Raw genomic sequence first — 57,671 nt, 5'->3', positions numbered from 1 at the left:
GCGGTGAGCTCTCTCGCAGATAGCATTTAAAACAGTTACTTACGACAGGTAGGAATGCACTACGGTGGCTGGTTTTTGTGCTGAGTGTTTTTTTATCTATCGTAAATTTATGTAAACAGGGGATTTTTTGATTTCAATTGGTCAAAGATAAGTATACTTTTCTCATTGTCACAAATTTTATTTACAATTTATGGGTCTTTTTTTCCATAACTTATTTATTTGAGAAACTACTATGCACACGAAACGATTATATGCCGGTTCATTGTCTGTCTTACTAGTGCTAGCCTTAGCGGGCTGTGATGCTAAAAAAGAAGCGCCAAAAGCGGCTGCACCACAAGCTGCGCAGGTTGAAGTTATCACTATGGCGAAAAAGCCAACTACTATTTTCACTGAATTACCTGGCCGTATCGTTTCGACTCGTGTTGCAGAAGTTCGCCCACAAGTAACGGGCATTCTACAAAAACGTTTATTTGAAGAAGGCCAAATGGTGCATAAAGGCGATTTACTTTATCAAATTGACCCATCACCTTATCAAGCCGATGTAAATAGCGCTAAAGCCGCATTAATGAAAGCGCAAGCGGATGAATCTGTAAGTAAGAAAACTGCGTTACGTTATAAAGATTTGGTCAAACGTAAGCTGATCAGTCAAGAAGATTACGACACCGCCGATGGTAATTGGAAGAAAGCAAGAGCTCAGTCTGCTGTGGCAAAAGCGGCGTTAGATAATGCCAATATTTCTCTTTCTTATGCCAAAGTGAAAGCGCCAATTACAGGACGTATCGATATCTCAACCGTGACTGAAGGTGCTTTAGTGACGGCTAACCAAGCACAAGCACTTACTAGTATTGAGCCTCTGGATCCTATCTATGTTGATATGACGCAATCTTCTCTCGCCATGGCGCGTATTAAAAAGAGTTTAGGTGCTAACACTAATCCAAGTGTTGCAGTTAAATTAGAAGATGGCAGTCAATATGATCAAATGGGTACACTGACCTTCTCTGGTACCAAAGTAGATACTTCAACTGGTAGCGTCACGCTACGTGCAAAAGTGCCAAATGCAGAGTCTATTTTATTGCCGGGTATGTTTGTTCGTGCGCAAATTATTACCGCTGATAAAAAACCATTGTTCACCTTGTCACAATCTCTTGTGGTTTACGGGAAAGATGGCAGTGCTTCTGTATTAGTGGTTGAAAACGGTAAAGTTGCGGTACGAAAAGTCACCACTGGCGACACAGTGAATAAAGGTACCGACTGGGTTATTACATCGGGATTAAATGATGGCGATACTGTGATCGCAAATAATTTGCTGCGTGTGCGTCCAGGCATGGCAGTGAAAGTGGTGAGTGCGGATACAGCATCAGCTAAATCAACTACTCCTGCAACAAAATAGGTAGCGATAATTATGGCTAATTTTTTCATCGATCGCCCTATCTTTGCTTGGGTTATCGCAATTTTGGTAATGCTTGGTGGTGCGCTGGCCGTGATCGGCTTACCAGTACAGCAATATCCAACCATTGCTCCACCTGCGGTACAAATTAATGCAACTTACCCGGGTGCGTCGGCGCAAACTGCTGAAAACTCGGTTACTCAGGTTATTGAACAGAATATGACAGGTTTGGATAACTTGTTGTACATGTCTTCTTCAAGTAGCTCATCTGGTTCTGTTACGGTTACTTTGACGTTTGCTTTGGGGACTGACCCAGACATTGCTCAAGTTCAAGTTCAAAACCAATTAACACAAGCTACCAGCCAAATGCCTAGTGAAGTGCAAAAGCAAGGCCTGAGTGTGCGTAAATCATCTTCGACCTTTATGTCTGTTATCGGTTTTGTTTCCGAAGATGGCAGTATGACATCGAGTGACATTAAAGATTATGTTAACTCACATATATCAGACCCTGTCAGTCGTGTTAACGGGGTTGGTGATACTCAAGTATTTGGTTCACAATACGCAATGCGTATTTGGTTAAATCCTGCAAAGCTTACCAGTTACCAACTAACGCCAACGGATGTATACAATGCGATTGAAGCACAAAATACTGAAGTGACGGTTGGTCAAATTGGTGGTGCGCCTGCGGTTCCTGGTCAAATGATCAATGCCACCATTACTGCGCAAAACCGATTGGAAAGCGTAAGCCAGTTTGAAAATATCTTATTGAAAGTGGGGACTGATGGTTCTCAAGTTCGAGTAAAAGACATTGCTCGAGTTGAGTTAAACGGTGAAGACATGAGTGTGCTTCCTCGCTTTAATGGCCAGGGTGCATCAGGTATTGGTATTAAACTGGCAACTGGTGCCAATGCGATTGATACTCAAAAATTAGTGGATCAAAAGTTAGCTGAACTCGAAAAAAACATGCCGAAAGGTCTGAAAATGGTAAAAGCAATGGATACTATTCCATTTGTTAAGCTTTCCATTGAAGAAGTTATCCATACATTATTTGAAGCCATCGTACTGGTATTCTTAGTAATGTATTTGTTCCTACAAAATATTCGCGCAACCTTAATTCCAACCATCGCGGTACCAGTCGTACTTCTCGGTGCGTTCGGTGTTATGTCGGCAATGGGCTTTAGTGTTAACACCTTAACCATGTTTGGTATGGTGCTGGCCATCGGCTTGCTGGTGGATGATGCCATCGTAGTGGTGGAGAACGTTGAGCGGGTCATGGCAGAAGAAAATCTGCCGCCCAAAGAAGCCACCAAAAAAGCAATGAGCGAAATCTCAGGCGCTTTAGTGGGTGTTGCGATGGTACTGTCGGCGGTATTTATCCCTATGGCCTTTATGAGTGGCTCAACCGGTGCGATTTACCGTCAGTTCTCATTAACTATTGTAGCCTCAATGGTGCTTTCTGTTCTGGTTGCGATGATCTTTACGCCAGCATTATGTGCCACTATGTTGAAACCATCACATGGTGAGAAAACTACTGGCTTCTTTGGTTGGTTTAACCGTAAATTTAACAGCACCAGTAAAAGCTACACTGCGGGTGTGGGTAAGCTATTAAGCCGACCAAAACGCTTATTCGTTGTGTACGTAGTTATCCTGCCGTTAATTGGTTGGATGTTTATGAATATCCCAGCAAGTTTCCTACCGGATGAAGACCAAGGTAACTTTATGGTCTTAGCACAACTTCCTGCTGGTGCGACACTAGAGCGTACCGAGAAAGTGATGGATGATGTACGCCAATACTTTGACGAAAATGAAAAAGATAATGTTGAGTCTTTCTTCCAAGTCGCGGGCTACAGCTTTGTTGGTCAAGCACAGAATGCGAGTATGGCATTCGTGGGCTTAAAAGATTGGTCAAAGCGGACTAACCCCGATCAAGATGTAAATGCCATTATTGGTCGTGCAATGAAACACTTTGCTGGTAATAAAGATGGCGTGATCTTTGCTGTTAACCCACCATCTATCCGTGAACTCGGTCAAGCGACTGGTTTTGATTTCTTCTTAGAAGATCAGGCGGGCTTAGGTCATGATAAATTAATGGCGGCGCGTAACCAACTGTTGCAAGCAGCGGCAAAAAGCCCTGTGTTGCAAAAAGTGCGTCCCAATGGCCTAGAAGATACCGCTCAGTACTATATCGATTTGGATTACGAAAAAGCCAAAGCGCTTGATGTCAGTATTGGTGATATCAACCAAACGTTGTCGATTGCATGGGGTTCATCGTATGTGAATGACTTTATTGATAAAGGCCGTGTTAAGCGTGTCTACATGCAAGCAGATGCGCCATACCGTATGTCACCAGACAATTTAAACGACTGGTATGTACGCAATGGCAAAGGAAAAATGGTGCCATTTAATGCCTTTAGTCATTCGCATTGGGGGACCAGTTCTCCTAACTTGCAACGTTACAATGGTAACTCGGCAGTTGAAATCTTAGGTGAAGCGGCCCCAGGTTATAGTACTGGTGATTCTATGGATGCCATTGAAGCTATCGCTAAAACGCTACCACCTGGTGTGGCGGTGAGTTGGACCGGGATGTCTTACCAAGAACGAATGTCAGGCTCGCAAGCACCAATGTTGTATGCGATTTCAATGGTTATCGTATTCTTGAGCTTAGCGGCACTGTATGAAAGCTGGTCGATCCCAGTGGCGGTTATTCTGGTGGTACCTTTGGGTATTCTAGGTGCATTGGCGGCAACCATGATGCGCGGTTTAGAAAATGATGTGTACTTACAGGTTGGTCTGTTAACCACCATAGGGTTATCCGCCAAAAATGCCATTTTGATCGTTGAGTTCGCCAAAGATCTCTACGATAAAGGGATGGGCTTGATGGAGGCGACGATGGAAGCGTGTCGTCTACGTTTACGACCAATCCTAATGACATCATTTGCCTTTATTCTTGGGGTCATGCCATTAGCGTTAAGTACCGGTGCGGGCGCGAACTCTCGCCATGCGATTGGTACTTCTGTTATCGGTGGTATGTTAACTGCGACCTTCCTTGCGATTTTCTTTGTACCATTGTTCTATGTAGCAGTGATGAAGATTTTCGGTGGTAAGCGACCAGAGCCAACAGCGGAAGTGGAACAAACTGCACCCGCTGAACCTGTTCAACTTGATAAACCCTCTGAATCGTAATTGATAAATGATCCCGTCGTCAGGCGGGGTAATGCGAAATAGAGATATGAAAAAGGCTTGCCATTACGGCAAGCCTTTTTGGTTTGAAAACAAGTCAAAAATTAATACCAATGCCATAAATTTAATGAGCGTTCAAAATTGAGTACAGAGAAAAGTATCAAAGGCCATGGATGGCCTTTTCTCAAGCGACCAAGGACGGATCTGCGTCTTTTCGGCGTATTAAAATTGATCAAATATTAAATGGAGTTGGTATAAGTGGTATTACTCTTGCGAAAATTTCTCACAAGCGAGCATGGTATTTTCAATTAAACTGGCGACAGTCATTGGTCCCACACCACCAGGTACTGGCGTTATATGGCTGGCCTTGGTTTTGGCCACATCGTATTCGACATCGCCAATTAACTTACCATTGTCCATACGGTTGATGCCAACATCGATCACGATTGCGCCTTGTTTGATCCAGTCGCCAGGAATAAAGTTAGGCTTACCCACCGCGACAACTAACAGATCGGCCTGACGTACATGACCTTCTAAATCTTTAGTAAAACGATGGCAAGTGGTCGTTGTACAACCGGCTAATAGCAACTCTAGCGTCATAGGACGACCAACGATATTTGAAGCACCGACAATCACAGCATGCTTACCGTGAGTTTCAATGTTATAACGCTCTAATAAGGTGATGATGCCTTTGGGAGTACAAGAGCGTAATTTTGGCATACGTTGGCATAAACGGCCGACATTATATGGGTGGAAACCATCAACATCTTTTTCTGGTGAGATGCGTTCTAAAATTTTAGTGCTATCGATGCCAGCAGGAAGAGGAAGCTGAACTAAAATACCGTCAATTTCAGCATCGTTATTAAGCTTATCAACGATGGTAAGTATTTCAGCCTCGGTGGTGGTGGCTGGTAGGTCAAACGATTTAGAAACAAAACCGACTTCTTCACAAGCGCGGCGTTTACTTCCTACGTACACTTGAGAAGCAGGATCGCTTCCTACTAGCACTACAGCCAGACCTGGTGCTCGTAATCCGGCATCTACTCGAGCTTGAACTCGCGCTTTGACTTCGGTACGAACCGTTTGTGAAATTAATTTTCCATCAATAATTTGAGCAGACATGATATTCCTTAATATCTTCAACACCAGCTAAGCTGACAATGGCGGTATTGTCGCAAAAAATGAGATTAACATCCATAGTGCAATCGATTGCTTTTTCGGGCGAAAGGGTAATTCTTTGGTGATGTCGCTTGCTTCTTTGCTCGGCCCTAGTACAACGACTATTATTTGACAATTAGTGGCTTTTTTTTCATCACTTAACTTCTAGAGCAATACAAAGCCTTGACCTCTCACGGTTAACTCGTATAATTCACCCCATAACGCGCCCTTAGCTCAGCTGGATAGAGCACGTCCCTTCTAAGGATGTGGCCGCAGGTTCGAATCCTGCAGGGCGTACCAAATTGAAACCCCTGATAACAGAGATGTTATCAGGGGTTTTTTGCATTTCTACCACAGTGAATTTTTTGATCTATTTGATGAACTTTTATTCTTTAGATAGTCACTAATGAATAAATCACTTACAGTCGATATATTGGAAATAAGAAGGGTAAAGCACATGGCTCGATTAGGAATGGTAATACAGACGATTTTAGCGGCGTCAATATTTTATTTGGGTTACACCATTTATTCGTTTACCTCGACCATTACCTCGGTGGTGGAAACCTCTCCACAGGTGTTGAGTGATATTAATGCTACGGCAGATAAATTGCAGATTGATCAGTGGCTACAAGTGGCGCGTACATTTGAAAACCTTACTCCAAGAGCCTTAACCGTAGCAGAAAAAATGCAGGGTACGGCAAGTGATATTAATAAGACGGTCGGGGATGTCAACAAAACGGTCGCCTCGGTGAATAGAAAAATCCCAGGTATAGTGAAAGAAGTGCATGGCGTAAATAAACAAATTCCAAATATTTTTAGTGAAGTTAAAGCGATACGTACACAAACTGTTCCAGCTCTTGTTAAGGAAACATCAAGTATTCGCAAGGAATTACCACCGATGCTAGTACAAGTGAATCAGATCCTAGATAAGAGTGGAGAGCTGTCTGAACAAGCGGCTCAAGGTGCCGTAAAAGGAGTAATATTGTCACCCATTAACCTAATTAAAGATGCTGGAGAAGGCATTAAGTCGAAAGTAAGTAAATAAAATGGCATATCAAGCACCATCATCCGCTCCGCTTTGGCATAAAAAATTGACTAAAAAAGACAAAAAATAATCGCATCTGGTTATTCTAATTAATGCCAAGTAAAACCGCAGTTTTTCGATATGAGAAAGCTGCGGTTTTTTTATTCTCATCATTGTGTTTATTGGCTTTAAATTAGAATGTGCTAGAGTATTGCTAATGATCACAAGAGGGTATCGCTATGTTTTCAATGCATCTAAAGGTGTTAAAACGTTGCTGTCAGCTTAGCTTAATAGCTTTGCTGACCTTGTTTGTGATGGGGTGTTCAAGTAATACGCCCAGTAACACATCCCAATATTACTTTACTAATGGCAGTGATGGCTGGTGGTATGACGACTATTGGTTCTATCAAGATCATGTCTACCCAGATTGTTGCCATGGTGATGGTGAGTTTAAACAAGCGGTTAATAGCTGGTGGCATACCTTAGATCCAGATAAACAAGCCGAAATAAAAGATAAAGTTAAAAACTGGAAAGATGGTGATGGCCCTGATATTTCAGCGCTAAAACAAGATCTCAATACCAAATATCAATCGCTGCCGGCGGATAAACAACAAGCCTTGTCAGAAAAACGTAACCAAGTACGCGAGCAAATGTCGGGTAAGAGCTTAACCACCGAGCAAAAAAAAGCCGTGCGCACCAAATGGGAAAGCAAACAACGCCCAACGCTGCAACGCGCTAATGTTTCGCGTCCAAATAACGTACGTCCAAATATATCTCGCCCTGCGGTACTTCCGCAATTTTCACGCCCATCCGGTGGGTTTGGCGGAGGTGGACACTTTGGTGGTGGTGGTCACGGTCGCCGTTAGTTGGTATGCAGTAAAACATAAGTGGCCATGCCTGTCGTTTTTTTGAGCAAACAAGCTAAGTGGAATAAAAAAAACCGTTAATCCCTTGAAATCAATTCGGTCAAGCCCCATTACTGGGTTGTGAACATTCTGGCTTTCGTTATCAAAATCACGAAAATATCGAAAAATACAGAATGTGAGCGTGAGAATTTAGGTCTTGGCTCGACAGGCTGTATTCATGCCGCTAGAATGGCGCGTCTGAATTTTTATCCTGAGACTAATAGGAGAGGCCTTTGATGAAAGAGCATGGCTTTTTTGTAGAAGGTTTCACTCATTAGTTCAATTATTGGTTACAGCGGAAGTTGCCATCGTGCAGTTTTAGTTGATAACAGATAGTTGATGCTCACTAATTTTAAGTGTTCATTTGAACGCCACACAAGCAATGATGTTGAATTTCGCCCATTGGGTGCAATTATTCAGCTCATGCGCTCAGAAAACTGAGCCAGTTTTGAGGTTTATATATAATGCAAGCTACTGTTGAAACTCTAGAAGGCCTAGAACGCCGTCTGACTATTACTGTTCCTGTTGCAAACATCGAAGATGCAGTTACTGCTGAACTACGCAAAATTGCGAAAACTCGTCGCTTTGACGGTTTCCGTAAAGGTAAAGTTCCGATGAAAATGGTTGCTCAAATGTTCGGTCACTCAGTACGTCAAGACGTAATGGGCGAAGTAATGCACCGTCATTTTATCGAGTCTATCGTTAAAGAAAAAATCAACCCAGCTGGCGCACCAACATTTGCACCAGTAGAAAACGAAGCAGGCAAAGATGTTGTCTTTACTGCAACGTTTGAAATTTACCCAGAGCTTGAGCTTAAAGGTCTTGAAAACATCACTGTTGAGAAACCAGCAGTAGAAGTTAAAGACGAAGACGTTGCTGAAATGATAGAAACCCTTCGCAAGCAACAAGCGACTTGGGCTGAAGTTGACGAAGCAGTGTCTGAAACTTCACGCGCAACTATCGACTTCGTTGGGTTTATTGACGGCGTAGAATTCGAAGGCGGCAAAGCCGATGCATTCCCTCTTGAAATGGGCCAAGGTCGTATGATCCCTGGTTTTGAAGATGGTGTATTAGGTAAAAAAGCGGGCGAAGCATTCTCTATTGATGTGAATTTCCCAGAAGATTACCACGCAGAAAACCTAAAAGGTAAATCTGCTAAATTCGATATCACATTGAGCAAAGTTGAAACACGTGAACTAGCCGATATTGATGACGAGTTTGTGGCTAAATTTGGCGTAAAAGAAGGCGGCGTTGACGCACTTAAAGCTGAAGTTCGCAAAAACATGGAACGTGAGCTTAAGCAAGCGATCAAAGGTCGTATTAAAGAGCAAGCAATCAACGGTTTGGTTGAGCAAAATGCAATGGACGTTCCATCTGCACTTATCGATCAAGAAGTTGAAGTTCTTCGTCAGCAAGCATCTCAACGTTTCGGTGGCAACCCTGAAGCCGCAGCTCAACTACCACGTGAATTGTTCGAAGAGCAAGCTGCACGTCGCGTTAAAGTTGGCCTATTGCTAGGTGAAGTGATCAAAACTGAAGAGCTAAAAGCAGACGATGACCGTGTTAAAGCGCTTATCGAAGAAATGGCGACGGCTTACGAAGATCCATCTGAAGTGATTGCTTACTACGAGCAAAACGAGCAAATGATGAATAACATCCGTAACGTTGCTCTAGAAGATCAAGCTATCGACGCTATCATTGCTAAAGCGAACGTTTCTGATAAAGAAGTGAGCTTCAATGAACTAATGAACCAGCAACAACCTGCTTAATTACTAGGTGAGTTGCACTGGGATAAAGAGTGAGAATACTTGCTCTTTATTATACTTAAGTCTACTTGTATTATTCGATAGACGATAAGTATACGATGGCTCGATATGACACTCTGCAGAGGCGTTCATTTCGGGCCATTTATTTTTTATAGCTAGCTGTTAATAGCGGGCTTATAGGTTTATGATTAATAGGCTGTTGTTAGATAAGTTGATGTTAAGCGAATTTTTGATAACAAGATTTTTTAACGCCAATTGATTCTAATAGCATGACAGTGATTATGAATCTACTACAGGGAAAGCGGAATATGAGCTACCAAGAAAATAATACAATGTCTCCAATTATTGATGCGCTGGTACCAATGGTGGTAGAGCAAACTTCTCGCGGTGAACGTTCGTACGATATCTATTCTCGTCTATTAAAAGAACGCATTATCTTTTTGACTGGCCAAGTGGAAGACCACATGGCAAACCTAGTGGTAGCACAATTGCTATTTTTAGAGTCAGAAAGCCCAGACAAAGATATTTTCTTATACATTAACTCTCCAGGCGGAAGCGTAACAGCAGGTATGTCTATCTATGACACCATGCAGTTTATCAAGCCAAATGTGAGCACAGTATGTATGGGGCAAGCATGTTCAATGGGTGCATTCCTATTGGCAGGCGGCGAAAAAGGCAAGCGTTTCTGCCTACCAAATTCACGCGTGATGATCCACCAACCACTTGGCGGATTCCAAGGTCAAGCGTCGGATATTCAAATTCACGCCCAAGAAATTCTAACCATCAAGCAACGTTTGAATGGTTTACTTGCAGAACACACCGGCCAGCCATTAGAAGTGATTGAACGCGATACAGATCGCGATAACTTTATGTCTGCCCAGCAGTCAGTCGATTATGGTTTAGTCGATTCAGTACTGAGCAATCGTCCGGCGTAAGCGGTTTTTATGGTGTAATAAAATGCCAACCGCGAACCAAACAATTTATCTTGAATCAAGCAATCAAGTTGTAATAGGCAATCCAAGATAAATTGTTGTAGACTGAAATAAAGAATTAAAGGTTAAGAGGATAGCGAATGACAGATAAAAGCAAAGAGGGTGGTAGTACAAAACTGCTGTATTGCTCTTTCTGCGGCAAAAGCCAGCATGAGGTTCGCAAACTGATCGCAGGTCCTTCCGTATACGTATGTGATGAATGCGTCGATTTGTGCAACGATATTATTCGTGAAGAAGTTAAAGATGTCGTGCCACAGAAAGAATCGGAAGCATTGCCTACACCAAAAGATATTCGTGAACACTTAGACGATTACGTTATCGGCCAAGATTACGCTAAGAAAGTGCTATCTGTGGCAGTGTATAATCACTATAAACGCTTGCGTAATGGTGACACTACCAAAGATGGCGTCGAGTTAGGTAAAAGTAATATTTTGCTAATCGGTCCAACCGGTAGTGGTAAAACCTTACTGGCTGAAACGTTAGCGCGTTTCCTAGATGTACCGTTTACCATGGCCGATGCCACCACGTTAACTGAAGCTGGTTATGTGGGCGAAGACGTGGAAAATATCATCCAGAAATTGCTGCAAAAATGCGATTACGATGTAGCTAAAGCCGAGCGCGGTATTGTTTACATTGATGAGATTGATAAAATTTCACGTAAAGCTGAAAACCCATCAATTACTCGTGATGTATCGGGCGAAGGTGTACAGCAAGCCTTACTGAAACTGGTTGAAGGTACCGTTGCTTCTGTTCCGCCTCAAGGTGGTCGCAAGCATCCTCAACAAGAGTTTTTGCAAGTTGATACTTCTAAGATCTTATTTATCTGTGGTGGTGCATTCTCAGGCCTTGATAAAGTGGTTGAGCAACGTGTTGCCATCGGAACCGGCATCGGTTTTGGCGCAGACGTACGCAGCAAAGACGAAAGTAAAACGATTGGTGAATTATTCAAGCAAGTTGAGCCAGAAGATTTGGTTAAATATGGTTTGATCCCTGAGTTTATTGGTCGTCTGCCTGTCACCACAACCTTGACAGAGCTTGATGAAGAAGCCTTGATCCAAATCCTATGTAAGCCAAAGAATGCGCTGACAAAACAGTATGGTGCATTGTTTGATTTAGAAGGTGCTGAACTTGAGTTTCGTGAAGACGCGTTAAAAGCGATTGCTAAAAAAGCAATGGATCGCAAAACGGGTGCTCGTGGTCTTCGTTCGATTTTGGAGTCGGTTCTACTTGAAACCATGTATGAACTGCCATCAATTAAAGATGTGACCAAAGTTGTGATTGATGAATCTGTTATTAAAGGAGAGTCTGAACCTCTTTTGATTTATCAAAACGCCGAAAACCAGATCGCAAGTTCTGAATAACATCATGTTGTACAAAAAATAACATCAAAAGGGGGCTATAAGCCTCCTTTTTCTATTTATGTTATTGAATCTTACCATCCCGCCCCCATATACTTTTCAGTAGTGTTAAAAAACTCAATCAATATGACCTTTAATGATTGGAGAGAAAATACGTTGCTGGCGATACGTGATTAATTATACGTTGCCGACCAAGTGACAACTCCAAACACGAAAGGTACCGAGTACCAACGGAATAGAGAGAATAATATGAACTTGGAGCGTTCCGAGCGTATCGAGATCCCGGTATTACCTTTACGAGATGTCGTGGTTTATCCCCATATGGTCATTCCATTGTTTGTGGGTCGTGAAAAATCGATCCAATGCCTAGAAGCAGCAATGGACAATGACAAACAAGTGTTACTAGTGGCGCAAAAAGAAGCGGATACTGACGAACCTAGCACGGAAGAATTATTTAAAACCGGTACCGTCGCCACCATTTTACAATTATTGAAACTGCCAGACGGTACAGTAAAAGTCTTAGTGGAAGGCCAACAAAGAGCCAAAGTTCACGCTTTTATCGAACATGATTTCTTTATGGCTGATGCCGAGTTTTTACCGACTCCGACCATTGATGAGCGCGAGCAAGAAGTGATTATTCGTAGTGCGATTAATCAATTTGAAGGTTTTGTAAAGCTCAATAGCAAAATTCCACCAGAAGTGCTTACCTCGCTTAATGGTATTGATGATGCCGCGCGTCTAGCCGATACCATTGCCGCTCACATGCCTTTAAAACTGAATGATAAACAGCGAGTGTTGGAAATCTCAGATGTGACCGAGCGCCTAGAGTTCCTAATGGGGATGATGGAATCGGAAATCGACATACTGCAAGTTGAGAAACGCATCCGTGGCCGAGTGAAAAAGCAGATGGAAAAATCTCAGCGCGAGTACTATTTGAATGAGCAAATGAAAGCCATTCAAAAAGAACTGGGCGATATGGATGATGTTCCCGATGAATTTGAAGCGCTGCAGAAAAAAATCACTGCTGCTAAAATGCCAAAAGAAGCTCGCGAGAAAACCGAGCAAGAACTGCAAAAGCTCAAAATGATGTCACCGATGTCAGCAGAAGCGACCGTAGTGCGTAGCTATATTGATTGGATGGTTGGCGTTCCTTGGGCTAAGCGTTCAAAAGTGAAAAAGAACTTAGCCAAAGCAGAAGAAGTACTTAATGCCGATCATTATGGTCTAGAGCGTGTTAAAGAACGCATCTTAGAGTATTTAGCGGTGCAAAGCCGAGTGAATAAGCTCAAAGGCCCAATTCTGTGCTTGGTCGGTCCTCCTGGCGTGGGTAAAACCTCTCTAGGTCGCTCGATCGCCGAAGCTACGGGTCGTCAATATACTCGTATGGCATTAGGCGGCGTGCGCGATGAAGCAGAGATCCGTGGGCATCGCCGCACCTATATTGGTTCTATGCCAGGCAAGTTGATTCAAAAAATGTCGAAAGTTGGGGTGAAAAATCCATTATTCCTATTGGATGAAATCGATAAAATGGGCTCTGATATGCGCGGTGACCCATCGTCAGCGTTACTTGAAGTGTTGGATCCTGAACAAAATAATGCCTTTAACGACCATTATCTTGATGTGGATTTTGATTTGTCCGATGTGATGTTTGTGGCAACATCGAACTCAATGAATATTCCAGGTCCGTTATTGGATCGGATGGAAGTTATTCGCCTTTCGGGTTATACCGAAGATGAAAAACTCAATATTGCCAAAGATCATTTAACTGAAAAACAAATTGAACGTAATGGCTTAAAACCTTCAGAGATCACCATCGAAGATTCAGCGATTGTGGGCATTATACGTTATTACACCCGTGAAGCGGGCGTGCGTAGCCTAGAGCGTGAGATTTCCAAGATTTGCCGTAAAGCGGTAAAAAATATCTTGTTGGATAAAGATCTTAAAACCGTCACCGTTAATATGGAAAATCTTAAAGATTATCTTGGAGTTCAACGCTGTGATTACGGTAAGGCTGATGACAGTAACCGCATTGGTCAAGTGACAGGTCTTGCCTGGACTGAAGTAGGTGGCGACTTACTCACCATTGAAACCCAATCTATGCCAGGTAAAGGCAAGCTTACTTATACCGGTTCGCTGGGTGATGTGATGCAAGAGTCGATTCAAGCAGCCATGACCGTGGTGCGTTCTCGGGCTGAAAAATTGGGTATTAATCCTGACTTTTACGAAAAACGTGATATTCATGTACATGTACCTGAAGGAGCAACACCAAAAGATGGTCCAAGTGCCGGTGTTGGCATGTGTACCGCATTGGTGTCGAGCTTAACCGGTAATCCGGTACGCGCCGATGTGGCGATGACGGGTGAAATTACTCTGCGCGGTGAAGTGCTTCCGATTGGCGGATTGAAAGAAAAACTATTGGCGGCGCATCGTGGCGGGATCAAAGTTGTACTCATTCCGAAAGAAAATGAGCGTGATTTGGAAGACATTCCAGCCAATGTTATTGCCGATCTGGTGGTCAAGCCAGTGCAGTGGTTAGATGAGGTTTTAGCTGTAGCACTAGAAAACGACCCTACAGGTTGTGTGATTGGTATCACAAACTAGTGATATTAAACATATTTAGTTAAAAGATTAGCGCTGACAAGGCGGAAAGTACTTGTCAGCGTTTTTTTTCAAGGCTAAGTTAGCTCTTTATAGACCCGAGCTACTGGTCGCAAAGACTTTAGCAATAAAGGCTCAGGCTACAAATTAATTTTATTATGGAACGGATGCTACTTATTGACATAAGTGGCGATAGAGGGGAACAACAAGTGAATAAGACTCAATTAGTAGAAAAAATTGCTGGCGACGCAGACATCTCTAAAGCAGCCGCTGGTCGTGCATTAGATGCACTTATTGAAACAGTAACAGAAACACTAAAAGCAGAAGACCAAGTCGCATTAGTTGGTTTTGGTACTTTCAGTGTTCGTACTCGCGCAGCTCGCACTGGTCGTAACCCTAAAACGGGTGATGAAATTCAAATTGCTGAAGCAAAAGTACCAGCATTCAAAGCAGGTAAAGCACTGAAAGACGCGTGTAACGCATAATAAATCATATAAAATTGAGTTTTTTCGAATTAACTCAATCTTTCTCAATCAAAAGGCGCATCTTACTGGTGCGCTTTTCTTTTTCTGATATTATCGTAGACATTATTTTAATCTTGCCAAATGCGGTTATCGCGCTTGGTGACAGTCAGTATTTAGAGAGCAATTAAATTATGATGGATCGACTACGCGAAGGCGTAAATGGCATCGCAATTAAAATCATCTTAGGATTAATCATCCTTTCATTTGTATTTGCGGGTGTAAGCAGTTATTTAGTGGGTGGCGGCAGCAGTGTTGCAGCAAAAGTCGGACATACTGAAATTGATCGTAGCTCGTTTGAACAAGCTTATCAAAATCAACGTAATCGAATGCAATCTCAAGGTGGCGATCAATTCTCTGCCATGATGGGTGATCCTCAATACGTGGCGGCATTTCGTAAAAACGTATTAGACCAAATGATTAATGATGAGCTATTACAACAATATGCTGAGTCGTTAAATCTACGTATTAGTGACAAGCAAGTGCGCGATCTACTGTTGACCATGCCTGAATTCCAAAAAGACGGTAAATTCAGCCAAGATATTTATTCTGCTACGCTACGCCGTGCCGGATTCTCAGCCGACAGTTTTGCGGAATACCTGCGTAAAAACTTAGTCCGCAGCCAAGTCGCCAATTCTATCCAAGCCAGTGAGTTTGTGTTGCCAACTGAAGTTAAAATGGAAACGCAACTTCTTACTCAGCAACGTGATATTCAATCATTTACCTTGAATGTGGCCGATTTCGCTAAGCAAGTGAAAGTGACAGGTGATGAGCTACAAGCGTATTATAAGTCGCATCAAGAAGCCTACACTCGCCCAGAGCAAGCGAAAGTCGCATACCTTGAGCTTTCTGCTGAGCAATTGAAAAAATCTATTACCATCACAGATGCAGACACACAAAAATACTACCAAGACCATTTAGATAAATACTCATCGAAAGGTCAACGTAAAGTGGCGCACATCTTAATTAAAGGTGATGAAGCGAAAGCAAAAGCTATTTTGGCGCAATTAAAAGGCGGAGCAGACTTTGCGACTTTAGCCCAAAAAGATTCTGCTGATGTTGGCAGCGCAAAATCAGGTGGTGACTTAGGTTGGATTGAAAAAGGGGTTATGGATCCAGAATTCGAAAAAGCGGCTTTTTCACTCAAAAATAAAGGTGAAATTTCAGATGTCGTGAAATCAAGTTTTGGCTATCACATCATCATGCTAGAAGACGAGAAACCAGCTCAAGCTAAACCTTACGCTGATGTTGTTGCCAGCATTAAAGCCGATTTGATCGATGAAAAAGCAGTCGATAAATTTTATAAACTGCAAACCAAACTTGAATCAGTTGCATTTGAATCACCAGATTCTTTGGAAGATTCAGCCAAAGCGGTCGACGGTACGATCCACAAGACGGATTTTATTTCAGAAGCCAATGCACCAGAAATACTTAAGTCAAAAGATGTGTTGAAAGCACTAAAAAGCTCTGATGTTAAGAATGAAGGCTTAAACTCATCCGTGATTGAGATTGCACCAGAACATGTGGTTGTAGTTCGCATTGAAGATAAGCGCAGTGAAACTGTATTACCATTTGAGCAAGTGAAACCTCAACTTGAGCAAGCGGTCGCGGCAAGCAAAGGTGAGCAAGAAGCGCTATCAACGGCGCAAAAAATGGTGAAAAGCCTTAAAGCGGGCGATGATTCTGTTCTTAGCGCGCAGAATGTGAGCTTTGGCAAATCACAAACCATCGACCGTCGCTCTCCATTGGCTGTGAATGTTTATGCGATGCCCCATCCTGCAGGTGATAAACCGGTTTATGGCCAATCTCGCGATCAACAAGGCAACATCGTGGTGGTGAAATTAAATAAAGTGACCACTAATGATAATGCGCAATTTGCTCAACAGATCAGTAACCAACTGCTACAAATGAATAATCAACAAGATCTCGCGGCCATCATTGCATCATTACGTGAAACGACATCAATTGAATATCACGGATTAAAAGAGCAATAAACTCACCGTTATATATATTGAGACTAAAAGGTTGCCGCTGGGCAGCCTTTTTTTATAACACTACAAGGTGCTTGTGTGAGTCCTTGAATGTCCAAGCAATGTAAAATAATCCAAATTTGAGAACACTCACTTTTTAATATATAAAAAGACGATAAAGATCAAAAACTAAACACATTATCTATACTATTAATAGTTGCATCAAATTTTATTAATCCCTTTTGAGTAGAACCGTTATTAAACCTTTAGGTAAGTTCATTTTTCCATTGGCATTAGTCAGTGCTTCTGCCATGGCAGCAGGACCTTCTTTATACGAAATTGGTACAGATGATGTCGGTTTAGCTGCCGCCGGCATGGCAGCACGGGCGCAAGATGCGTCAGTACTTGCAATTAACCCTGCGGGTTTATCACATGTTAAAGGCAAGTCTTTTACCGGTGGCGCACAATTATTAGTTGGTGATAATGACTATACCCGAGATACTGGTCAGACTGCTGATAATGTGGTGGGTGCATTGCCAACGGTATCGGCGTTTTATAGTCAACAGTTAGATGACAAATGGACGGTTGGTCTTGGTACTTACGGCAACTACGGCAGTGGTGTTGATTTTGGCGATGCATTGAATGTCGGTAATAAAGCCACAGTGTTAAATAAAGCGACCTTAATGTCTTTGATTATCGCACCTTCGGCTTCTTATCGATTTAATGAACATTGGTCGGTTGGTGCGGCGCTTGATATTAACTACGGTATTTTAAAGCTTGAACGCAACGGTATTGATGGCGGAAAACTAAAATCGGATGATCACGATTTTGCTTTTAGCGGAAAAGTTGGGGTACTCTATGAATACAGTGATGATACTCGTTTTGGTTTGAGCTATTTAAGTGAAACGGACTTTGATCTGGATGCAAAAGACCTATCTGACTATGGTTCACTGGGCTTAAATTCGGTGGTCAAAACCCCACAGCAAGTGATGTTCAGTGCATTTCATCAACTAAATGCTTCTTTCGCCATTATGGGCAACATTGGTTGGCAAGATTGGAGTCGTTACTCTGATAGTGAAATTAACGCCAATGCTAACATTAAGGGTAACAATGTATCGTCCTCTGGTTCTTCAGGTGACTCATTATTGCAAGATACCTACCATTTAGCTTTAGGGGTGCAATATCTAATCAATCAAGATTGGTTATGGAATATGGGGGTTGCGTTTGATTCTAGCTTCTATAGAAACCAAGATAATACTTCATTGACCGTACCTTCTGGCGATGCGTGGCGTATCGGTACAGGGGTGAAGTATCAGCTTGATGAGACACAATCAATTGGTTTAGCATTTGAATATGTGCCAATTGAAGATTCATACGTTCAAGGCCTTGTCAGTGGCTCTTATGATAGTGCCTTATACTTCCTGATGATGAACTACAGCTGGCAGAGCATCTAAACAATGATCGTAGCGTTGATGAGTTCAGCATTGTAATGAGGGTGCATCAACGCACATAAAGTTGTAATTATGATGTTGTTCAGCAGAGTGTCTCTATGCGAAATGTCCCATGTCCATATTTGAGACACCGCTAGATTGAAATCTTTACTAGGCTCAAATTTCAACTTTAAAATGGAGATTTAGCCGATGCGAATTTTACGCAGTTTATGTTTATTATTGATGGTCACTTTTTTACCTATGGGGGTTGCGGTGGCTGCGGATACCGACGCTCAACACGAAGGGATCGCGATTACGGTCAATGTTAATACTGCCGATGCTAATGAAATAGCCACAATGCTCAAAGGTATTGGTGAGAAAAAAGCGCAACAGATCGTTGACTTTCGGACTGAAAATGGAAAATTTAAAGATCTGGAATCGTTAAAGCAAGTCAAAGGGATCGGGCAATCGACCATTGATAAAAACAAAGACCGCATTTTGCTGTAGCTTTAAGAGAGAAATAAGGTTTAACAGTAAAAGCAGTTATACGATTTTAGCGCTTAGCTTATCCCTAAGCGCTTTTTTGTACTTACAAAAGCAGGATGGGTAAAGCATAAAGCTAAAATTAAACCAGTGAGTGAGCCAAATAGATGAGCATTTATCGCAACCCCTGCACCAATTAATGCTTCACTGCCGGTAGGCGAGCCAAAGCATTGTTCCCAAGTGATTTTCACCGCTAATCCAATCGCGAGTAACAAGCTTGCTTTACGTCCTTGTCGCCATTCTTTTATCGCATAAAAACCAAACAATCCATGTAATACGCCAGATAAACCTACGTAAACTTGAATGGAGGTTAACAATAATAAGCTGCCAACCGATAAACAAAGCAGCAACAATACTGCAGTATATGTTCGGATGGTAAATTCTGCTCGGAAGATATAGCTGATCAGCCATAAACCGGCCATGTTCATACCTAAGTGATAGAGATTGGTATGAGTGAAATTTCCTGTTACGATCCGCCATACTTGCCCACCGGCAATCAAATGACTATCCCATAGCATCCAATTGTGCAATGTAGGCAATTGAAACAGCGCCATGACAGCACTTATTATCATTAGTAAACGGAACAAATAACGTCCTTATGTCTCGATATTGTCTTCAATGCGGCAAAGCTAAACTTGCTTGTATTTGCCAATGGATCACACCAATTTTCGCCCAAACGCAGTTGGTGATCTTACAGCATCCATCAGAAACCAAACGTCCGATGGGCAGCGCTAAGATTTTAACATTAAGCTTAAAGGATTGTTTGTGTTTTGTGGGAGAAGATTTTAGTAAGCACCCGCAACTTAATACCTTATTGAGTGAGCCTAATGTTAATACCGCAGTTTTGTATCCCAGTGATAGCAGCCTAGCGATAGAGGATTGGTTATTATTACTGGGTCAGTCGCGCATGCTTAGCAAGCAAGATAAGCAGTCACCGGCTCAAATGACGGGCACAGAACAGAGTGTGACAAAGCAGCGCTTAATTTTACTCGATGGTACTTGGAAGAAAGCCTATAAAATGTGGCAACTGTCCAGTAATCTTCATCACTTAACCAAAGTTCAACTCTCGGCCGATGTGATGGGAAATTATCGTATTCGTAAAGCGCCAAGTAGCCAGCATCTTTCTACCCTCGAAGCGGGCTGTTATGCATTACAGGTACTTGAACCTTATATTGATTTTAGTTCGCTTATTTATTGTTTCGAAAAAATGGTGGATTTTCATATTGCCCAAATGCCCGATGGTGTATTTGAACGTAACTATCTAAATAAATAAGGGACATGAATAGATAATAAAACTAAGTCGCTATGATTTATTTTGCTAAATAGATGAGTGAAGTGTATCGTTATTGCTAGCTAGTCAGTAGGAAGACGCATGCATTCGGTTTTTAAGGATAAAATGTTTAACCAAATAATCATTTCATTTATAGCGTTTACTGCTTTGTTGTCTACTGCCGTTGGTGCACAGACAAACCAATCTCACGCGTCAAATCCTCAATCAAATGACCTTATCGGCCCGCAAGAAAACCCAAACAACGATCGTATGTTTCCAATTTGGGGAAAAGAAGCGCGCGACCGAGGCTATGTGTTACCAAAAACCTACGGCTTATCCTTAAGCTATTTTTCGATGGATCAACCGATCAATATTAATTCTATTAACCTTTCTGGTCCTATCAAAGGCTTACCAAATAAAGATTTAAGCACGGTATCTAATGCCATATTTGACCAATATCTTGATATATCGGATGCCAAACAAGAAGCAACCAATGTGACGTTACGGGCCGATATGTGGCTATTTCCGTTTTTAAATGTTTATGGTTTGGTTGGCGTGACCGACGGTACTAGTTCAGCTCCTATTACCTGTAAATCTGGTCGTCCTACACGAGTGATTGGTAATCCTTTAGCGCCGATAATGAATCAAATCTGTGGAAAAAACCCAGACGAAACCCGCCGGATTGGCACCTTTGATCTTGATTATCGAGGGACGACTTATGGCGTCGGTATGACTGTCGCTGGAGGTGTCGGCAATTGGTTTACTATTGTGGATATGAATTATAGCCGTACCGAACTCGACATTTTAGATGGACAAATTGATTCGGTCGTAATTAGCCCACGGATCGGTTATCGCTTTATGCCACTAAATAAAGAGTTAAGAGTCTGGGTTGGCGCGATGTATCAAGGAGTGCAACAAGAAATGGGTGGCGAACTTAATGATATTTTATCAGGTCAACTGCGCGCCAAGGTGAATCAAATCGCTCCAGATGGCAAGTTCAATGTAAAACAAGAACTCGAATCAGAATGGAACACCACGCTAGGCTTTAACTATGTATTAAATTCAACATGGGATGTGATCGCAGAGTTTGGTTTTGGTGAAAGAACCAGTGCGTTTGCTGGCTTAGAGTATCGATATTAATTGATGAAAAACATTTTTATTTACTTCAGTGTTGTGGTGTTTTACTCGACCCAAGCTTGCGCGGTGGTGCCACTATGGCCAGAGAAAAAAGATCATAAAAAAAATGCGATCGATCGGATGTTAGATGGTCTTGGTGCCAGTGGCGATTATGATCCCAGTAAAAAAATAGATTTTTCGGTATTACCTGGGCCATTTTATACCCCTGAAATGGAATTTGGTATTGGCGTTTCTGCCGTCGGGCTTTATCATGCGGCCAGTGATACGAGCCATGAACAACCTTCCAGTGTGACCATTAACGGCTTTGCTTCCAGCAATTTTTCAGCCGGTATTACGGTGCATAATATTACCTTTTTAAATAATGGAGAGCATCGGCTTGAGTTATTAGCCGAAATATCAAAAGCGCCGGATGTGTATTATGGCAGCGGCTATGATGCAGGAAAAAAAGACAGTAATAAGATTGATTTTACCCATGAGATCTTCCAGTTTTCTCCCAAGTATTACTATAAATTAAGACCAAATTTATTTGTTGGGGTTGGTTTTGATTATCAAAAAGTTCAAGCCAGTAGCGCAGAATTTAATAATGTCGGCGTAGGTATGCCAGAGATATTAGATGATAACGAAGCGTTAGGTCTGGTGGTTAACTTAACGTATGATTCACGCGATTATGTATTAAATCCTTATACAGGATGGCTGTTTCAGGTGGATATGGCGCAATATTTTGAAGCACTAAGCGATGAAAACTTTACCACTTATAATGCGGTGCTATCGAACTATATTGATTTAGAGCCGGTACCAGGGGTGCTAGCTTGGCAAGTGAAAGGCGCTTTTACTAATGGTGACGTGCCGTGGAATTACTTACCCGAAGTGGGCGGTGCGGACAATTTAAGAGGCTATATTGAAGGTCGTTACCGTGATAATCAAATCCTCTACACTCAAGTTGAGTACCGTTTACCTTTATATGGGCGTACCGGCATGGTGACTTGGGTCGGGGCGGCAAGTTCGGGCGAACAAGTTAATCAAATCGGTAAAGATGTGTTAATGAGTTATGGCGTTGGCTACCGTTTTCGAGTCAAAGATAGAGTGAATTTACGTTTAGATTATGCCATTGGTGAGGATGAGTCTATGGTGTATTTCAATGTTAATGAGGCATTTTAATGAAGAATATTGGCTTAGTGATATTGTGTCTGTTACTAAGCGCCTGTAGTGCGACCACCAACCTCTATGTAGATCATTTAGAATCGAGCCTGCAAAGTGAGAATTTCACAGAGCATACTGTGACGCTTAATAACCGCGAGCATCATACTCAATTCCATTATTGGGATAACCAAAAAGTCAGTGACAATACCGTGATCCTGATACATGGTGTCGGTGGCGATGCCTTATCAAACTGGCAATCGACCATGTTAGCTTTAGGTGATAAATATCGAGTGATCGCGCCAGATATTTTATGGTATGGCCAATCGATTAGCGATCTCACTCCAAGTTTAGAAGACCAAGTCACCGCATTAGCAGACTTGCTTCAGCAGTTGGACATTCAGGGAAATGTACATTTAGTCGGCCATTCTTATGGGGGGTTTATTGTGTACGGTTTGCTCGCCAATAATGACCTCGCGACCACTGCCACTATTATTTCTAGCCCCGGCGGCGCATTTGATCAAACCGATCTCGATGCGCTAATGACTCGCTTTGATATTAAGCAACCGAGTGATTTATTTGTACCGCAAGATGATGTGGGATTAAAGCGTTTAATGAATGCCACCAGTGAAGACCCATTACATGTTCCCGCCTTCACCATGGGTGGATTTTATGATAAATATTTTGCCAGTAACGCACAACAAAAATCGTATATGCTCAATCACTTGATTGCGTCACGTGATGATTTAGTTGCAAAAGTAACGCATAAAAAATCGCAGCCTAACGGTTTGCCCCCGATGCAACTTATTTGGGGTGAAGATGACCGAATTTTCCCACTTGAAAATGGAATGTTGCTGTCGAAACAATTGAGTGCGCCTCTTTATATTGTGACCGGAACGGCGCATAATATTTTGCTAGAAAAGCCCGATACCATAAATCGATTGTTGAATCACTTTATTAAGCAACATGCTGCTCTATCGGACATAAACCTATCGCCTCAACTTGCCGTGAAATAGCAAGGCCGTAAATATAGACACTTAATATGGGCACTTTAATCGTTAAGGTAGAACCTGCATGAAAAACACACCATGGATATTTGCTTGCTTGTTGTTTGGAGTAACGGGTTGTTCATCAAACTCATGGCAAGAAACGACTCAGCCGCAAGCCAGCGATGTGGCTCAGATCCTCGCGTCGGCCAAACCTATCCGCCAAGACACGATATCAAGCGCAACCAGTTTTGAATTGCCCACCGAAGTGCGTCCTTGTTGCGCTTTTGGTAATCGTCAACGAGTGGAAGTGGGCAAGATTAAAGTGCCGTTTTTCCAACTGCCGAATACTGCAGATATTGATGCTTTAGGTTTGCATATTTATGGTTCTAGTCAGTTTTCAATGCGAAAAAGTGATGATTCATATGTGGTAGAAGGTGAGCATAATGGTATTTTGTATACCGTAAAAGGCGGCTTTATCGATCTGGCGCATGTTCGTGACACTGCCGATAATACCGTGGGGCTTTTTTATAAAATCTACCCTAAGTTGGGGCAAGAATTTAGCATCGAATTAGAGCCAGAATTAGGTGCGCGCAGCATTCACTTTAAAGCGTTCCCAACCGAGCATTTAACTGAGCAACAAAAAAGAACATTGAGTATTGAACTTGCGGCCTATTACGCATTTAAAATGGCGCAAGGGCATGAAATCTCACAATGGCATGGATTTAAAAGCTTTCCACTGTTTCCAGAGTTAGTGTCGGCTTATTCATTAGAAGATCTGTATTCCAATATGTTAGGCGCTAAGTTGGCCTCTAAATTGGTGATTGATAATCTTGCCCTTTCAGTCAATAGTTACAACCGCAATATGACAGTCTGGATCCAGCAAGCGCTTGAGTATTTACAGCCACTTAATAAAGAATTAAGTTCTGCTGCGTTTAATGCGGTAGATGGTATTTGGTGGGACTCACATGTGCCAATCCCACAAAAATACATGATATTAAAGCGTAACTATCAATTAACCATGCAACAAACACCGGCGTTATTGACTCGCTCAATAATCAATCAAGGGGACAATACAGATCTTGACCCTGTGATACCCGATGATATTAAACCGTTAACTTTATCTTTAACCGATCGCGATTTTAATATTGTATTTGATGATATTTCGTCGATGAGCATGAAAATAGAGAATAGATACCTGGATTCCTTTAGCGATCATATTCCTGCAAACTTATATCCGGATAATACCTTAGATAGCAAGGTATACCCACAGATTGGATTATATGATCAACAGTTCGATAAAAAAGAATACCAAGCAATAATGGACAAGCGGGAGCAAAAGTTGCAATAAGGGTTGTGAGTATTGAATCGTTGATGGGAGCAGAAGGATCAAACCGATGATCCTTCTATTTTACTAAAGGGGATTAATGACGTTAGCTAATCTCATCTAACGTCAGTTCAAAGCTTGGTGCGAATACGGTTAAGAAATAACGCATTTCAGGAGTTTCGCGCTGCTTTAGGGTTAACTCTAAACGGGCTTTTGCTTGTTCAAATTCATGGTTTCCTGCCGAAAGTTCTTCTAAGCATTTTAAATAAGCACACAGGCTATCGGCTTGTTTTACTAGCGCTTGATCTTGTGGGTCGATGGCATCACTAATCAAAAATGGTGCAAAATCTTGTTGTATCTCTTCGGGCAGCATTGCCACCAGTCTTTTCTCTGCTTCAAGCTCAATCTTTTTATATTCTTTAGCAATCGCTGGGTTGTGATATTTGACCGGGGTCGGTAAGTCGCCAGTCAACACTTCGCTGCTGTCGTGATACATACCCAGTAACGCGATCCGCTCTGGGTTCACATTGCCGCCAAATTTTTTGTTTTTAATGATGGCAAGGGCATGGCCGACAAACGCGACTTGCAGGCTGTGCTCAGAAATATTTTCAGCTGAAATTGAGCGCATTAATGGCCAGCGTTGGATCAGTTTCATTCGCGCCAGATGAGCAAAAAAATGGCTTGGTTGGTGCGGGTTATTATCTGGGTTATTGTTTGCGGTATTGTCCGGATTATTTTGTGGGTGGCTATTATCGAATTCAGCGTTCATACGACGTCCTGCTAGATGAGAATCATAAAGGAGAGATAGGGGAATAAAATCGGCTTTATTCAATCCGTGTCGAATAAAGCCGAATGTTCATTATTGAGAATAAGTAGACAAAAATCGCTCAAAACGACCAATGGCAACTTCAAGATCCTCTACATGCGGTAAGGTGACGATACGGAAGTGGTCTGGTTGCTTCCAATTAAAGCCAGTGCCTTGTACCAGTAATACTTTCTCTTGTACTAAGAAATCGAGCACCATTTTTGCATCGTCTTTGATGTTGTATTTTTTGGTGTCAATTTTAGGGAACAAATACATAGCCCCTTTAGGTTTGACACAAGTGATACCGGGGATCTGAGTGATCAACTCATAGGCTTTATTACGTTGTTCGAGTAAACGTCCACCAGGCAATAATAATTCATTGATACTTTGATAGCCACCCAGCGCCGTTTGGATCGCATGTTGCATCGGCACATTGGCACACAAGCGCATTGACGACAGCATATCCAAGCCATCAATATAGCCTTTGGCCAAATGTTTTGGTCCAGTTAAGAACATCCAACCGCCACGGAAGCCACACACACGATACGCTTTTGATAGTCCATTAAAAGTCGCCATTAACACATCGTCGGCTAGGGTTGCGATCGAAGTATGGGTTGCGCCTTCGTACAATACTTTATCGTAGATTTCATCAGCAAAAATGATCAAACCGTGTTGGCGGGCAATTTCCACCACTTCGAGCAAAAAGTCACGGCTATACACAGCGCCGGTCGGATTGTTTGGGTTAATCAATACAATCCCGCGGGTGGTCGGGGTGATTTTCTTTTTAATATCCTCGAGATCAGGATACCAATCAGACGACTCATCACAGATATAATGTACCGGCTTGCCACCTGCCAGTGAGGCGGCTGCGGTCCAAAGTGGGTAGTCGGGAGCGGGGATCAATATTTCATCGCCATTATTGAGCAGAGCTTGTAGAGACATAACGATCAATTCGGAGGCGCCATTACCAATGTAGACATCTTCAACTTCAAGCTCACGCAAGCCTAATTTCTGATAATGTTGCACCACCGCTTTACGCGCTGAATAAATGCCTTTTGAGTCACAATAACCTTGAGAAGTTGGCAGGTTACGAATTACATCGACTAAGATTTCATCAGGGGCATCAAAACCAAATGGGGCAGGGTTACCAATATTGAGTTTTAATATTTTTTGCCCTTCTTCTTCCATGCGCTTGGCATGTTTTAAGATCGGACCTCGAATGTCGTAGCAGACATTATCGAGCTTTGATGACATCTCGATGTTTTTCATGGCAGGTTCTCGGCTTTCGGAAATGATAGTGATTTAAGTTACACTATTTTTTAGGTGCAAACCACTGAAAAAACAGGTGAGCACAAGTAAGGGGATGAGGTATAATGCGGTTATTGAACATCATTAAAAATAGATTGAGAGGTTGGCTTGTCTGATTTGCATCAAGTGATTTTATCCTTAATTGAACGAGTGGAAAATGGACAAGCGGCGGATGGAAATCGCCTCAGTAAAAGCGTAACAATACCCAATGATTTTTGCAGTATAGATTGGTTAGAGGCGCAACCACTATTTCCTAAGTTTTATTGGCAATCACGCGATGGCCGAGAAGAAGTGATCGCTTTAGAACAACTGCATGCGTTTACCGATCCTTCTGCTGCCTACACGATTTTAGGCGATAATCAGCGCGTGTGGGGCGGTAAAGCGTTTGATAATGAGCAATCGAAAACTCAGCGTCAGTCTTGCTATTTCTTTTTACCTATCGTTGAGTTGATCCGTCAAGATGATAATTGGAGCTTGAATATCAATGTATCAAGTGACGTTCAGCGTACCTTACAAGTCTTGCATCATCTAAAAACCCAATATAGCCCGATCCCGCCACTGCAACCTCAAGTGGGTAACATTCATTATTCTCCTCAATTTAATGAATGGCAGCATATTGTTAATAAAGCTTTAAGCGCGATTGATAATGATCAGTTTGAGAAAGTGGTGCTAGCGCGTAAAACCAATGTTGAATTACCCGCGCCGATCCGAGCCACCCATTTGCTTAAAGCCAGCCGCGCGATTAATCATAATAGCTTTCATTTTTTGCTGTCGTTTTCAGAGCATCATGGTTTTATGGGCTCCACTCCAGAGCGATTATACAGCCGAATTGGGGACAGTTTAGCTACCGAAGCGGTCGCTGGAACCATTGGTCGCAGCGACGATGCACAAGAAGATGCACGTTTATCACAATGGCTATTATCCGACGATAAAAATTTGCGTGAAAACCAAATCGTCGTCGATGATATTGTGCAGTGCTTAGCGCCTTATACCAGCAATATCGACGTGCAACCGGACGCGGCTTTAATTCAACTACGAAAAGTGCAGCATTTGATTCGGCCGATCCATGCAAATCTATCTTCAAATGTCAAAGGGGTGCAATTGCTGTCGGCGTTGCAACCGACCGCGGCGATGGCGGGATTACCGCGTGAAGATGCGATCCAATTTATTCGCACTAATGAGCCCTTTACCCGTGGTTGGTACAGTGGTTCGGTCGGCTATTTTGGTCACGATAAAGCCGAGTTTTGCGTCGCGATCCGCAGTGCTTTAATTAATGATAATACCGTTAAGCTATATGCCGGTGCGGGAATTGTTCCAGGCTCAGAAGCGCAATATGAATGGCAAGAATTGAATCGAAAAACCGCCACCTTGCTCAGTCTTATTTCCGATCATAACGATAATGAGGAGTTGGCTTGAGTCAGGCAGGGATCAACCGAATTTGGGCGCAAGCTCTGTTAGAAACCTTGGCGGAGAACGGAGTGAAACATATCTGTATTGCGCCGGGATCTCGCTCAACGCCATTAAGCTTAGAAGCATTAGAACTTGCGGAGCAACATGGCTTTACGCTGCATACTCACTTTGATGAGCGCGGATTGGCGTTTTTAGCCCTTGGTCTTGCCAAAGCCAGTCGAGAAAAAGCAGCGGCGGATAAACAACAAGTAGTTGAGCGAGTGGCAATTATTGTGACCTCTGGCACCGCGGTAGCCAATTTATTGCCTGCGGTGGCTGAAACAGGGTTAACGGGGGAGTCATTAGTATTGCTGACCGCCGATCGCCCCGAAAATTTAATTGGTGTTGGCGCTAATCAGGCCATTCAGCAACAAGGTATATTTTCATCGCATGTGGTGACCAGCGTGCATTTACCAAGCCCAAGTATTGATACGCCTTTAGCGGACAGCTTGCTTGAAATCCAATCGGCTTTAGCACTGCAAGCGAGTCAAACGGGTTCGCTGCATATTAACTGTCCCTATCCAGAGCCGCTGTATTTGCAGTCTGAGCAACAAAAACTGCAATATCTGCCGTATTTGCAACAAGCACGCTGCCAAGCTAAATCTCAAGTTCAAGCTCAATGCCACAACAAGCATACCATTCAATCGGCATTGAGCGCCGAAGTGAGCAATCAACGCCAGCAAGCGTTACTCAATCAACTTGGGGATAAAAAAGGCGTGGTCATTGTTGGTAAAATGCCACTTAAACAAGCGCAGTTGGTTCGACAATTTGCCGAGCAACTCGGATGGCCTGTGTTGTGCGATCCTCAAAGTGGGATCAGCAGCGGTTGGGCGCATTATGATCTGTGGTTACAAAATGATGGCTACCAAAAGCAGCTATCGGCAGCGGATTGTATTTTGCAATTTGGCGCACGATTAGTCTCAAAACGGCTTGGTTTTTGGATTAAATCGATGGCTAACCATGAAACCTGCCCATATTGGTTGTTTGATCCTGCAGCCAGTATTTTAAACCCCGATCATTTACCACAACTGCGCACTGTCTCGTCGATTGAAGCAAGCCTTGGGTTATTACAAGTTGCGATTAACGACCAAACACAGAATACCCAACATTGGGGCGATGATTTACAACAAGCATCGTCGGTGGTGGGTAAAGCGGCGCAAAACGTGATTAATCAATCTACGGCTGTTAATCAACCGGCTGCGCTCAACCAAGCGATGGTGTTAAAACCACAAGCCGCGCTGACTGAATGTCAACTTGCCGAGCAATTACCCGCTTTGTTAGCGGCGCTAGGAAGCGGTGATTTATTTATCGGCAATAGCTTGATTGTCCGATTAGTCGATATGCTGAGTGCGATCCCAGATACATCGGTTTATACTAATAGAGGTGCATCGGGCATTGATGGTTTAATTGCCACCACTGCCGGTGTTCAACGTGAAAAACAACAGGCGATGTTGACCTTAATTGGTGACACCTCTTTGTTATATGATCTCAATTCACTGTCACTTTTAACCTGTGTGCCTAAGCCACATGTGGTGTTAGTGAGTAATAATGATGGTGGCGCGATTTTTGATTTACTGCCAGTGCCCGATGCGCAAAAACAAACGCTTTATCAAATGCCACATGGCTATCAGTTTGAATTTGCGGCCAAACAATTTGGATTAGATTACTTGCAACCCGCACTACTGACACAATGCTTGCAAGGGATAACCGATTACGTGCAACGCTTTGAACAAGGCGAAACCAATACAGCTTTGGTGGTGGAAGTGATCACACCACCCGAGCAAGCTTCCACTCAAATTCAAACTATTTTACAGGCGGTAAAAGTTCATGTTGTATAGCCAAGTAATGGATAACTCAAGCGAGGCTGGATCCGTTCAGCCAATTCCGGTGTTTTTACATGGATTTTTAGGCTCGACGCAAGATTGGAAAGGGTGTCTTTCTTATCTTAAGTCTCCTCAATCAATTCAAGTCGATTTACCTTGTCATGGTATGAGCAAATACTGTGAAGTGGATGACTTTGAAGGGGCTTGTCAGCAAATTCAATTGACCATTTTGGCACAGTTGAAAAAACGCAAATTGCCTTTAGATTCACCGTTAGTGCTGGTGGGTTACTCTTTAGGTGCACGTATCAGTATGTATGGTATTTCGCAAAAGAGCTTGCCAGAACTGAACATTAAAGGTGCTATTTTAGAAGGCGGCAATTTCGGTATCCAAGCGGAAGAAGATAAAATGCAGCGCTGGGAAGGCGATAAACATTGGTCGAAACGCTTTGCGACCGAATCAATGGAAGAAGTATTGTTTGATTGGTATCAGCAAGGTGTGTTTGCTACTTTAACTGAAGAGCAACGTGAATTGTTAGTCGAAATGCGTAGCGATAATTTAGGCTCTCAATTAGGTTGTATGCTGCGTGCGACTTCATTGTCGAAACAGCCTTATCTGCTGGATGCGTTAAAAGCTCAGTCATTGCCGTTGCTGTATATTTGCGGTGAACACGATGCAAAATTTAGAGCATTAGCTGAAGAAAGTGGTTTGAATTGTAAAATAGTCACGAACTCGGGGCATAACTCGCACCATGAACAACCGCAGCAATATGCTCAAATCGTGGATGAGTTTCTTATCTCACTTGATTTAGCTAAATAATCACAGTAAAAAGTTATTAATAAGGCGTGTGAGTATTGTTCACATGCCTTTTTCGTTTTTATAAATACGCATTAATGATGGTTTCTTATGACAAATACAACTCGCCAAGCTTCTCTTTATCGTTATCAATTGCCAATGGACAGCGGGGTGATTGTTCGCCAGCAACGCTTGTTGCAACGCGAGGGTTTGATCATTGAATTGAGTGACAACGAGCGCATGGTTTATGCTGAAGTTGCACCACTACCAAGCTTTAGTGACGAAACGGTTGAGCAAGCCCAAGCTCAGTTGCTGCCATTGCTCGAACTTTGGCAAGCGACAGGTCAATGGCCACAGTTTGAGGTGTTATATCCTTCGGTTGCTTTTGGTCTATCAATGGCGCAGTTGGAGTTGAGTAACGAACTGCCAGCACAAGGACAATACTTGACCGCACCCTTGTGCAGTGGCGATCCGGATGAATTATTGCCAGTGTTTGAAAAAATGCAAGCGGCGAAGCTATTGCAAAAAGTGGCCAAAGTGAAAGTGGGCTTGTATGAGCCTATTCGTGATGGCATGTTAGTGAATCTATTTTTAGAATCGATCCCAGATTTATATTTGCGGTTAGATGCTAATCGTAGTTGGCCGTTAGCCAAAGCATTAAAATTTGCTCAATATATTGCACCTGAATACCGCTCTCGCATCGCCTTTTTAGAAGAGCCATGTCAAACACCAGAACAAAGTGTTCAATTTGCTCAGCAAACCGGCATTAATATTGGCTGGGATGAAACAGTGCAACAAAGTGTGCAGCAGCATTCGAGCCAAGCAGAGTTCAATTTTGAGGATCTCTGCTTTGATGGTGTCAATACCATAGTGATCAAGCCAACATTGATTGGTTCGATTGCACGTTGTATTGAATTGATTGAGCAAGCAGAGAAAAATGGACTGCAAGCGGTTATCAGCTCAAGCTTAGAATCGACAATCGGTTTAACACAACTGGCTCGTTTTGCTGCTTGGAAAACGCCGCAACAAGTCCCAGGTTTAGATACGCTGCAATTGTTTAAAGCACAACTCCAGCTGCCGTGGCCAGAAAGCACCTTACCGGTGATCCCACTATTGCAACAACAAAAAATCTGGAGCAGTGTCGAACCCTCTAAAGATATTTAACCGTCAACAGCCCCTAGAGTCGAATGTTGGCGTGATTGATTCCTTGTTTTTCGACCTTTAATACGAGTAGCACGATGAACGATATGATCCAGCATTGGCATCAGCAAAGTGTGAAACAAGCCAATATGTTGAAAGCGCCTGCTGCTAAAGCAGTCGCTTTCAAATCAGCAGATTGCAGTTATAGCTGGCAACAACTGGATCAAAAAATTGATGCGGTGGCGCAGAATTTGGTAATTCAAGGATTGGCTGCTAACAACATTGTAGCGGCGGTTGGAAAAAACCATCCTGATATGGTGATCTTGTATCTAGCATGTGTGCGATTGGGGGCATTATGTGCGTTGATCCCACCGCAATCACCATCCTTGCTGCAGCAAAAACTCGATATTATCCAAGCGCAGTTCTTATGGTTAGGAGAAGGTTGTAGTGCGTTGGATTCATCTTTGTTTACCGCTCATCCAACACACAACGCACAGATTGTGGCACTTCAAATCGATGGGGTTAATAATAGTGGCGCTAGCACTGTCACTAGCCGTTCAAACCCGCAACTCAATCAATACCAGCCGACTAACCCTGCCAGCATTGTGTTTACCTCAGGCTCTACCGGCACTCCCAAAGCGGTGGTGCATTTAGCCAAGCAACACCTTGCCAGTGCCCAAGGTTTGATTGAAGAATTTGAATTTAATGCGCAAGACTCATGGTTGCTCAGTTTACCTATGTACCATGTTTCGGGCTTATCAATTATCTGGCGCTGGTTATCTCAAGGGGCGCAATTGGTGATTGGCAGCGGCGAGTTAATCTGCGATCTGCAAGGCGTTACACATGCATCACTGGTGCCGACACAGCTACAACGGGTGTTAGATGCAGCTGTGTCAGCGCCGTTAAAACTCAAACGAGTGCTGCTTGGCGGCGCACATATTCCAGTTTCACTCACCAATCAAGCGGCCGAGCAAGGGATCGAATGTTGGGCCGGTTATGGCATGACGGAAACCGCGTCGAATGTGATCGCCAAAAAATGCGATGGCTCGCCAACGGCTGGGCATGTGCTCACGCATCGTAAAATCAAACTGCAGCAAGGGCGTATTTATGTGGCGGGCGAAGTGTTGGCGGCAGGTTATTTATCGCAAGGTAAACTCACCCCTTTAGTGACTCAGCAACAACCTTGGTTTGATACTAAAGATCTCGGCATAGAGCATGAGCTAAAAGAGGATAAAGGGGATCTCTGCGAGATAGAGATCGTGGGCCGCGCCGATAATTTATTTACCTCCGGCGGTGAGAATATCCATTGTGAGGAAATTGAAGCAGCGTTAATTCAACATCCAGATATCAGCCAAGCCATCGTGATCCCAGTAGCTGATGCTCAATATGGTCATCGCCCGATTGCTTTTTTACAAACCACAAGCTTACAGACTGAGCCTGAATATAAAGCCTTCCTGCTGTCATATTTAGATAAATTCAAATGCCCAGATGGCTACTTTCTGATACCTCAATCTCTTCTCTCTACGGGAATTAAGATCTCCCGCGCTGAGTTGAAACGTTATTATCTCAATTCAATAAAGGTAATGAAGGATCAAAATTGAGTACAGAGAAAAGTGTTAAAAGTCATGGATAGCCTTTTCTCAAGCGATTAAGGACGGATAAGCGTCTTTTCGGCGTATTCAAATGGGTCAAATATTAAATGGAATTGATATAATACGCATAAAGTTATGTATTAGTCCAAATCGGAATTTATCCCCCAGCAATGATTAAGCCATAATTATCATCAAGTGCATCAAGTAAAAGCATTCAAGGATTGATGATGAAGATAATATTAGTGATTGCAGTATTGGCATTGATTGCGGTTTCGATAAGTTCGCAAGGTTTGAGCTCAGCTATTGCAGAATTAGGGGCGTTTATTTTAGTGGTGGTCTCAGCTTTTAAGTATCAAAAGCGGCGCAGAGCAGATAAAAAAGAGGCCCAAATTGAGCCTCATGTTTGATCCTAAATGTGATCATCGCGCCATATAAGGTGTTACTGAATATGAGTCAATATCCAAGTCAGGGAACTGACCGAAATAACCACCCATAGTATCACGCCAAAAATCATAGGTTTCGGGCCTGTGGCTTTTAGTTTTTGAATTGAAATGCCACAGCCAATCAAGAATAAACACAAGACTAATGTTTGTTTTGCGAAGGTATAAATCGCATGATAAACGGCAGAAAACTGTGGTACTTGGTCACTAAATACAATCGCACCGATATAGAATAAAATGAAGAAAGGAATGGTGATCTTCTTACTGTCATTCTTAAATAATAAGGCACTGATAAAAGCGACCGGCACAATCCATAACGCACGTGCTAATTTTAACGTAGTGGCAATTTGCAGCGATTGTTCACCATAAGCTTGCGCCGCGCCGACCACCGATGAGGTATCGTGGATCGCAATTGCTGCCCAAGTTCCAAACTGAGACTGGCTTAAGCCTAATGCGTGTCCAATCACTGGGAACAAAAATAATGCCACGGAATTTAACACATAGATCACAGCTAAAGACATTGCTACCGGTTGATCTTTAGCATTAATCGCAGGGGCTACGGCGGCAATCGCGCTGCCGCCACAAATCGCGGTTCCTGAAGCGATTAAATGCCCAGTCTCTCTTTCTAATCCCATTCGTTTTGCTAATAAGGTACCAATGATCAAGGTACTAAAAATAGTAGTCACAATAATGCCAAAGCCATTTTCAGTGGCGCTTACTGCTTGTTGGATATTGATACCAAAACCTAAGCCAACGATAGAATACGCTAATAACTTCTTGATGATTTTGGTTAACGGGATAGTGTGGGGAACAAAGCCAAAGCTTACCAGCAAAAAACCAATGGTTAATGCAATTGGCGAGTTTACCCAAGGGGTAAAACACATTAATGCGGCAAAAGTAAACACACCGTACTGACGTAAATAATGGATCATAACAAACCTAACAATAGCGAGAACAGAAAAGGACCGTGATAATACCCTCATTTTTAATAATAGTTGGGTTTAATATTATTAACCTATTGTTTGGTTTTTTTTAACGCTAAGAGGTATTAGATGAGTATTTTTGCTTCACTCGTTTATTATGCTGTCATTTTATGCCACGGAAGCGGCTTTATACCAAAGAAGAAAGATAACCACAGCGTTGAATGCCGCTAACAGTTCAAAAAAATCAGGAATGGATAAATTGAGCATCGCTAAACAGATGATACTAATAAGCGCGCTTGCCACCATGAAAATGGCATTGTAGATATTATTGGCGGCGATCACTTGGGCGCGTTGGTTCGGCTGCGCCAAGATTTGCATTTGAGTGTAAAGCGGCACAATAAATAACCCTCCAGAGATCCCTAAACCAAATAGACTAATGAACACACCCCACAGGGATGGCTGAGCAATAAAAGCCCATAAAGAACTGCTTGGTGTGATAATGCTTGTCGTGATAGCACTTGGGGTACTAAAGCCGAGTAAGAAACTGCATACTGAAATCAGTGCACCACCGAGTAACACTAACTTCAGATTCACTTGATGGCGGGAAAGTCTAGCGCACAATAACGACCCTACCGCGATGCCGACTGAGAACAGAGTGAGTAGCAAAGAAACACTGGCTTGATTGCCCAATAAATAGTGTTTAGTAAAATTAGGAAATTGGGTTAAATAGCAAGCGCCAAGAAACCAAAACCAGCTGATCGCTAAGATAGAGAGATAAATATGGTTGTTTTGTTTGGCGATCGCCAATGTTCGCTGAGTTTGTGTAATTGGCTGCCACTGAAATGGCTGGTGGCTTTTTTCTGCAGGTGCTGCTGGGATCTTATTGCTGGCGATAAAGCCCAATATAGAAAATATGATCACCATCACTGCTGCTATCACTTCTGCATGACCGCTACCAGCAATAAAGCCCGCGCCAATAGTTCCAAATAAAATGGCCAGAAAAGTGCCAGTTTCAACCAATGCGTTGCCAGAGACTAATTCACCTGCTTTAAGATGTTGCGGTAATAACGCATATTTAACGGGGCCAAAAAAGGCTGATTGGGTCCCCATCAAGAACAACAGGATTAGCAAGGAGAGGTAGCTATGAAATAAAAAACCAATTGCGGCCAGCAACATAATGATGACTTCTGCCATTTTTATTATGCGTATAAGTTTCGACTTTTCATAGTTATCAGCCAAGACACCAGCAGTGGCAGAAAAGAGAAAAAACGGCAGAATAAAAAGGCCAGCAGCCAAATTAATAAAAATATCGGAGGATACGGGGAGGGTGTCTACTGCGGCGAATGCCACCAATAATAACAGTGTATTTTTGAAAATATTATCATTGAAAGCACCGAGGAATTGAGTGATGAAATAAGGCAGAAATCGACGTTTTTTCAATAAAGAAGATGACATAAATTGTCTGCCTTAAATAAGATAAATCAAGCATGTTGTTGCTGTATCTCGATTGGTGTGACTCACATCAGAGCTGCGATTTTCTCACATGACTATTGTTTTAAATCAGAAGCTTTTAAACCAGAGAAATAATTATCAAAGAAGTTATGGATCAGTGCTTTGCCTTCTAACTCAGAGTTAGTGTAAAACTGATCACCAATACTAAGCTCAGTAATACCATGCACAGAACCCCAAATGATTCGGCTGATGGTGACTACTTTTTGCTCGGATTGTTCAGGATCTATTAACCTGATTTGAGTTTCAAGCATTTGGATAACGCGAAATATTCTTTCAGCGGCGTGTTTGGGTAATTCATCACCATGCATATTATGCTCGAACACTAACTGCCAACGATGGGGTTGACGCGTCGCAAATTCAAAATAACAAATAGAGAAAGCTTCTAAAGTATCAAGTGGTGATAATTCTTGTTTTTGAATTATTTCATACTCTTGATATAGCTCATCCAAGGTTTGTCCAACCACCTCGAGCAGCAGTAGATTATAACTACCAAAAACATTGATTAAAGTGCTGGGTACATAGCCAATCATAGTGGCAATTTTACGTAAACTTAATGAATGGTAAGGGCGTGTTTCTAAAAATTCGCGCACCTTATCTAATGTAAGCGCGAATAACTCTTCACGCGTGTGGTCATTTCTTCTTGCCATAGGAAACCGTAGGTAATTAATATAGGTGAATAATACGGAGAATGTCAGTGTAACGTCAAGGCGTTATAGCATTATTTGATGCGGGTACTGCAATATTCTGAAACATAGCATAAGTAGATTCTTCTTAGATAGCAGCTATGATGCATACAGATTCTTCAATTTAATAAGAAAGGAATAATATGAAACGTTTTCTTGTCATGATGGTTGCATTGGTGACGGTAACGATGATGTCAGTACCAACAGCTGAAGCGAAGCGCTTTGGTGGTGGTAAATCATTCGGTAAAAGCTTTAAGACAGCGCCAGCGCCAAAACAGAATATGCAAAACACTAATAACCTAAATAAACCAGGCGCAACCAATTCACCACGCCGTGGCATGATGGGTGGAATGCTTGGTGGTTTATTGGCGGGGGGCTTATTAGCGTCTTTGTTTATGGGCGGTGGTTTTGAAGGTATTCAATTTTTCGATATTCTGATCATTGCGGGTATCGCTTTTGTGGCATTTAAGTTTTTACGCGGCATGATGGGGGCAAAACAAACAACCATCAATCGAGGTCCTCAAGCTGCATACTCTGCTGGCGCAATGAATCGTCAACAGTTCGAACAACCTAACGTACAAAATTTTGAACAAACTCAAAATGGCGGTGGTTTTGGGGCGACAGGGCAATCGGATGTTCCGCATAACTTCCCACCAGGATTTGATCGGGTGGCATTTGTGGAAGGTTCGCGTGAACATTACCGCACGCTGCAAGGCGCATGGAATTTTAATCAACTAGAAACGATTGAAGAATATGTTTCCCCAAGTTTGTTTGAGCAATTAAAAGCGGAACGTGCCGAGCTTGAAGGTGAGCAACATACTGATGTTATGTTTGTTGATACTGAAATTGTTCGCGGTGAATACGATGCCTCAAAAGCACAGTTAAGCTTGCAGTTTAGCGGTCGTTACCGTGATACTGTGGAAAACGTAGAGCAAGATATTGATGAGGTATGGCATTTAGAACGTGATTTAACCGCGCAAAATGCACCTTGGTTGATTGTTGGTATTCAAACTAACTCATAACCTTAATAACCGTAGCTCGGCTTTAACCACGAGCTTAGGTAATAAAACAAGCTTACGTAATAAAAAGAAACCCCAGCAATTTAATCATTGCTGGGGTTTTATTTTTTGCGAGCTTAACAATCTAATAAAAGATTATTTAGCGTCTTGTTGACCGGCTTGAATAGCGGTTAGAGCAACAGTGTAGACGATATCGTCAACCAATGCGCCGCGGGACAAATCGTTCACAGGCTTGCGCATGCCTTGTAGCATTGGACCGATTGATACTAGGTCTGCAGAGCGCTGTACAGCTTTGTAAGTTGTGTTACCCGTGTTTAGGTCTGGGAATACAAATACAGTCGCTTTACCGGCTACAGGAGAGTTAGGCGCTTTAGAAGCCGCAACGTTCTCCATGATAGCAGCATCGTACTGCAGAGGACCGTCGATAACTAAGTCAGGACGTTTCTCTTGAGCAATACGAGTTGCTTCACGTACTTTATCAACGTCTGCGCCTTTACCTGAAGTACCGGTAGAGTATGAGATCATCGCAACGCGAGGGTCAATACCGAATGCTTTGGCAGAATCGGCAGATTGAATTGCGATTTCAGCCAATTGCTCAGCGTTTGGATCTGGGTTGATTGCACAGTCACCGTAAACCAATACTTGATCAGGCAGTAACATGAAGAAGATTGACGATACGATAGAAGCATCTGGCGCAGTTTTGATGATTTGGAACGGAGGAACGATAGTATTTGCCGTGGTGTGAACCGCGCCAGAAACCAAACCGTCAACTTCGCCCGCTTCAAGCATCATAGTGCCTAAGAATACAGAATCTTCTAGTTTCTCGCGTGCCACAACTTCAGTCATGCCTTTCGCACCACGTAGTTCAACTAAGCGTGCCACGTAGTTTTCACGAACGTTAGCAGAATCGATGATCTCAACGCCAGCACCAAGCTCAACACCTTGCTGTAGTGCAACACGACGAATTTCGTCAGGGTTACCAAGTAGTACACAAGTTGCGATACCGCGTTCAGCACAGATAGCTGCCGCTTTAACTGTACGTGGCTCATCACCTTCTGGAAGCACAATACGTTTGCCAGCACGACGAGCAAATTCAGTTAACTGGTAACGGAATGCTGGTGGGCTTAGACGACGAATGCCTTCAGTGCCTTCAGATAAAGAATCAATCCAAGGACCATCGATGTGGCTTGCCACGTGATCGTTGATGTATTCAATACGTTCTTTATCGTCTTGTGGTACTTCAAGGTTAAAGCTTTGTAGGTTTAGCGAAGTCTGCCAAGTGTTACCTTGAGCTTTAAAGATCGGCAGACCTGATTCAAATGCAGGCTTACATAGATCAATAATTTTCTCAGGGATATCGTAACCACCGGTTAGCAAGATCGCACCAATTTCAACACCGTTCATAGAAGCAAGTGCCGCAGCAACGATCACGTCTGGACGGTCAGCAGAAGTCACTAATAGTGAACCTGGCTTGAAATGTTCAATCATGTTTGGCAGAGAACGTGCACAGAAAGTAATGCTCTTAATACGGCGAGTATTGATTTCACCTGCATTAATGATGTCCGCATTTAAGTGCTTGGCCATATCGATAGCACGAGTGGCGATCAGTTCAACATTCCAAGGCACGCAACCTAATACACGGATTGGGCTAGAGTTGAAGATCTGCATTACTTCGATATTCGCTTGTGCGATAGTTTCATCAAAGATGTCAGACAGGTCAGGACGAGTACGGCCAGCTTCATCCACAGGTGCATTTAGCTTGTTGATGATAACGCCAGAAATGCTCTTGTTTTTAGTGCCACCAAAGTTAGAACAAGCAACCTCAATACGCTCTTTAAGTTGCGCTGGGTTGTTGTTAGCAGGTGTCGCAACAAAAACGATTTCTGCGCCAAGCGTTTTGGCGATTTCAGCATTCACTTGGTTGGCAAATGGGTGCTTACGTGTTGGGACTAAACCTTCAATTAGCACGACTTCAGAGCTAGTGCTAACAGCATTGTAACGGGCCACGATTTGCTCAAGCAATTCGTCCATTTTTTCGTTACTAATGAACGCGCCTGCTTCAGACATTGGTGTTGATTCGGCAATCTTCATATCACTGCTTGCTGCGATGATGCTAGAGGTTAGATCTGGCACATCTTTGCCGCCACGAGGCTGAGCGATTGGTTTGAAGAAAGAAACATTAACACCCTTACGCTCCATCGCGCGTAGGACACCCAAACTAACACTAGTAAGACCAACACCAGCGCTAACAGGAACAAGCATTATAGTACGAGACATGAAAAATATTCCTCTAACTATTCCCTCATTGATTGAAGTGGTGACTTCAAGTTTTGAGGGTATATGTAAAATGGCAATGAGGGATTCATTAACCAGAAAGAAAACAGGCTAACCGAAGTTAGCCTGTTAGGTTTTATAGGCCAGTTAGGCGAGCAGTATCTTCTGCAATAACCAATTCTTCATTGGTTGAGATAACCATTGCTGGAATGCTGCTGTCATCTGCTGTGATAACACCTTCACCGCCGAAACGAGCAGCAAGGTTTTTGTCGTTATCTAGTTTGATACCAAAGATGCCAAGACGGTTAAGGACTTGCTCACGGATTGGACCAGAGTTTTCACCGATGCCACCTGTAAATATGATAGCGTCAAGACGACCATCTAAAGTCGCAGTGTAACCGGCAATGTATTTTGCTAGACGGTGACAGAAAACATCCATCGCACGTTTTGCTTCTGGCTTATCTTGGTAGTTGTCTTCAACAAAACGACAATCCGAAGTCACTTGAGTTAGACCTTGTAGGCCTGACTCTTTGGTTAGGATAGTGTTGATTTTTTCAACAGAGTAACCTAGTGCATCGTGCATGTGGAAGATGATCGCAGGATCAAGGTCACCACAACGTGTACCCATTACCAAACCTTCAAGCGGCGTTAAGCCCATTGAAGTATCAACAGATTGACCATTTTTGATAGCACAAACCGATGCGCCGTTACCGAGGTGACAGTTAATGATGTTAACTTGATCAACTGGCTTATCCATGATGTTTGCAACTTCACGGGTAATAAATAGGTGAGAAGTACCGTGCATACCGTAACGACGGATGCTGTTCTCTGTGTATAGGTTGTATGGAATCGCGTACAAGAACGCTTCTTCCGGCATTGTTTGGTGGAATGCAGTATCAAATACAGCTACATTCTTAAGATTAGGGAATGCAAGTTTAGCCGCTTCAATACCTGCAATCGCTGCTGGGTTATGAAGAGGAGCAAGAGTAGTAACATCTTTAATTTCTTGCACAACAGCATCAGTAATAAGAACAGATGATGTGAATTTTTCACCACCATGTACAACGCGGTGACCAATTGCCGCCACGCCTTCGCCTAATTCAGGCTTAGAAGCTAGGATAGTATCTACGATAAATTTAAGTGCTTCAGCGTGCGCAGCACCATTACCTAGTTGAGCTTCATGCTTTCCATCGAGCTTCCATTTAATACGAGCTTCTGGAAGGCCTAAACATTCAGAAAGGCCGGTAAGAAGTTCATCGCCAGACTCCGCATCAACGATTGCAAATTTAAGTGAAGAACTACCGCAGTTTAAAACTAGGACTAGCTTTGACATGAGTGAATACCTGTATTCGTTCAGAAAATTAACTGTAATGAAATAAAACAATTCAAAAATAGACGACAACCAAGGATAGTCGTATTATTCTTAAATAGGTAACGCATTACGATAACAACCGCCATAACAACGGATTGTGGTAAGAAATGCGTTAGTACTAAAAACGATTTATGCGATTTACATCACCATAACCACTGCAAAAAAATGCAATGTAAGGTTGTAATCGCGTAAAGGATAACGATTATAGCGTAAGATAACAAAAAAAAGTTGTATCAATATTAACTTTAATCAATTTTTTACAGTTATTTTTTAATTGTTATAAAATTTTTTTAGCAAAAGGAAGGTTGGCATGAGTCGAGTAAGCTTTATACATCGATTTAAAGAGGGTCAACATTATATGGATCACTGGCCAGTTCGCAAAGAATTGGCGCCTATGTTTCCAGAACAACGTATGATCAAAGCAACTCGTTTTGGCATTAAAGTGATGCCGGCAGTGGCGGCGATAAGTATTTTGCTACAAATGACGTTTAATAACCAAGCCGCGATGCCGCAAGCGATTGTGATCGCATTGTTTGCTATTAGTTTACCTTTACAAGGGATTTGGTGGCTAGGAACACGTTCCAACACACAATTACCACCAAGTTTAGCCAACTGGTATCGCGAGTTGTATCAAAAAGTCGCCGAGTCCGGGATCGCGCAAGAACCGATCAAGCCTCAACCGCGCTATAAAGAATTAGCTAGCATGTTAAAGCGTGCTTTTAAACAACTGGATGAAGCGACATTAGAACGTTGGTTTTAATCGCAATCGCCTAGCAACCCCATATCTAACGCTCATATCTAACACCCCAGTATTTTTTGCTAATCAAAGCCTCAATGACCTAGTTCTCTTATGAATTAGTGCTTGGGGCTTTATTGTTACGGTAATGTGAACTCAAAGACTTCCTTTTTTTGTTATTAGCTGATAATAATGTATTAATCACTGCCATTAATGGTAGTGATTAATGATAACACAGATACAACACAAATTGCTGGATCAAGGAGTTAAGATGAAAGCAAAAAACATTATTGCAACAGCGGCATTAGCTGGGGCGGCATTATTGTCATCGACAGGTGTATTAGCAAAAACAGTGAAAGTGGATGTATCACAAATTGTTGAACACCCTGCGCTGGATGCCACTCGTAACGGTTTGATCGATGGATTAAAATCGCACGGTTACGAGCAAGGTAAAAATCTTGAACTAGAATATCGCACTGCGCAAGGAAATCCTGCCATAGCCTCACAGATTGCCCGTCAGTTTGTTGGGAATGAACCTGATGTGTTAGTGGGTATTGCCACGCCTTCCGCACAAGCATTGGCAGCAACCACCAAGAATATTCCGATTGTCTTTACCGCGGTTACCGACCCAGTTGAAGCAAAGTTGGTCAAGTCGTTAGATAACCCTTCTGGCAATGTTACTGGTCTGTCGGATATGTCACCGATTGCTCAGCATCTTGATTTAGCCAAAGAGCTTATCCCAACCCTAAAAACCATTGGGGTAGTGTATAACCCAGGCGAAGCCAATTCAGTGGCGTTAATGACAGTACTGAAAAAAGAAGCGGCGACTCGTGGCATTGAGATTGTAGAGAGTACTGCGCTAAAGAGTGCGGATGTACAATCGGCAACTCAAGCGATCGTGGCAAAGTCTGATGTAATCTACGCCATGATTGATAATACCGTTGCCAGTGCGATTGATGGCATGATTGCCGCAGCAAACCAAGCCAAAAAACCGGTATTAGCAGCCTCTGTTACTTATGTTGACCGTGGTGCGGTGATTGGTTTAGGCGCAGATTACTATCAAATCGGGATACAAACCTCTGACTATGTGGTATCGATTTTGGAAGGCAAGAAACCCAATGAGTTACCGGTGCATGTTGCCAAAGCATCAGAGCTTATTATTAACCCAGCGGCAGCTAAAAAATTGGGTGTCACTATCCCAACCACGATTGTTGATCGCGCTAAGGTATTCAAAAAATAGTGCGCCAATAAAGGAGGTGAGTTGGAGATATATTCCAACCACCTGCTCGTTTTATATGCCCAGATGAAAGGGTGTATTGTTATTTAGCATACCTTAACAATTTAAGGTGTTGTATCACTCTACTGAGTATGGATTGCGTAGAGTGAATAAGCAGAAAAGGAGTAGTTATGTCTGCTTTTGCCTTCTATGGCGCGTTAGAGTTAGGCCTTGTATATGGCTTAGTGGCTTTGGGCGTTTACATTACTTTTCGAGTTCTCGATTTTCCCGATTTAACCGTTGATGGTAGTTTTCCGATGGGCGCTGCAGTAGCCGCGACGGCTTTAGTGGCGGGCGTTAATCCTTGGGTCGCTACAGGGCTGGCTTTTTTTGTCGGCAGTTTGAGTGGCCTAGTAACGGCTTTTCTCGCGGTTCGCTGTGGTATCCTTCACTTATTAGCTTCCATCTTGACCATGCTAGCCGCTTTTTCGATAAATATCCGTATTATGGGAAGGCCTAATCTTTCTCTATTAGGGGAAGAGACGATTTTTACTCCACTAGAAGCGTTCGGAGGCGATTTATTTATTCGTCCTTTAGCGGTGGCGGTTGTGGTTGTGGTGGCAGGATTATTAGTCATCCGGTTGTTAAACAGTGATTTTGGTTTAGCGTTAAGAGCCACTGGGGTGAATGCTCGTATGGTGTCGGCTCAAGGCGCTAGTACAGCGTTTTATACTTATTTTGGATTAGCACTATCCAATGGCTTGGTTGGCTTTGCTGGCGCTCTTTTAGCGCAAACCAGCGGTTTTGCCGATGTCACTTCTGGCGCAGGAACCATAGTGGTTGGTTTAGCTGCGGTGATTTTAGGTCAAACACTTATTCCTAGTCGTAAGATCTGGGTCGCAGTAGTGGCGGTAATTGTGGGGTCGGTGCTCTATCGTATTGCGATTCAATTTGCACTCAATACCGGCATGTTTGGTATGAAAGCGTCTGATCTTAATTTAGTCACCGCGTTATTAGTTGCGGTAGCCCTTGTTGCACCAAAAATAAAAAGCAGTATGAAAGCAAAAAAGGCAGCCAAACTCGCCATTATACAAGCGTCAGATGCCAATAAGGAGTCACTATGATTGAGCTAAAAAATATTGAAGTGACCTTCAACCCTGGCAGTATTTTAGAAAATAAAGCATTGCGTAAAGTGTCACTTAAAGTGCCGCAGCATCAGTTTCTTACTGTTATTGGTTCTAATGGTGCGGGTAAGTCGACTTTATTAGGCGCTGTGACAGGTGAAACGCCGATGATCGGTGGCCAAGTTCAGATTGATAATGTCGATGTGACTAAGAAATTGGTGCATCAACGCGCTCAAATGTGTGCGCGGGTATTTCAAGATCCGTTGGCGGGAACCTGTGGCGATCTGACCATTGAAGAAAATATGGCGATTGCTTATTCACGGGGTAAGCGACGCGGGTGGAATATGGCATTGTCTGCTTCACGTCGTAAAATATTTCAAGATCGCATTAGTATTTTAGGTTTAGGCTTAGAAGATCGCTTAGGTGACAATATTGGATTGCTTTCTGGCGGCCAACGTCAAGCGGTGAGTTTGGTGATGGCAACCTTATCGGAGAGCAAACTGTTACTGCTTGATGAGCATACCGCCGCGCTTGATCCTCGGATGGCAGCGTTTGTGATCGATCTAACCAAAACAGTAGTTAAAGAGTTTAATTTGACTGCCATGATGGTGACTCACTCGATGAAAGATGCCTTGGCTTGTGGTGACCGCACCATTATGTTACATCAGGGCGAGATTGTACTGGATGTCGATGGTGATAAACGTAAAGGGATGCAAGTTCCTGATCTATTAGAAATGTTTTCTAAAGTGAGAGGAGAGGAATTAAGCGATGACAGTTTGTTGCTGAGTTAACTAAAATGTAAGTAATGATGGTACAATCGGTTGCGCCATCATTACTATCTCTCTCTTTAATTCACTGCTATTTAACTGATTAGACATCTGATATAGTGTTTTAGTCTAACTTTTTGGTGTCTCCTTTTTTATGTATCATCAATCGAAAATCACCTATAAAACTGCTATTTTAGCGCCTTTAGCATTAGCTTTAGTGATGGTTGCTATTTTGGCGCTAAATTACGCCAAAAGCTTAGACGAAGAAGTGAATATTGAATATGGCCGAATGACTAGTAAGCTGGAGCATTCGATTAAAGTGTTAGGGGCAACTAACTATATATTCTCAACATATTTCACCAATGGTAGCCCGAAAAGTACCCGTAATATCCCCTATAATCGCCAAACGGATAGTGAAGGTTTTTGTACTTGGTTTCCTAGTCAAGAAAAAATGCAATCCGCTTATCGCACTGATAACAAAAACGTCTTAAAAGTGAACTATGCCGTTAAAGGCTTAGAGGGCAGTTGCGATCCTAACAGCCCAGTCTATCAAGATATTGAGAGTAAATTGACCGTAGCCTCTTCGTTCTCATTTTTAAGTGAGTTGAAGCAGTACATTGCGGGTTTATATTATATTTCGCCGAAAGGTTATATGGTAGCCTCGCCAGCAGAAAATGTGCGTTTGCTGCATAAAAATGCAGTTCCGATTTTAACCCATAGAAACTATTGGCAAAATACCCAAGATGGCACTAATAATATTACTCTTACTGGTCCGCATAACGACGTTATATCTGGTAAACCAATATTGACGGTATCTACAGGGTTATATGATAACGATCAATTCGAAGGGGTGGTGATATTAGATATATTGATCTCAAAATTATCTCTCGCCTCAGAGCCTCTGAGTAAAAATATTCGCTTTAGCCCTGATGATGAGCGAGCCTTGCCAAGTGATGCACGGATGCCAAGACCGGTTTGGATTGAAGGGGTTAAAACTAATCAAGTGATGTATTTTCAATGGTCTTGGTTAGAAGAAGTACAAGACTTTTTCAATAATAATATCCAAAGATTAGTTGGGATTTTATTATTGTATATTTTTACCACCTCTATTTTTATTTATCTCAAACTGAATTACGAGCGACATTACTTCCGTGAACTGTCACTGCGTGATCCCATGACCTCATTGCTAAATCGTCGTGGACTAGAACTGGCATATAAAGGTGTGATCCAACAAGAATTTGAAGGTGTCGCAATCTTTGATATTGATGACTTTAAAACCATTAATGATACTTATGGTCATGATATCGGTGACGAAGTGATTTGTTATGTCGGCCAAGTTTTACACCGTAATACGCGCGCATCTGATGTTGTCTTGCGCTTTGGTGGTGAAGAGTTTGTGGTGTATATGCAAGGCAGTAATGAAACCAAGATTATCGATGCGCTGACCCGAGTTCAAAAAGAAATCACCAAAGGTTCACATCGAGTGATGAAAAGTGGTTTTTCAGTTTCAGGTGGCGTAATAATCAGACCAACTGGAGAAAAACATACCTTCGATTCATTATTAAAAGAAGCGGATGACAAGCTGTATGTTGCTAAGCAATCCGGTAAAAACAGAGTGATTATTTGATCTGATCTTTCAAAGCCTGAATATAATCAATAATCGGTTCAGCTTTGTTGAACCGACGGATATTACGGAATAAATCATCGGCTTGAGCGTATTCTTGGCGCAAGTAAGCTAACCATTGTTTAATCCGATTGGGGTAATATAACCCTTTATCGCCTTCGATCTCGTACATTGAATAGTCCAGCATTAGGTCAACCACTTTCTCCCACGCCATTACCGCTTGGTTATGTTTAACTACATTACCAAGATTGGGCACATTAAACGCGCCTCGGCAGACCATTAAGGCATCGGCTTTGGTTTGCGTTAAGCAGTCTTGTCCATCTTGATAATTCCAAATCTCCCCATTGGCAATAATCGGCAGTTGGCACCGTTGCTTGATTTGTTCGATATATTCCCACTTAATTTCACTGGCTTTATAACCGCCCATTTTGGTGCGGGCATGAACGGTCAGTTCTGTCGCACCGGCTTGTTCAATTGCATCGACAATCTCAAAACAATCTTGTGGATCTTCCCAACCTAAGCGGATCTTGGCGGATACTGTAATATCTTTTGGAATAGCATCACGGCAAGATTTTACTATTTGATAGATCAATTCGGGGTGTTGTAACAGTGCTGCGCCACCTTTGCTTTTATTGACCATTTTAGCGGGGCAACCAAAGTTAATATCCATGCCATGAGAGCCTAACTCCACCGCGCGCACCGCATTTTCAGCCATCCAATTAGGATCTTGTCCCAATAACTGTAACCGAACTGGCGTACCCGAACGGGTGGTACAACCATGCAATAATTCAGGGCAAAGCCGAGTAAAAACATGTTCCGGTAAGAGGCGATCCACCACACGCACAAATTCGGTTACGCATAGGTCATAATCATTAAGATTGGTGAGTATTTCTCGCATTAAGTGATCGAGAACCCCCTCCATTGGACCAAGAATAACGCGCATAGTGAACCTCAAATATATAACAGCGAAGAAAAGAGGCGAGATTGTAGAGGCAAAGCTGGGAAATGTCACTGGCTAGCGTGATCTTATAGTGGCAACGTTCATTGGGTTACTGGGTTTTTAATGGCTGAACAAGGCGGAACTGGTACACTAAGCGAAAATTTAAACGAGATAATATTAATGAATGATTTAATCGATAATGAAACTGTGAGTAGCAGCCAGTATCTAGCCGAATTTTGGGAAGGGGTGATCTTAGCGGCTAATATGAGCCCAAAACCTTTAACACCAGAGCAGTGGATTGAACCACTAATAGCCGATATTGAAGCGGATACCAAACAAGCCTTAGTGACTCGCTTTGAACAACAATATGCTTATTTAATGGTGTCAGATTATGATTTATTCACGCTATTGAAAATCACGTTAACCGAGCCTTTAGGATCAGTGAATACTGATTTAGTGGATCATGCAGCCTTGCAAGCAACGGCACAGGGTTTTATGTCAATATGGCCAGTGGTGGAAAATGGTTGGGATCAAGCAGGACAAATTTCAGATGGTAGCGTGCGAATGCTACAGGCGTTATTGACTACTTTTATGTTGATTGTTGATCAAGAGCAAACACAACAACAAATGCAAGCAGCTGGCATAACAGAAGTGCCGTGTTTAAAACAAATGTTGCCGCAATTAAACTTGATGATTAACGAAGTTGCTCATAGTGCCAATGAATTAATGCAAGGTAAACAAGCACAGTACATCAATCCGTATAAAGGCTTGGGGCGAAATGATCCTTGTCCATGTGACAGTGGTAAGAAGTTTAAACAGTGTTGCGGTAAATTGTAATAAGTTTATTTTAAACAAACATACGTAATGATTGATTCTTTTTCTCTGTACATAGAAATATTTCCCATACGATAAAATCGCCTTATCTCAGTCAATGAAGGAGGCGGTTTTTTCTTAATAGCTATGAATTCATCGGTGAAACAAACCATTAGGTATAATCATTGTCGATATAGATCACACATTTAACCATAAATAAATAAAAAAAAAGCTAAATTACGATGGGGTTATTAAATAATTTAAAATCTTTTAATTCCAATAGTTTCTATTGTTATCAGTGTCTTACTGGTTTGTTGGCGTTTTTGACGAGATTTTTGATGAGATATTAGTATTTTTTACTTATCGAAATGGGAACTTTCACGTAAAAAGTACCCACACTGTTACCAATAAGCGTGTCTATACTGTTTTGGTGATAAAAAAGAATTCATGACTGCTAGAGAGCCAAATGTTAGTGGAAACCACTGACTTCAAGAAGTTCTCAACAGTTTAACTAGTAAGAAGATACCTTCTTAAATATTAGGATAATGACAATGAAAAAGACTCATATTGCTTTAGCTATCGCAGCTCTTGCTGCTGCTGCCGGCGCTAACGCTGCCACTGTTTACAAAAATGATTCTACTCAATTAGACATCGGTGGTCGTGCTGAATTCCGTGGTGACTTTATTGGTCAAGATAACGGCGCTAAAATTGACGGTACGATGCATAATGGCTCACGTTTCCGTATTAACGTTGGTGGTGAAACCAAAATTACTGATAGCATCTCAGGTATTGGTTTCTACGAAGCTGAGCAAGGTGTGAATTCATCTGGCGATAATAGTAACGATAATAATGGTTTTAACCTACGTTATGTATTTGCAGGTTTCAAAACCAACGTCGGTGATTTCACTTTCGGTCGTCAAGATACTTCTACCGTTATGATTTCTCAAATGTCAGATATCTCAACTTACTCTGGCGCGCAGAAAAACATGATCGCAGCTGGCGATGAGCAAGTAAATAACAACATTCAATATGCAGGCAATTTCCTAGATAATGATGCATTAACGGTTAAGGCCAACGTTATTTTAGGTGATAAAGATAATACTAACGGTTACGGTGTTGCTGCGAAATACACCCTGCCAATGGGTGTTGGGTTTGCGGTAGGTTATGCTTCAAACGGTATCGAAGATAATGCTGGCGTAGCTTATCGTGGTGATACAGCAGATCAAATTATTGCAGGTGTTAGCTATGGTGTAACTACTGAAGGTCTATACCTTGCAGCGACTTACACTAATGGTGATTTAAACTATAAACAAGATTTTGATGGTGTTGAAGCATCTGCGCAATACAAATGGAACAATGGTTTCCGCGTGATTGGTGCTTATGAAAACCAAGAAGCTGATAGCGATACCATTAATAACTGGTACGAATTAACCGGTGGTTATGACTTCACTCCAAATCTATACGCTTACGTTTCTTATAAACTAAACGGTCTTGATAAAGGCGATGCCACATTCAATGATTACCAAGTTTCTGGTGCGACACTTCGTGATGCTGAAGATAGCATGCGTCTAGGTCTTCTTTATACTTTCTAATTTGAGAGTATAAAAGGTAATATTTATTAACGTCAGCCTGAGTGCTGGCGTTTTTTTATGCCTGAAATTTAATCATCCTATCCAATCATTGTTAATGATGCTAACGGTCGTAGCCACTACTTGGTTATCTAATGTCAATTCCATTTAATATTTGATCAATTTGAATACGCTGAAAAGACGCTGATCCGTCCTGGCCGGTTGTGAAAAGGCCATCCATGACCTTTGACACTTTTCTCTGTACTCAATTTTGAACGATGATAAATTTATGCAATTGGTATAACCTCTCCCTGTTGGGTCTCTATGTGGGTTATTGCCTATTGCCATCTCTAATTTTTACCACTCCGCAGAGCTTTAAAAGCATCTGCCAGTATTTTAGAACCTAAGTGCTGTGGGATAATCCTGATATCGCTGATGGATACGAGGGATGAAACTAGCTTCACCCATTCACTCATTTATTCATTAACTCACAATGCGTCAAGCCAGGTGAGGTGATGCGTTCTCACTGTGAAGCGAACGTGACACAAAAAAAGACCCTATCAACCACGATTAATAACCGAAGCGATAGGGTCTTCTCAATTATGGTGTTGTAGGTGGCTATTTGGCTTTAGAAAACTGAGCTAAAATAATCACAGTGACCGCAATTAAGTTACAAGCAAAAATGACCACTAACCATTGTGGCATTGATAAGCTTAAAAATTGCCACACAATTTTAGAGCAATCGCCGGTAGGTTCAAACATCCATGGTGCCCATTGATTGAGCGGTGCCCAGTTTGGAAATTGCGGAAAAATATCGCAGGTCGAAAAAGGGGAAGGGTGGAGTTGAAAGCCAACGTGCTCACGGGCTAATTCAAACCCTCTAAAGGCGGTATATGCCCAACCTGCAAGCCCTATATAGCGCAGCATGGCGTTACGAGGGTTTATTAAACCAATCAAGGCTGCGCTTGCCACGCCTAACATCGCCACACGTTCGTATACGCACATAACACAGGGCGATAGCATCATAACGTGTTGGAAAAATAGTGCGCAAGATTCAAAGAAAATAATAAAAAGGAACAATATCAGCCATGCACGGCGCTGGAGTGAAAACTGTTTTAATGATGGTAGGAAAGACACGAACATATCCTTTTAGAGTCTAATAAAGTTATTGCTATTACTATGTTGGTATATAGATGGCAAAAAGCTCTGAAAGTTCAGAGCTTTGAATGCTTTTTATTAATAGCAATTATGAAACGACTTTTATCAATAGTAAACCATTAATGCCCTATTACGGGTGATCCCTGCGTCGCAATTTCAATTGTGGTGGTAGTGATCCAGCCAATATGATGGAAATAAGCGGTTAGAGGTTCTAATAAATACTGAATGCCAAGATAACCGACAATAGCCAGTACGATGGTATAGGGCAGTGCCATGATCACCATTCGGCCGTAGGACAATCGGATTAACGGTGCTAATGCTGAAGTAAGCAAGAATAAAAATGCAGCTTGACCATTTGGCGTGGCTACCGACGGCAAGTTAGTCCCGGTATTGATCGCAACTGCTAATAAGTCGAACTGTTTACGGCTGATAGCACCTTCAAGTAATGCGGTTTTGACTTCATTAATATAGACGGTTCCAACAAAGACGTTATCCGATACCATCGACAGTAAACCATTGGCGATATAGAACATCGAGATTTGCTTGTTGCCTTCTAGCTCCAACACCGCATGGATGATCGGTTTGAATAGGTGCTGATCAATGATCACCGCAACAATGGCAAAAAAGACGGCGAGTAATGCGGTAAAGGGCAACGCTTCTTCAAATGCTTTACCAAGCGCATGCTCTTCGGTGATGCCAGTAAATGAAGTGGCAAGAATAATAACGGATAAACCAATCAAACCAACTGCGGCTAGGTGCAAGGCTAAACCGGCGATCAACCATACGGCGATAATGCCTTGAACATACAGTTTGGCAATATCTTGCTTAGTACGTTTCTTTTGTTCTTCTTGATCAACTTCTAGCAATATAGTGCGCACGTTATCAGGCAGTTCAGCGCCATAGCCAAATATTTTAAACTTTTCAACTAAAATACAAGTGATGATACCGCACACAAATACAGGGACGGTAATCGGTGCCATACGCAAAATGAATTCGCCAAATCCCCAACCTGCTTGGTCTGCAATGATCAAGTTTTGCGGTTCACCCACCATAGTCATTACGCCGCCAAGCGCAGTACCGACGCCCGCATGCATCAATAAAGAGCGTAAAAAGGCGCGGTAATCTTCTAAATCGGTACGAGTAATATCCGGCACCATTTCATCGGTAGTATGATCATGATGTTGTGAATTCGGGTTCGATACAACGCGGTGGTAGATGGCATAAAAACCAATCGCCACACTAATGATCACGGCGATCACCGTTAAGGCATCTAAGAAAGCAGAAAGAAAAGCGGCCGTAACACAAAATGCAACTGATAAAAGAATTTTTGAACGCACGCTGAGTAAAATTTTGGTAAACATAAACAACAACAGTTGTTTCATGAAGTAGATACCGGCCACCATAAAGATAAGCAGTAACAAAACCTCAATATTAGCGGCAAGTTCATGTTTTACTTGCTCGGCACTGGTCATGCCAATCGCAACCGCTTCAATCGCCAGTAGGCCACCTGGTTGTAATGGGTAACATTTTAATGCCATTGCTAAAGTGAAAATAAATTCAGCGACTAGTAACCAACCAGCCGTAAAGGGATCGATCAGAAAGAATACGAATGGGTTAATTATTAAGAAAGCAATGATGGTTAATTTGTACCAATCAGGTGCTTTACCAAGGAAGTTCTTAGTAAATGCTCGTCCTAAGCTCATGGTCATGGTTATACTCTTTTTTCGATAAAAGTTGAAATCAGGTACTATTATGCCTGATTTTTAATTCAAAGTTGCCAATAAACTCAAATTTGCAAAGCTCATAAGCGTCAAGTAAGTCATATATTTCAAGTGTATAAATAACAAGGCAACCGTTCATAAAGCCGATTGTTTAAATTTAAACCAAAGGATACACATCAATAACAATTAGTAAACATTAATGGTTGAAATTATCGAACCACATAGATTTTTATATGAAATCAAAAGTAACACAATTAAATTGATACAATTTGTTTCTGAATCGAAGGCTTAATACTGTTGGAAACACCTCGATTTATAGCCGTTATAATACTCTCATTTATAATCAAGTCATATAATATTACAAATTAAAGCGTGAAATCTAATCATGTAAAATGAAAGACCAATAGTGTGACGAGGGTATATTGTAAGTTTTGTGTCAGTTGTAAGTAGTGGTATGATGAGTCGCATCGATACACCTCATTTGGACTCAGTGAATACATGGTCATTAAGGCAAAAAGCCCAGCAGGGTTTGCAGAAAAATACATTATTGAAAGTATCTGGAATGGCAAGTTTCCACCAGGTTCTATTTTGCCCGCAGAAAGAGAGCTTTCTGAGTTGATTGGCGTTACTAGAACGACGCTACGAGAAGTTCTGCAACGTCTGGCACGCGACGGATGGCTAACTATTCAACATGGTAAACCAACCAAAGTAAATAATTTTATGGAGACATCAAGTCTGCATATTTTAGATACTTTAATGACTTTAGATAGCGATAATGCCACCTCTATTGTTGAAGACCTTTTAGCCGCGCGCACCAGTATTAGTCCTATTTTTATGCGTTATGCGTTTAAATTAAACCCAGATGCTTGTATTAATACTTTAAATCGTGTGATCAGTTCATGTGAGTTAGCATTAAAGCATGATAATTGGGAAGCCTTTTTAGCCGAATCACCATACGCTGATAAAATTCGCTTAGCAGTGCGTGAAGAGAATGAAACCGATGACGCTAGACGTAATGCTATTTTGATGGCGAAAACCTTCAATTATTACGATTACATGTTATTTCAACGTTTAGCCTTTCATTCTGGTAATCAAATTTTTGGCTTTATCTTTAACGGTATCCGCAAGTTATACGATCGAGTGGGTGGGTTTTATTTTTCAAACTCAGAGGCTCGTCTATTAGCCTTGCAGTTCTACAAGCAACTGTTAGTGGTGTGTGAATCTGGTGATCGTGAGCAACTTCCCGCCCTTATCCGTGAATATGGTGTGGAAAGTGGTCAAATCTGGATGGTGATGAAAGAAAATCTACCGGTTAATTTCACCGAAGATGACAGTTAATCGATAGATTTTATGTTTAAACATTTAAGCCTGTTGAATATCAACAGGTTTTTTTTCGTCTGATGAACCCGCTATTGTCGGCAGAGGTAAGTACAATGATTCACATAGTGCAGAGATCACTTGATCATATAAAGTGAAGATCACGCTCGAGATCTCAGAAGACATTTGATATAAGTCTTCTTCGCATAATTTGGCAATATGAGAATTCTGCAATTGGGTCAGACGAGTCTCTTGCGCCATATCAACAAAGGTCAGTGGGCTTAATAAAGATAATTTATTTAAACGACGACTTAATGATTGTGCACTTCGTTCCAGTTTTATCTGACCTTGCTCTGAATTTTTATCAATAATCGCAATACGAAATTGCGTTAAGCTGTCTAAGCCATCAAAAACGTCGAGCCAATCACTGCTGTATTGTTCTATCAGATCCTCTTTACCCGATTCAGTTAGCCACATGATCATGGTTTCATCAATAAGATACAATGATTGCCTGATCAAACGTCCGTGCACGATTTGGTTGCGTGCTAAGTTAAATAACGCCCATTTTTGGTGCATAAGCTGAATTTGTTCTTGTAAAATTCGAAACTCAGAATGGGGATTAACACGATCTAGCTTTAGCTGTAGTTCACTAATGTTTGCTTCTGATATAGCGATGGTATCTGCCATATTGGCTGTGCCGTTAATATGCTGATGAGTCAGTTGGCGATGCTGACGTAGAAGCGCGACCAACTGGCGTAATAAGAAGATGGTTTGAAATCGAACTTGATGATTCTTTTGTCTTTTCTGTGCCAGTAAAAACAATAAGGCCATTATACCCAATGCGATTGCAATACATAGATAAGTAAACATAGCAGCTCCTACTTCATTTCGGCAAATACCCATTAAGTAGTAGCAATAATGATGCCAGATTGAACATTATAATCTTGAAATAAAAAGCCCCTCAACTAATATCGATTTAGCTAGGGGCCTTTAGGCGTTGGTTTAGATGTTAAATCATGCTTTACAAGATTACATTACTCGCATGCCTGGTTGAGCGCCTTCATGCGGCTCTAAAATCCACAGATCTTTTCCACCAGGACCCGCGGCTAAGATCATGCCTTCCGACATGCCAAACTTCATTTTACGAGGTTTAAGGTTGGCCACCATTACGGTTAACTTACCTTCAAGCTCTTCAGGGGTGTAAGCTGATTTAATGCCCGAGAACACTTGACGAATTTCGCCGCCAATGTCGAGTTGAAATTTAAGCAGCTTGTTGGCTTTAGGTACTGCTTCACATGAAATGATTTTAGCGATACGCATATCGATTTTAGCAAAATCATCAAATTCGATTTCATCGGCAACCGGTTCTTTATCTAGTTCAGTTTGAGCGCTCTGCTCGGCTTGTTCTTTCGCCGCCATTTCAACCGCTGCATCTTCTTTTGATGCTTCAACCATGGCTTCAACATGCTTAGGATCGATACGGTTAAATAATGCTTTAAACTTAGTCACTTCATGGTTAGTCAACGGAGTGGCCATGCCTTCCCACGTTAATGTATCGTTTAAGAAGTGTTCAGTACGCGCCGCCAATTCTGGCATTACAGGTTTTAGGTAAGTCATCAATACGCGGAATAAGTTAATACCGACTGAGCAAATATCTTGCAGTTCTTGATCTTTACCTTCTTGTTTGGCGATAACCCAAGGGGCTTTTTCATCCACATACTGGTTGGCTTTATCGGCCAATGCGGTGATTTCGCGGATGGCGCGACTAAATTCACGCGTTTCAAACGATTGAGCAATGCTGTCAGCGGCATCAACAAATTCTTGATATAACTCAGGCTCTGCAAAATTGCTTGATAACTTGCCATCAAAACGCTTAGCAATGAAACCTGCATTACGTGAGGCTAAGTTTACAATTTTGTTGACTACATCGGAGTTAACGCGTTGGGTGAAGTCTTCAAGGTTTAAATCAAGATCATCAATGCGGCTGTTGAGTTTTGCGGTGTAGTAATAACGCAGACACTCAGGGTCTAAATGCTGTAAATAAGTGCTGGCTTTAACAAAGGTGCCTTTTGACTTAGACATTTTGGCGCCATTGACGGTGACATAACCATGAACAAATACATTGTTTGGTTTACGGAAACCGGCGCCATCTAGCATTGCTGGCCAAAATAGGCTGTGGAAGTAGACGATGTCTTTGCCAATGAAGTGGTAAAGCTCAGTGGTGCTGTCTTTTTTCCAGTATTCATCAAAGTTAAGCGTGGTGTCACCAGCGGCTGCGCGTTTATCACATAGGTTTTTAAATGAGCCCATGTAGCCGATCGGCGCATCAAGCCAGACGTAGAAGAATTTGTTCGCTTCACCTGGGATCTCAAAACCAAAGTAGGGCGCATCACGTGAGATATCCCATTGTTGCAAGCCGGATTCAAACCATTCTTGCATCTTGTTGGCGGTTTCAGTTTGCAGTGAGCCAGAACGAGTCCACTCTTTTAACATCGCTTGAAATTGCGGTAGGTCGAAGAAGAAATGCTCCGAATCTTTCATGACTGGAGTCGCGCCAGAAACCGCCGATTTTGGATTAATAAGATCGGTTGGGCTGTAAGTTTCGCCGCAGTTGTCACAGTTGTCGCCATATTGGTCTTCGGCTTTACATTTCGGGCAAGTGCCTTTAACGAAACGATCAGGTAGAAACATTTCTTTTTCAGGATCGAAAAGCTGAGAAATAGTACGGCTAGTGATAAATCCGTTTTCTTTCAAACGCAGATAAATCATCGAGGCTAATTCGCGGTTTTCATCGCTGTGGGTGCTGTGGTAGTTATCAAAACTAATATTAAAACCGGCAAAATCGGTTTGGTGTTCTTGTTGCAC

At 42.3% G+C, this 57,671-nt stretch carries 45 protein-coding genes, 1 tRNA gene and 2 pseudogenes (2 of these 48 running past the window's edge); 34 read left to right on the top strand and 14 right to left on the bottom strand.

The window, feature by feature from the left end; genetic code table 11:
- The 3 genes and pseudogenes from HC723_RS03550 to HC723_RS03540 form a co-directional block, all read left to right on the top strand.
- Positions 1 to 30: pseudogene (locus HC723_RS03550) on the top strand (lytic murein transglycosylase) (it extends 950 nt beyond the left edge of the window).
- A gap of 202 nt (positions 31 to 232) precedes the next feature.
- Positions 233 to 1,390 (top strand): efflux RND transporter periplasmic adaptor subunit, encoded by a 1,158-nt coding sequence (locus HC723_RS03545; RefSeq protein WP_190338230.1) that lies wholly within the window; start codon positions 233 to 235, stop codon positions 1,388 to 1,390.
- Positions 1,391 to 1,402: 12 nt separating this feature from the next.
- Positions 1,403 to 4,570 (top strand): efflux RND transporter permease subunit, encoded by a 3,168-nt coding sequence (locus HC723_RS03540; RefSeq protein ID WP_190338229.1) that lies wholly within the window; start codon positions 1,403 to 1,405, stop codon positions 4,568 to 4,570.
- A gap of 261 nt (positions 4,571 to 4,831) precedes the next feature.
- Here HC723_RS03540 and folD read toward each other — a convergent pair whose 3' ends face one another.
- Positions 4,832 to 5,689: a bifunctional methylenetetrahydrofolate dehydrogenase/methenyltetrahydrofolate cyclohydrolase FolD gene (gene folD / locus HC723_RS03535; protein WP_190338228.1), complete on the bottom strand. Its 858-nt coding sequence runs from the start codon at positions 5,687 to 5,689 to the stop codon at positions 4,832 to 4,834.
- Between the two features lie 259 nt (positions 5,690 to 5,948).
- On the opposite strand from folD, the gene HC723_RS03530 reads away from it, so the two are divergent.
- From HC723_RS03530 to HC723_RS03480, 11 genes are all read left to right on the top strand, one after another.
- A tRNA-Arg gene (locus HC723_RS03530) sits at positions 5,949 to 6,025 on the top strand.
- Positions 6,026 to 6,182: 157 nt separating this feature from the next.
- Entirely contained in the window at positions 6,183 to 6,770 is a 588-nt protein-coding gene (locus HC723_RS03525; protein WP_190338227.1) for a hypothetical protein, read from the top strand.
- A gap of 218 nt (positions 6,771 to 6,988) precedes the next feature.
- A complete protein-coding gene (locus HC723_RS03520) occupies positions 6,989 to 7,615 on the top strand; it encodes a hypothetical protein (protein ID WP_190338226.1) in 627 nt (208 codons plus the stop codon).
- Positions 7,616 to 8,118: 503 nt separating this feature from the next.
- Positions 8,119 to 9,423 (top strand): trigger factor, encoded by a 1,305-nt coding sequence (tig, locus tag HC723_RS03515; RefSeq protein WP_153447411.1) that lies wholly within the window; start codon positions 8,119 to 8,121, stop codon positions 9,421 to 9,423.
- 305 nt (positions 9,424 to 9,728) lie between these two features.
- Positions 9,729 to 10,355 carry an ATP-dependent Clp endopeptidase proteolytic subunit ClpP gene (clpP, locus tag HC723_RS03510; protein ID WP_153447410.1) on the top strand — a complete coding sequence of 209 codons (627 nt, stop codon included), beginning with the start codon at positions 9,729 to 9,731 and terminating at the stop codon, positions 10,353 to 10,355.
- Positions 10,356 to 10,492: 137 nt separating this feature from the next.
- Complete coding sequence (gene clpX, locus HC723_RS03505) at positions 10,493 to 11,773, top strand: ATP-dependent protease ATP-binding subunit ClpX (protein ID WP_153447409.1); 1,281 nt, start codon at positions 10,493 to 10,495, stop codon at positions 11,771 to 11,773.
- A 246-nt stretch (positions 11,774 to 12,019) separates the two neighbouring features.
- Positions 12,020 to 14,371: an endopeptidase La gene (gene lon / locus HC723_RS03500; RefSeq protein WP_153447408.1), complete on the top strand. Its 2,352-nt coding sequence runs from the start codon at positions 12,020 to 12,022 to the stop codon at positions 14,369 to 14,371.
- 206 nt (positions 14,372 to 14,577) lie between these two features.
- On the top strand, positions 14,578 to 14,853 hold the full coding sequence (locus tag HC723_RS03495; protein ID WP_153447407.1) for an HU family DNA-binding protein: 276 nt from the start codon (positions 14,578 to 14,580) through the stop codon (positions 14,851 to 14,853).
- Positions 14,854 to 15,023: 170 nt separating this feature from the next.
- Positions 15,024 to 16,883 (top strand): peptidylprolyl isomerase, encoded by a 1,860-nt coding sequence (ppiD, locus tag HC723_RS03490; protein WP_190338225.1) that lies wholly within the window; start codon positions 15,024 to 15,026, stop codon positions 16,881 to 16,883.
- Positions 16,884 to 17,101: 218 nt separating this feature from the next.
- Positions 17,102 to 18,313 carry an OmpP1/FadL family transporter gene (locus HC723_RS03485; RefSeq protein ID WP_274601930.1) on the top strand — a complete coding sequence of 404 codons (1,212 nt, stop codon included), beginning with the start codon at positions 17,102 to 17,104 and terminating at the stop codon, positions 18,311 to 18,313.
- A 186-nt stretch (positions 18,314 to 18,499) separates the two neighbouring features.
- Positions 18,500 to 18,796: a ComEA family DNA-binding protein gene (locus tag HC723_RS03480; protein ID WP_190338224.1), complete on the top strand. Its 297-nt coding sequence runs from the start codon at positions 18,500 to 18,502 to the stop codon at positions 18,794 to 18,796.
- Positions 18,797 to 18,849: 53 nt separating this feature from the next.
- Here the strand turns inward: HC723_RS03480 and rrtA are convergent, their stop codons facing one another.
- Complete coding sequence (gene rrtA / locus HC723_RS03475) at positions 18,850 to 19,386, bottom strand: rhombosortase (RefSeq protein WP_225874251.1); 537 nt, start codon at positions 19,384 to 19,386, stop codon at positions 18,850 to 18,852.
- Between the two features lie 44 nt (positions 19,387 to 19,430).
- Here rrtA and HC723_RS03470 point away from each other — a divergent pair, with 44 nt between their 5' ends.
- From HC723_RS03470 to HC723_RS03450, 5 genes are all read left to right on the top strand, one after another.
- The gene (locus tag HC723_RS03470; RefSeq protein WP_153447404.1) at positions 19,431 to 20,105 is read left to right on the top strand and encodes a tRNA-uridine aminocarboxypropyltransferase; all 675 of its coding nucleotides are present in this window, start codon (positions 19,431 to 19,433) and stop codon (positions 20,103 to 20,105) included.
- A gap of 123 nt (positions 20,106 to 20,228) precedes the next feature.
- Positions 20,229 to 21,242: a hypothetical protein gene (locus HC723_RS03465; RefSeq protein ID WP_190338223.1), complete on the top strand. Its 1,014-nt coding sequence runs from the start codon at positions 20,229 to 20,231 to the stop codon at positions 21,240 to 21,242.
- 3 nt (positions 21,243 to 21,245) lie between these two features.
- Entirely contained in the window at positions 21,246 to 22,397 is a 1,152-nt protein-coding gene (locus tag HC723_RS03460) for a BamA/TamA family outer membrane protein (protein WP_153447402.1), read from the top strand.
- Positions 22,397 to 23,392, top strand: a complete 996-nt coding sequence (locus HC723_RS03455) for an alpha/beta fold hydrolase (protein WP_190338222.1) — start codon at positions 22,397 to 22,399, stop codon at positions 23,390 to 23,392. Before HC723_RS03460 ends, HC723_RS03455 begins: the two co-directional genes overlap by 1 nt.
- A 58-nt stretch (positions 23,393 to 23,450) precedes the next feature.
- Entirely contained in the window at positions 23,451 to 24,713 is a 1,263-nt protein-coding gene (locus tag HC723_RS03450) for a DUF4056 domain-containing protein (RefSeq protein WP_190338221.1), read from the top strand.
- Between the two features lie 82 nt (positions 24,714 to 24,795).
- Here HC723_RS03450 and yfbR read toward each other — a convergent pair whose 3' ends face one another.
- Positions 24,796 to 25,458 carry a 5'-deoxynucleotidase gene (gene yfbR / locus HC723_RS03445; protein WP_190338220.1) on the bottom strand — a complete coding sequence of 221 codons (663 nt, stop codon included), beginning with the start codon at positions 25,456 to 25,458 and terminating at the stop codon, positions 24,796 to 24,798.
- Between the two features lie 90 nt (positions 25,459 to 25,548).
- Positions 25,549 to 26,763, bottom strand: coding sequence for a pyridoxal phosphate-dependent aminotransferase (locus HC723_RS03440; RefSeq protein ID WP_153447398.1), 1,215 nt, complete (start codon positions 26,761 to 26,763; stop codon positions 25,549 to 25,551).
- Positions 26,764 to 26,910: 147 nt separating this feature from the next.
- Between HC723_RS03440 and HC723_RS03435 the strand changes: the two genes are divergently transcribed.
- The 6 genes from HC723_RS03435 to HC723_RS03410 all read left to right on the top strand — a co-directional run bounded on the left by HC723_RS03435 (position 26,911) and on the right by HC723_RS03410 (position 34,006).
- A complete protein-coding gene (locus HC723_RS03435) occupies positions 26,911 to 28,218 on the top strand; it encodes an isochorismate synthase (RefSeq protein WP_190338219.1) in 1,308 nt (435 codons plus the stop codon).
- Positions 28,215 to 30,089, top strand: coding sequence for a 2-succinyl-5-enolpyruvyl-6-hydroxy-3-cyclohexene-1-carboxylic-acid synthase (gene menD / locus HC723_RS03430; RefSeq protein ID WP_190338218.1), 1,875 nt, complete (start codon positions 28,215 to 28,217; stop codon positions 30,087 to 30,089). Before HC723_RS03435 ends, menD begins: the two co-directional genes overlap by 4 nt.
- Positions 30,079 to 30,891, top strand: a complete 813-nt coding sequence (menH, locus tag HC723_RS03425) for a 2-succinyl-6-hydroxy-2,4-cyclohexadiene-1-carboxylate synthase (protein ID WP_190338217.1) — start codon at positions 30,079 to 30,081, stop codon at positions 30,889 to 30,891. Before menD ends, menH begins: the two co-directional genes overlap by 11 nt.
- A gap of 87 nt (positions 30,892 to 30,978) precedes the next feature.
- Positions 30,979 to 32,031: an o-succinylbenzoate synthase gene (menC, locus tag HC723_RS03420; RefSeq protein WP_190338216.1), complete on the top strand. Its 1,053-nt coding sequence runs from the start codon at positions 30,979 to 30,981 to the stop codon at positions 32,029 to 32,031.
- A 74-nt stretch (positions 32,032 to 32,105) separates the two neighbouring features.
- Positions 32,106 to 33,608, top strand: coding sequence for an o-succinylbenzoate--CoA ligase (gene menE, locus HC723_RS03415; protein ID WP_238925400.1), 1,503 nt, complete (start codon positions 32,106 to 32,108; stop codon positions 33,606 to 33,608).
- A gap of 215 nt (positions 33,609 to 33,823) precedes the next feature.
- Positions 33,824 to 34,006, top strand: coding sequence for a hypothetical protein (locus HC723_RS03410; RefSeq protein ID WP_225874249.1), 183 nt, complete (start codon positions 33,824 to 33,826; stop codon positions 34,004 to 34,006).
- A 32-nt stretch (positions 34,007 to 34,038) separates the two neighbouring features.
- On the opposite strand, the gene HC723_RS03405 is transcribed toward HC723_RS03410, so the two are convergent.
- The 3 genes and pseudogenes from HC723_RS03405 to HC723_RS03395 all read right to left on the bottom strand — a co-directional run bounded on the left by HC723_RS03405 (position 34,039) and on the right by HC723_RS03395 (position 37,121).
- Complete coding sequence (locus HC723_RS03405) at positions 34,039 to 34,971, bottom strand: YeiH family protein (RefSeq protein WP_190338215.1); 933 nt, start codon at positions 34,969 to 34,971, stop codon at positions 34,039 to 34,041.
- A 177-nt stretch (positions 34,972 to 35,148) separates the two neighbouring features.
- Positions 35,149 to 36,417: pseudogene (locus HC723_RS03400) on the bottom strand (MFS transporter); the annotation flags it as partial.
- A 92-nt stretch (positions 36,418 to 36,509) separates the two neighbouring features.
- Positions 36,510 to 37,121, bottom strand: a complete 612-nt coding sequence (locus HC723_RS03395; RefSeq protein WP_153447391.1) for a TetR/AcrR family transcriptional regulator — start codon at positions 37,119 to 37,121, stop codon at positions 36,510 to 36,512.
- A 179-nt stretch (positions 37,122 to 37,300) separates the two neighbouring features.
- Here HC723_RS03395 and HC723_RS03390 point away from each other — a divergent pair, with 179 nt between their 5' ends.
- Positions 37,301 to 38,179: a Tim44 domain-containing protein gene (locus tag HC723_RS03390; RefSeq protein WP_190338213.1), complete on the top strand. Its 879-nt coding sequence runs from the start codon at positions 37,301 to 37,303 to the stop codon at positions 38,177 to 38,179.
- A gap of 132 nt (positions 38,180 to 38,311) precedes the next feature.
- On the opposite strand, the gene pta is transcribed toward HC723_RS03390, so the two are convergent.
- Both pta and HC723_RS03380 read right to left on the bottom strand, forming a co-directional pair.
- Positions 38,312 to 40,453 carry a phosphate acetyltransferase gene (pta, locus tag HC723_RS03385; RefSeq protein ID WP_190338212.1) on the bottom strand — a complete coding sequence of 714 codons (2,142 nt, stop codon included), beginning with the start codon at positions 40,451 to 40,453 and terminating at the stop codon, positions 38,312 to 38,314.
- A gap of 133 nt (positions 40,454 to 40,586) precedes the next feature.
- On the bottom strand, positions 40,587 to 41,783 hold the full coding sequence (locus HC723_RS03380) for an acetate kinase (RefSeq protein ID WP_190338211.1): 1,197 nt from the start codon (positions 41,781 to 41,783) through the stop codon (positions 40,587 to 40,589).
- 349 nt (positions 41,784 to 42,132) lie between these two features.
- Here HC723_RS03380 and yfbV point away from each other — a divergent pair, with 349 nt between their 5' ends.
- The 5 genes from yfbV to HC723_RS03355 all read left to right on the top strand — a co-directional run bounded on the left by yfbV (position 42,133) and on the right by HC723_RS03355 (position 47,292).
- The gene (yfbV, locus tag HC723_RS03375; protein WP_153447387.1) at positions 42,133 to 42,582 is read left to right on the top strand and encodes a terminus macrodomain insulation protein YfbV; all 450 of its coding nucleotides are present in this window, start codon (positions 42,133 to 42,135) and stop codon (positions 42,580 to 42,582) included.
- A 247-nt stretch (positions 42,583 to 42,829) separates the two neighbouring features.
- Positions 42,830 to 43,798, top strand: a complete 969-nt coding sequence (locus HC723_RS03370) for an ABC transporter substrate-binding protein (RefSeq protein WP_153447386.1) — start codon at positions 42,830 to 42,832, stop codon at positions 43,796 to 43,798.
- A gap of 167 nt (positions 43,799 to 43,965) precedes the next feature.
- Positions 43,966 to 44,898 carry an ABC transporter permease gene (locus HC723_RS03365; protein ID WP_153447385.1) on the top strand — a complete coding sequence of 311 codons (933 nt, stop codon included), beginning with the start codon at positions 43,966 to 43,968 and terminating at the stop codon, positions 44,896 to 44,898.
- Positions 44,895 to 45,689, top strand: coding sequence for an ABC transporter ATP-binding protein (locus HC723_RS03360; RefSeq protein WP_190338210.1), 795 nt, complete (start codon positions 44,895 to 44,897; stop codon positions 45,687 to 45,689). Before HC723_RS03365 ends, HC723_RS03360 begins: the two co-directional genes overlap by 4 nt.
- A gap of 130 nt (positions 45,690 to 45,819) precedes the next feature.
- Positions 45,820 to 47,292 (top strand): sensor domain-containing diguanylate cyclase, encoded by a 1,473-nt coding sequence (locus HC723_RS03355; protein WP_190338209.1) that lies wholly within the window; start codon positions 45,820 to 45,822, stop codon positions 47,290 to 47,292.
- Here the strand turns inward: HC723_RS03355 and dusC are convergent.
- Complete coding sequence (gene dusC, locus HC723_RS03350; protein WP_153447382.1) at positions 47,285 to 48,232, bottom strand: tRNA dihydrouridine(16) synthase DusC; 948 nt, start codon at positions 48,230 to 48,232, stop codon at positions 47,285 to 47,287. The two genes, HC723_RS03355 and dusC, sit on opposite strands and share 8 nt — an antisense overlap.
- A 177-nt stretch (positions 48,233 to 48,409) precedes the next feature.
- Here dusC and HC723_RS03345 point away from each other — a divergent pair, with 177 nt between their 5' ends.
- Together HC723_RS03345 and HC723_RS03340 are read left to right on the top strand one after the other, a co-directional pair.
- Entirely contained in the window at positions 48,410 to 49,066 is a 657-nt protein-coding gene (locus tag HC723_RS03345; RefSeq protein ID WP_190338208.1) for a YecA family protein, read from the top strand.
- Between the two features lie 527 nt (positions 49,067 to 49,593).
- Positions 49,594 to 50,634 (top strand): porin, encoded by a 1,041-nt coding sequence (locus HC723_RS03340; RefSeq protein WP_446751384.1) that lies wholly within the window; start codon positions 49,594 to 49,596, stop codon positions 50,632 to 50,634.
- A 594-nt stretch (positions 50,635 to 51,228) separates the two neighbouring features.
- Here the strand turns inward: HC723_RS03340 and dsbB are convergent.
- Positions 51,229 to 51,753, bottom strand: a complete 525-nt coding sequence (gene dsbB, locus HC723_RS03335) for a disulfide bond formation protein DsbB (RefSeq protein ID WP_153447379.1) — start codon at positions 51,751 to 51,753, stop codon at positions 51,229 to 51,231.
- 134 nt (positions 51,754 to 51,887) lie between these two features.
- Complete coding sequence (nhaB, locus tag HC723_RS03330; protein WP_190338206.1) at positions 51,888 to 53,477, bottom strand: Na(+)/H(+) antiporter NhaB; 1,590 nt, start codon at positions 53,475 to 53,477, stop codon at positions 51,888 to 51,890.
- 510 nt (positions 53,478 to 53,987) lie between these two features.
- Between nhaB and fadR the strand changes: the two genes are divergently transcribed.
- Positions 53,988 to 54,827: a fatty acid metabolism transcriptional regulator FadR gene (fadR, locus tag HC723_RS03325; protein WP_153447377.1), complete on the top strand. Its 840-nt coding sequence runs from the start codon at positions 53,988 to 53,990 to the stop codon at positions 54,825 to 54,827.
- A gap of 24 nt (positions 54,828 to 54,851) precedes the next feature.
- On the opposite strand, the gene HC723_RS03320 is transcribed toward fadR, so the two are convergent.
- Together HC723_RS03320 and metG are read right to left on the bottom strand one after the other, a co-directional pair.
- Positions 54,852 to 55,676 carry a hypothetical protein gene (locus HC723_RS03320; protein ID WP_190338205.1) on the bottom strand — a complete coding sequence of 275 codons (825 nt, stop codon included), beginning with the start codon at positions 55,674 to 55,676 and terminating at the stop codon, positions 54,852 to 54,854.
- Positions 55,677 to 55,835: 159 nt separating this feature from the next.
- On the bottom strand, positions 55,836 to 57,671 hold the 3' portion of the coding sequence (metG, locus tag HC723_RS03315; RefSeq protein ID WP_153447375.1) for a methionine--tRNA ligase. The gene runs 228 nt beyond the window's last position; only the last 1,836 of its 2,064 coding nucleotides appear in the window; its start codon lies off the right edge, out of view — the gene reads right to left on this strand; the stop codon is at positions 55,836 to 55,838.

It is taken from the genome of Vibrio sp. S11_S32, assembly GCF_014694465.1.
GTDB classification, from domain to species: Bacteria; Pseudomonadota; Gammaproteobacteria; order Enterobacterales; family Vibrionaceae; genus Vibrio; species Vibrio algicola.
This window is presented reverse-complemented; position numbering and strand designations above follow the sequence as displayed.

What these genes read in the sequence shown, in the direction of transcription:
- dusC (WP_153447382.1), bottom strand. Translation starts at nt 48,232, where the DNA reads ATGCGCGTTATTCTTGGTCCAATGGAGGGGGTTCTCGATCACTTAATG.
- lon (WP_153447408.1), top strand. Translation starts at nt 12,020, where the DNA reads ATGAACTTGGAGCGTTCCGAGCGTATCGAGATCCCGGTATTACCTTTA.
- nhaB (WP_190338206.1), bottom strand. Translation starts at nt 53,477, where the DNA reads ATGACCATGAGCTTAGGACGAGCATTTACTAAGAACTTCCTTGGTAAA.
- menH (WP_190338217.1), top strand. Translation starts at nt 30,079, where the DNA reads ATGTTGTATAGCCAAGTAATGGATAACTCAAGCGAGGCTGGATCCGTT.
- HC723_RS03455 (WP_190338222.1), top strand. Translation starts at nt 22,397, where the DNA reads ATGAAGAATATTGGCTTAGTGATATTGTGTCTGTTACTAAGCGCCTGT.
- HC723_RS03460 (WP_153447402.1), top strand. Translation starts at nt 21,246, where the DNA reads ATGAAAAACATTTTTATTTACTTCAGTGTTGTGGTGTTTTACTCGACC.
- menE (WP_238925400.1), top strand. Translation starts at nt 32,106, where the DNA reads ATGAACGATATGATCCAGCATTGGCATCAGCAAAGTGTGAAACAAGCC.
- HC723_RS03520 (WP_190338226.1), top strand. Translation starts at nt 6,989, where the DNA reads ATGTTTTCAATGCATCTAAAGGTGTTAAAACGTTGCTGTCAGCTTAGC.
- HC723_RS03320 (WP_190338205.1), bottom strand. Translation starts at nt 55,676, where the DNA reads ATGTTTACTTATCTATGTATTGCAATCGCATTGGGTATAATGGCCTTA.
- HC723_RS03395 (WP_153447391.1), bottom strand. Translation starts at nt 37,121, where the DNA reads ATGGCAAGAAGAAATGACCACACGCGTGAAGAGTTATTCGCGCTTACA.
- fadR (WP_153447377.1), top strand. Translation starts at nt 53,988, where the DNA reads ATGGTCATTAAGGCAAAAAGCCCAGCAGGGTTTGCAGAAAAATACATT.
- tig (WP_153447411.1), top strand. Translation starts at nt 8,119, where the DNA reads ATGCAAGCTACTGTTGAAACTCTAGAAGGCCTAGAACGCCGTCTGACT.
- rrtA (WP_225874251.1), bottom strand. Translation starts at nt 19,386, where the DNA reads ATGGCGCTGTTTCAATTGCCTACATTGCACAATTGGATGCTATGGGAT.
- HC723_RS03525 (WP_190338227.1), top strand. Translation starts at nt 6,183, where the DNA reads ATGGCTCGATTAGGAATGGTAATACAGACGATTTTAGCGGCGTCAATA.
- HC723_RS03470 (WP_153447404.1), top strand. Translation starts at nt 19,431, where the DNA reads ATGTCTCGATATTGTCTTCAATGCGGCAAAGCTAAACTTGCTTGTATT.
- HC723_RS03370 (WP_153447386.1), top strand. Translation starts at nt 42,830, where the DNA reads ATGAAAGCAAAAAACATTATTGCAACAGCGGCATTAGCTGGGGCGGCA.
- ppiD (WP_190338225.1), top strand. Translation starts at nt 15,024, where the DNA reads ATGATGGATCGACTACGCGAAGGCGTAAATGGCATCGCAATTAAAATC.
- HC723_RS03340 (WP_446751384.1), top strand. Translation starts at nt 49,594, where the DNA reads ATGAAAAAGACTCATATTGCTTTAGCTATCGCAGCTCTTGCTGCTGCT.
- HC723_RS03440 (WP_153447398.1), bottom strand. Translation starts at nt 26,763, where the DNA reads ATGAAAAACATCGAGATGTCATCAAAGCTCGATAATGTCTGCTACGAC.
- HC723_RS03465 (WP_190338223.1), top strand. Translation starts at nt 20,229, where the DNA reads ATGTTTAACCAAATAATCATTTCATTTATAGCGTTTACTGCTTTGTTG.
- pta (WP_190338212.1), bottom strand. Translation starts at nt 40,453, where the DNA reads ATGTCTCGTACTATAATGCTTGTTCCTGTTAGCGCTGGTGTTGGTCTT.
- yfbV (WP_153447387.1), top strand. Translation starts at nt 42,133, where the DNA reads ATGAGTCGAGTAAGCTTTATACATCGATTTAAAGAGGGTCAACATTAT.
- menC (WP_190338216.1), top strand. Translation starts at nt 30,979, where the DNA reads ATGACAAATACAACTCGCCAAGCTTCTCTTTATCGTTATCAATTGCCA.
- HC723_RS03540 (WP_190338229.1), top strand. Translation starts at nt 1,403, where the DNA reads ATGGCTAATTTTTTCATCGATCGCCCTATCTTTGCTTGGGTTATCGCA.
- HC723_RS03355 (WP_190338209.1), top strand. Translation starts at nt 45,820, where the DNA reads ATGTATCATCAATCGAAAATCACCTATAAAACTGCTATTTTAGCGCCT.
- HC723_RS03345 (WP_190338208.1), top strand. Translation starts at nt 48,410, where the DNA reads ATGAATGATTTAATCGATAATGAAACTGTGAGTAGCAGCCAGTATCTA.
- HC723_RS03390 (WP_190338213.1), top strand. Translation starts at nt 37,301, where the DNA reads ATGAAACGTTTTCTTGTCATGATGGTTGCATTGGTGACGGTAACGATG.
- HC723_RS03405 (WP_190338215.1), bottom strand. Translation starts at nt 34,971, where the DNA reads ATGATCCATTATTTACGTCAGTACGGTGTGTTTACTTTTGCCGCATTA.
- HC723_RS03360 (WP_190338210.1), top strand. Translation starts at nt 44,895, where the DNA reads ATGATTGAGCTAAAAAATATTGAAGTGACCTTCAACCCTGGCAGTATT.
- HC723_RS03545 (WP_190338230.1), top strand. Translation starts at nt 233, where the DNA reads ATGCACACGAAACGATTATATGCCGGTTCATTGTCTGTCTTACTAGTG.
- HC723_RS03380 (WP_190338211.1), bottom strand. Translation starts at nt 41,783, where the DNA reads ATGTCAAAGCTAGTCCTAGTTTTAAACTGCGGTAGTTCTTCACTTAAA.
- yfbR (WP_190338220.1), bottom strand. Translation starts at nt 25,458, where the DNA reads ATGAACGCTGAATTCGATAATAGCCACCCACAAAATAATCCGGACAAT.
- HC723_RS03450 (WP_190338221.1), top strand. Translation starts at nt 23,451, where the DNA reads ATGAAAAACACACCATGGATATTTGCTTGCTTGTTGTTTGGAGTAACG.
- dsbB (WP_153447379.1), bottom strand. Translation starts at nt 51,753, where the DNA reads ATGTTCGTGTCTTTCCTACCATCATTAAAACAGTTTTCACTCCAGCGC.
- HC723_RS03480 (WP_190338224.1), top strand. Translation starts at nt 18,500, where the DNA reads ATGCGAATTTTACGCAGTTTATGTTTATTATTGATGGTCACTTTTTTA.
- HC723_RS03365 (WP_153447385.1), top strand. Translation starts at nt 43,966, where the DNA reads ATGTCTGCTTTTGCCTTCTATGGCGCGTTAGAGTTAGGCCTTGTATAT.
- folD (WP_190338228.1), bottom strand. Translation starts at nt 5,689, where the DNA reads ATGTCTGCTCAAATTATTGATGGAAAATTAATTTCACAAACGGTTCGT.
- HC723_RS03410 (WP_225874249.1), top strand. Translation starts at nt 33,824, where the DNA reads ATGATGAAGATAATATTAGTGATTGCAGTATTGGCATTGATTGCGGTT.
- clpP (WP_153447410.1), top strand. Translation starts at nt 9,729, where the DNA reads ATGAGCTACCAAGAAAATAATACAATGTCTCCAATTATTGATGCGCTG.
- clpX (WP_153447409.1), top strand. Translation starts at nt 10,493, where the DNA reads ATGACAGATAAAAGCAAAGAGGGTGGTAGTACAAAACTGCTGTATTGC.